Origin of the sequence: Neisseria sp. P0006.S009, assembly GCF_051962915.1 — a bacterium.
GTDB lineage: Bacteria > Pseudomonadota > Gammaproteobacteria > Burkholderiales > Neisseriaceae > Neisseria > Neisseria subflava_E.
This window is the reverse complement of sequence record NZ_JBQCUV010000002.1, coordinates 285,835-343,505: the sequence shown is the minus strand read 5'-3', so window position 1 is coordinate 343,505 and position 57,671 is coordinate 285,835. Positions and strand designations below refer to the sequence as shown.

Sequence of the window (57,671 nt, the reverse complement as noted above, 5' to 3'; positions counted from 1 at the left end):
AAACGCCTGCCGCAGATTTTGAAAATCCGCAAAGGGCTGGTGAGCGATTTAATCCGCCTCAAGCCGGATGTGTTTATCGGCATCGATGCGCCGGACTTCAATCTCGGCGTGGCGGAAAAACTCAAGCAGGCAGGCATTCATACCATTCATTACGTCAGCCCATCGGTGTGGGCGTGGCGGCGCGAACGAGTCAATAAAATCGTACATCAGGTCAACCGCGTGTTGTGCCTGTTTCCGATGGAGCCCCAGCTTTATATCGATGCCGGAGGCAAGGCCGAGTTTGTCGGCCATCCGATGGCGCAAACCATGCCGGTGGAAGCGGATAGGGCGGCGGCGCGGCAGAAGCTGGGCGTGCCTGCGGACGTGCCCGTGTTTGCCATATTGCCCGGCAGCCGTGTGAGCGAAATCGATTACATGGCGGCGGTGTTTTTTCAGACGGCCTTATTGCTGCTGAAACGTTATCCGCAGGCACGGTTTTTACTGCCTGTGGCAACGGCCGCAACGCGCAAACGCATTAGCGAAATTTTGGCGCAGCCTGAATTCGCCGCCCTTCCCATCACGCTGACCGACAAGCAGTCGGATACGGTTTGCACCGCTGCCGACGTGGTATTGGTCACCAGCGGTACGGCGACTTTGGAAGTGGCCTTGTGTAAACGGCCTATGGTCATCAGCTACAAAATTTCGCCGCTGACTTATGCGTATGTGAAAAACAAAATCAAAGTGCCGCATGTCGGTCTGCCCAATATTTTGTTGGGTAAAGCCGCCGTTCCCGAGTTGCTGCAACACGACGCCGTCCCTGAAAAACTGGCGCAGGCCGTGGCAGACTGGTATGACTGCCCTGAAGCCGTAGCCGCGTTGGAACAGGATTTCCACGCCTTGCATCTGCTGTTGAAAAAAGATACGGCGGCATTGGCGGCGGCGGCAGTATTGGAAGAAGCCGGATTTTCAGATGGCCTGAAAGACAAGTAAGGAAAATACATGAATTTATTGGGAGCATTGGCCAAGGTTGGCAGCCTGACGATGGTGTCGCGCATTTTGGGCTTTGTGCGCGATACGATTATCGCCCGTGCGTTTGGTGCAGGCATGGCGACGGATGCGTTTTTTGTCGCGTTCAAACTGCCTAATCTTTTGCGGCGCGTGTTCGCAGAGGGCGCGTTTGCCCAAGCCTTCGTGCCGATTTTGGCGGAATACAAAGAAACCCGCTCTCCTGAAGCCACGCAGGCGTTTGTGCGTCATGTGGCCGGTATGTTGTCGTTTGTGTTGGTCATCGTTACCGCGCTGGGTATACTTGCCGCGCCGTGGGTAATTTATGTTTCCGCGCCCGGTTTTGCCAAAGATGCCGATAAGTTTCAGCTTTCCATCGACCTGCTGCGGGTGACGTTCCCTTATATCTTTTTGATTTCACTATCCTCTTTTGTAGGCTCGATACTTAATTCCTATCATAAATTCGGCATTCCCGCCTTTACGCCGACATTTTTGAACATCTCCTTTATCGTCTTTTCCCTGTTTTTCATACCGTATTTTGATCCGCCTGTTATGGCGTTGGCGTGGGCGGTATTTGTCGGCGGCGTGTTGCAGCTGGTGTTCCAACTGCCTTGGTTGGCGAAACTGGGCTTCTTGAAAATGCCCAAACTCAGCTTTAAAGATGCGGCGGTCAACCGCGTAATGAAACAGATGGGGCCGGCTATTTTGGGCGTGAGCGTGGCGCAGATTTCCTTGGTTATCAACACCATTTTTGCCTCGTTTTTGCAGTCCGGCAGCGTGTCGTGGATGTATTACGCCGACAGGCTGATGGAATTGCCGACCGGCGTTTTGGGTGTGGCACTCGGTACAATCTTGCTGCCTACCTTGTCCAAACACGCCGCCAGTCAGGATACCGAGCAGTTTTCCGGCCTGCTCGACTGGGGTTTGCGCTTGTGTATGCTGCTGACCCTGCCTGCCGCCGTCGGCCTTGCTGTGTTGTCTTTCCCTCTGGTTACGACCTTGTTCATGTACCGTGAATTTACGCTGCACGACGCGCAAATGACCCAATATGCGCTGATTGCCTATTCCTTCGGCTTGATCGGTCTGATTATGATTAAAGTATTGGCTCCCGGCTTCTACGCGCGCCAAAACATCAAAACCCCCGTTAAGGTCGCTATTTTCACGCTGATTTGCACGCAGTTGATGAACCTTGCCTTCATTTCGCCGCTCAAACACGTCGGTCTGTCCCTCGCTATTGGTTTGGGCGCGTGTCTGAATGCAGGCTTGCTGTTTTTCCTTTTGCGCAAACACGGCATCTACCGCCCCGGCAAAGGTTGGGCAGCGTTTTTAGTTAAAATGGCCATCTCTTTGGTCGTCATGGGCGGCGGTTTGTGGCTGGCGCAATATTATCTGCCGTTTGAATGGGTACACGTCGGCGGCTTTAAAAAAGCAGGACAACTCTGCATCCTGATTACCTTGGGCGGCGGCCTCTACTTTGTTTCCCTCGCCGCGCTCGGCTTCCGTCCGCACCATTTCCGGAGAGTGGAAAAATAAGCAGCTGGAGGGCGTATAGCTTGGCTTAAAGACTAATCACTAAAAAGGCCGTCTGAAACATTTTCAGACGGCCTTTTTTGCTTTACGTTTTAACTGTAAAGCTTCGCTCCTTTTTTGACAAACTCAATTGATTTTTCCTCCATACCCTGCCGTTGGGCTTTTTGCTTGTCGGCGTAGTCGCGCACTTCCTGCGTGATTTTCATCGAGCAGAATTTGGGGCCGCACATCGAGCAGAAGTGGGCAATTTTTGCGCCTTCGGCGGGCAGGGTTTCATCGTGGAAGCTCTCGGCGCGTTCGGGGTCGAGGCTGAGGCGGAATTGGTCACGCCAGCGGAATTCGAAACGCGCTTTGCTTAGGGCATTGTCGCGTAATTGTGCGCCCGGCCAGCCTTTGGCGAGGTCAGCGGCGTGGGCGGCAAGTTTGTAGGTAATGATGCCGGTGCGCACATCTTCTTTGTCGGGCAGGCCGAGATGCTCTTTCGGGGTAACGTAGCAGAGCATGGCTGTGCCGTACCAGCCGATATTGGTTGCGCCTATGCCCGAGGTGATGTGGTCGTAGCCGGGGGCGATGTCGGTAACGAGTGGGCCGAGGGTGTAGAAAGGCGCTTCAAAGCAATGTTGTAGCTCTTCGGTCATGTTTTCTTTCACGCGTTGCAACGGTACATGGCCCGGGCCTTCGATCATGACTTGTACGTCGTGTTCCCATGCTTTGGCAGTCAATTCGCCCAAGGTGTGCAGCTCGGCGAATTGGGATTCGTCGTTGGCATCGGCAATACAGCCGGGGCGCAGGCCGTCGCCGAGGCTGAACGACACGTCGTAGGCTTTCATGATTTCGCAGATTTCGTCGAAATGTGTGTAGAGGAAGTTTTCCTGATGATGGGCAAGGCACCATTTCGCCATAATGGAGCCGCCGCGCGATACGATGCCTGTGAGGCGATCGGCCGTCATCGGTACATAGCGCAGCAATACGCCTGCGTGCAGGGTGAAATAGTCCACGCCTTGTTCTGCCTGCTCGATTAAGGTGTCGCGCACCAAATCCCAAGTCAGGTCTTCGGCGATGCCGCCGGTTTTTTCCAACGCTTGGTAAATCGGCACGGTGCCGATGGGGACGGGCGCGTTGCGGATAATCCATTCGCGCGTTTCGTGGATGTGTGCGCCTGTGGATAAGTCCATAATCGTGTCTGCGCCCCAACGCAGCGACCACACCATTTTTTCGACTTCTTCGGTCAGGCTGGAAGTGACGGCGGAGTTGCCCAAGTTGCCGTTGATTTTGACACGGAAGTTGCGGCCGATAATCATCGGTTCGAGTTCGGGATGGTTGATGTTGGCAGGGATGATCGCGCGTCCGGCGGCGATTTCTTGGCGCACAAATTCGGGCGTGATTTGGTCGGGATGGGTCGGGATATTCGCGCCGAAACTTTGCCCTGCGTGTTGTTTCAAGAGCTTGGCGTATTCAGGCCGTCTGAAAAGCTCGTCCAGCTTCATGCGTTCGCGTATGGCGACAAACTCCATTTCGGGCGTAATGATGCCTTGGCGGGCGTAGTGGAGCTGGGTTACGTTGCGACCTGCTTTGGCGCGGCGCGGACGGGTGATTTGGTTGAAGCGCAGATGGGCGGTTTTCGGATCGTGCGCGCGTTCAGTGCCGTATTCGCTGGAGAGTTTGGGCAGGATTTCGGTATCGCCGCGTTCGTCCAGCCATGCAGTGCGGACGTGCGGCAAACCCTGTTTCAGGTCGATGTGTGCTGCCGGATCGCCGTATGCGCCGCTGGTGTCGTACACCGGAATTGGCGGATTAGCTTCCGTACCTTGCGCTGTGTAGGTGTCGTCCTGACGGATTTCGCGCAAAGGCACGCGGATGTCGGTGCGGCTGCCCGGGATATAGACGCGGTCGGAATTGGGATATTGGAAGCGGATGCCGATGTCTTCGCTCAAGTCGGAAAGACGGCGCGCCTCATCGCCGGTTTTTTTAGCGGTAGTCATAAAAAATTGCTCCTGTTTCTCGGTTATGAAATGGAAACAGGAGCATTGCTTTTTTTCAGACGGCCTTACGGATATCTTCAATCAACCGTCTAAAATCACATTTGCCGAAACTCCCCACGCAGGTATTATCCTGTTCGGGTGTAAAGGGTATTTCTCAGCCGCTCGGTTTGAAAGCAGCACCCCTGTTTCTTTATTAACGAAAAATTAAACCATGCGGATGGTTTTTTGTAAAGCGGCGTTTTTCGCATTTTCTGTCAAAAACGCTTGACAGCGACTCTGTCTTTCCGTATAGTTACAACTTCTGACGCGGGATGGAGCAGCATGGTAGCTCGTCGGGCTCATAACCCGAAGGTCGTAGGTTCGAATCCTGCTCCCGCAACCAAATATAAAAATCCCCTGCAATCGCAGGGGATTTTGCTTTATGCGGTATTTATTGTTGCTTGGATTGATTGAAAGGCCGTCTGAACCATTGGGTTTCAGACGGCCTTTTTTATTGGTCGATGACATCGGCGGCTAATTTGCTTTTGTCTTTTATTTTGAGTTTGTGTTTTTCAGACGGCCTATTGTTACTCCGGATCGGTATCGTTGCGCAGGTATTCTTTCAGGCGTTGCAATTCTTTTTTGTCCAACCATTTATTGCGCGAACGTTGCAACAGGATCACCAATGCGGCGATTTCGTTGCGCATATTGGTGCTGAGCCAGAGGAAGCCTTGCCAGTCGTAATGCAGGCGGGCGGCCGGTTTGCTTAGTTCGGTATTGAGCGAAGTATCGATGCGAATGCGGCGGGCGTAGTGGCCTTTGATGAGACGGACGGTCAGGCGCAGTTCGCGTTGGAGTTGGTTGAAATGGCGGTCGAGCAGGCGGATTTCGCTTTCGTTGAGCGTGGGCGCGCGCAGTTTGGCGGCGGTGGTCAGGAGCAGCTCGGTGGTGGTGACGATTTTGCGGTGGGCATGTTGCATGGCTTCCATCATATTGTTGCTGATGTGGCTTTCGCCGGATGTGGCAGCCAGATGGCTGCGGCTTTTGACCATGCGGGCGTTGATTTTGCGCATTTTAATCATGTTTTGCTCCAAGCGCTCGCGCGTCATGCGCTTGCCGTTGCTGATTTCGGCAATCATTTTGGCGCAGTCGGTGAGGTTGTCGGCAAGCATGAAGCGCCACATCAGGGTGGAGCGCAGGGGCAGGAGTTTGGCGGCGGCAATGGCGATGGCGGCACCAATCAAAACGTTCATGGCGCGCATCAGGCCGCTGTCGAGCCAGTGGTGGCTGCTGTCGCCGATGAGCATGCACATGGTCAAACCGGCAAGCATGGCGACATAGCCGTTTTTGCCGACCGCAGACCAACCGGCTACTGCGCTGGCGGCACCGATAATCAGATAGAAGAAAACGCCGTCTTGCAAATAATGTTGGTTCAACCATAAAACGGCCAACCCGACGCCCAAACCGATGGCCGTGCCGAGCATGCGTTCGACTGCTTTGGAGTAAATTGCGCCTTGGAATTGCAGCATGCCGAGGACGACAAAGACGGTCATGCCGATCCACTCGCCGTGTTGCAGGTGGAAGACTTTAGCCAACAGGGTGGAAAATACGATTGCCAAGCCGAGGCGGAAGGCGTGGATATGGCGGCGATAGCGGTAGCGTTCGTAGGCGTTGAGCCAGCGTTCGGAAAAATGGAGGCGTTCGGATTGGGCAGGCATGTTGTAAGACGTATGGGTATGTGGGGATGTAAATTATAACTGATTGGTAAAGCAGATGAAATTTGAACTGCTCCCAACGGTTTGAACTATTGCAGAATTTCTCTACCGCAAGCGGATATAATGGCGGCTTTGAATCAGACAGGCGGTGAAGAAATGGCGACGGTTTTAAGCGCAGGCGTGGACGAAGCGGGACGCGGCCCTTTGGTCGGCAGCGTATTTGCGGCGGCAGTGATTTTGCCGGAACATTTTGACCTGCCGGGTTTGACCGACTCAAAAAAACTGAGCGAAAAAAAGCGCGATATGTTGGCGCAGATGATTAAGGAACAGGCGGTTGCGTGGAATATTGCCTTTGCCGACCCCGACGAAATCCTGCAACTGAACATCCTGCACGCAACCATGGCCGCGATGAAGCGCGCAGTCGAGGGGCTGTCGGTCACTCCCGACAAAGTGTGGATAGACGGCAACCGCGTGCCGAAAGATTTGAATGTCCCTGCCGAAGCCGTGGTCAAAGGCGACAGCAAAATTATTGAAATCTCTGCCGCTTCGGTTTTGGCCAAAACCGCGCGTGATGCGGAAATGTATGAATTGGCAAAACGCTATCCGCAATATGGGTTTGACCGTCACAAAGGCTACGGCACGGCGCAACATTTGGCTGCGTTGAAACAATACGGCGTCTTGCCGGAACACCGCCGCGATTTCGCACCGGTCAAAACCTTATTGGCACAAGGCAATCTGTTTGAAGAATGAAAGCATATCAAAAGGCCGTCTGAAAGATTTCAGACGGCCTTGTTTTTTAGGAAAGTATCATTTCAACGCAGCCAAACACTCTTTAATCAACTCAGGGCCGCGATAAATCAAACCGCTGTACACCTGAACCGCACTGGCACCCAAGCGGATTTTTTCTGCCGCGTCCGCGCCGTTCATAATGCCGCCGACGCCGATAATCGGCAGCTTGCCGTCAATGCGTTCCGCTAAAAGTTTCAACACCTGATTGCTTTTCTCGCGTACGGGCAAGCCGCTCAAGCCGCCTTGTTCGCCTGCGAGCGGATGGCTGCCCAAGCTTGATTTGTCGATGGTTGTGTTGGTGGCGATGATACCGTCCATCTCCACAGATTTGACCACATGGGCGATGTCGTCGATTTGCGCTTCGTCCAAATCCGGCGCGATTTTAACCGCCAGCGGCACATATTTGCCATGCGCGGCCGCAAGTTGTGCCTGTTTGTTTTTCAAGGCTTCCAACAATGCGCTCAACTCGTCGCCGCCCTGCAAGGCGCGCAGGTTTTTCGTATTGGGGGAGGAAATATTGACCGTGATGTAGCTCGCGTGGGCGTAGGCTTTTTCCAAGCAAATCAGATAATCGTCGGCAGCGTTTTCAATCGGCGTAACGGCATTTTTGCCGATATTGATGCCTAAAATGCCTTTAAAGCGGCTGTTTTCAATGTTGCGGATCATCGCGTCGATGCCGTGGTTGTTGAAACCCATGCGGTTGATGATGCCTTGATGTTCGGGAACGCGGAAAAGGCGCGGCTGCGGATTGCCCGGCTGCGGCTTGGGCGTTACCGTGCCGATTTCGACAAAGCCGAAACCCAAAGCGGCAAACGCATCAATACACTCGCCGTTTTTGTCCAAACCCGCCGCCAAGCCGACCGGATTGGGTAGCTGCAAACCCATCAGCTCGGTTGGTCGGGTGTGGCTGTCTACTTTGGGCAGCAGGCCGAGTTTTTCGGCGGCACGCAAACTGTTGAGCGTGAAATGATGGGCCTTTTCTGCATCGAAACGGAACAGGATAGGGCGGACGAGTGAATACATGGCGGCGGCTTTCTGAACGGTTGATGAATTTGGCGTTATTTTACCTGAAACCGTCAAACTGCCCCAAACGTCTGTATCGATATGATTTTATTGTTTGGCGTCAAATGAAAATAAATAGGGCTTTTGCGTGTAATCGGATAGTTCATTAAAATGGTAAAAGAGAGGCTTTTCAGACGGCCTGATGGATGTATCAAAAGGCCGTCTGAAAAGTTTTGATTTGATTGTTTACCTGATACAGGAAGATTTTTTATGAAACAGGCGGTTGATCCTTATGCGAGTTTCCGTGAACTGACGCTGCGGGGGATGATACTCGGCACGTTGATTACGGTGATTTTTACGGCATCCAATGTGTATTTGGGCTTGAAGGTGGGTTTGACTTTTGCGTCTTCGATTCCGGCTGCGGTGATTTCGATGGCGGTTTTGAAGTTTTTTAAAGGCAGTAATATTCTGGAAAATAATATGGTGCAGACTCAGGCTTCGGCCGCGGGGACGCTCTCCAGTATTATTTTTATCTTGCCGGGTTTGCTGATGGCCGGTTATTGGGCGGGCTTTCCGTTTTGGCAGACTACGCTGCTGTGTATGTCCGGAGGTATTTTGGGCGTGATTTTCACTGTGCCTTTGCGTTATGCGATGGTGGTGAAGAGCGATTTGCCTTATCCGGAAGGCGTGGCGGCGGCTGAGATTTTGAAGGTTGGCGACCATGATGCGGACCAACAGGAAGGCGGCAGCGGTATCAAGGAATTGGTGTCGGGCGGCGCTCTGGCCGGTTTGATGAGCTTCTGCGCAAGCGGTTTGCGCGTGGTGGCGGACAGCGCGAGCTTTTGGTTTAAAGGCGGCGCGTCGGTGTTTCAAGTGCCGATGGGTTTTTCGCTGGCTTTGCTGGGCGCGGGCTATTTGGTCGGCCTGACCGGCGGTATCGCGATTTTGCTGGGTATCTCGATTGCCTGGGGTGTGGCCGTGCCTTATCTGTCGGCACATATTCCGCAACCTGCCGATATGGAGATGATTCCTTTTGCGATGTCTTTGTGGAAGGAAAAAGTCCGTTTTATCGGCGCGGGTACGATCGGTATTGCGGCTATTTGGACGCTGTTGACCTTGATGAAACCGATGGTCGAGGGTATGCGCCTGTCTTTCCGCAATTTCGGCGGTGCGCAGATGACCGAACGCACGGAACAGGATTTGTCGCCTAAGGCTATGATTGCCTGGGTGTTGGCGATGATGCTGGTGTTGGGCGTGTCCTTCTTCCACTTTATCGGCGACTCGCATATTTCCGGCGGTTTGGCTTGGCTGTTGGTGGTTGTATGTACGCTGCTGGCTTCGATTATCGGCTTTTTAGTGGCCGCAGCTTGCGGTTATATGGCCGGTTTGGTCGGTTCGTCTTCCAGCCCGATTTCGGGTGTGGGCATCGTCTCTATCGTCATTATTTCGCTGGTGTTGCTGTTGGTCGGCGAATCCGGCGGCTTGATGGCGGATGAGGCAAACCGCAAATTCCTGCTGGCATTGACGCTGTTTTGCGGCGCGTCTGTGATTTGTGTGGCTTCGATTTCCAATGACAACCTGCAGGATTTGAAAACGGGTTATCTGGTAAAGGCAACGCCTTGGAAACAGCAGGTTGCGCTGATTGTCGGCTGCGTTGTCGGTGCATTGGTGATTTCGCCTGTGTTGGAGCTTTTGTATGAAGCCTACGGCTTTACCGGCGCAATGCCGCGTGAAGGCATGGATGCGGCACAAGCCCTTGCCGCGCCTCAGGCAACTTTGATGACCACCATCGCCCAAGGTATTTTCTCGCACAATCTGCAATGGGATTATATTTTCACCGGCGTAGCCATCGGCGTGGCGTTGATTGCGGTCGATTTCACATTGCGCAAATCTTCCGGCGGCAAGCGTGCTTTGCCGGTATTGGCCGTGGGCATGGGTATTTACTTGCCGCCGTCTGTGAATATGCCGATTGTGATCGGTGCGGTATTGGCGGCTGTGTTGAAATCCGTCATCGCCCGCCGTCAAGAAAACCGTGAAGGCCGTCTGAAAAATGCGGAACGTATCGGTACGTTGTTCTCCGCCGGTTTGATTGTCGGCGAAAGCCTGATTGGTGTGATTATGGCATTTATCATCGCCTTCTCCGTAACCAACGGCGGTTCGGATGCGCCTTTGGCCCTGAACCTGGAAAACTGGGATACGGCCGCCAAATGGCTGGGCTTGGTGTTTTTTGTTTTCGGTATGTTTGTGTTTGCACGCCGCGTGTTGAAAGCAGGACGTTAAGTTTGTAGGTTGAGAAAAGGCCGTCTGAAACTCAAAAAATTGGGGTTTCAGACGGCCTTTTTAGTGGAAATTTGTTTGGAATGATTTTAGGAAGTTTGGGTATAATTGTTGCGGGGCTAGGTAGTGAAACAGCCCCATGGCAGTGGGGCTGTTTTATTTGAACCTCCCTAGAAAGGAGAGTTTCAACATGAAACGAACCAAGCCGAAAGGTCGTTCATGGCTGAGACTGCGAACAGTCGTTAAGATTATCTTAACCCTGTTCCTGCTCTTAGTCAATTAAACGGCTGAAAACAAAAAACTGTTTTTCAGTTTCCGCCTGTTTGTCATGAACAGGCGGTTTTTTATTGTTTAATGCTGATTCAAACAATCTGCAATTGCTTTGGCAATTTTGGCACTGGCGCCTTGATGTTGCGAAATGAATTGCTCGGTGTGGCTGATCAGCTGTTGGCGCAGCGTTTCGTCGTCGAGGTATTGGCGCGTGGTTCTGTACCAGGCTTCGGCGGTTTCGACGCGGACGGCGGCTTTGGCTTCGACTGCGCCTTTGCAGGCTTGGGCGAAGTTGTAGTTGGAGTAGCCGAAGAGAGTGGGGACGCGGCAGGAGATGGGTTCGATGATGTTTTGGCAGCCGGCATCAACAAGGCTGCCGCCGACGAAGGCAATGTCTGCGCTGAGGTAGTAGGCGGCAAGTTCGCCCATGCTGTCGCCTATCCAAACCTGTGTATCGGGGGAAACGGGTTGTCCGTCGCTGCGTTTTTGCACGGTATAACCAAGCGATTTAGCGGTATCGTAGGCCGTCTGAAAGTTTTCAGGGTGGCGCGGTACGATGACCAGCAAGGCATTGCCGCGGTAGTCCTGCCATGCTCTGAGGAGCAGCTCGGCTTCGTCTGTGCCTTTGTACACGCGCGTGCTGGCGCAGACGACGACGGCTCGTGCGCCGATGCGTTCTTTAAAGGCGACGGCAAGCGGGCGCGAGTCGTTGGGGGGCGCAATGTCGTATTTGGTGTTGCCGCAGACGTGGACGTTGGACGCGCCGATAAGGTGCAGGCGTTCGGCATCGGCGGCGGTTTGGGCAAAGCAGCCGGAGAGGCTCTGCATGGCAGGCTCGACCAACTTGCGGATTTTAAGGTAGCCGCGTTGGGATTTTTCGGAGAGGCGCGCGTTGGCCAAAAAGAGGGGAATGCCTGCTTCTTGGCAGCCGTGCATCAGGTTGGGCCAGATTTCGGTTTCCATCAAAATGCCGCAGATGGGGCGGTGTTCGGCTAAAAATCGGGTGACCCATTCGGATTTGTCGTAGGGCAGGTAACGGCATTGCGCATCAGGGAACAGGGATTGCGCGGTGGCGCGGCCGGTCGGCGTCATTTGGGTAATCAGAAACGGCGAGTCGGGAAAATGGCGGCGTAATGCTTGCACCAAAGGTTCGGCCGCACGCGTTTCGCCGACCGATACGGCGTGTATCCAAATCGGGCGTTGCACGGGATTGGGGTACGCCTGCCCGAAACGCTCGCCCCAATGCTCGAGATAGGCTGGGGATTTGAGGGCGCGGCGGCGCAGGTGGCGGCGGATCAGGAAGGGGGCGAGGTGCCACAGCGTGGCGTAAAGGCAGCGTATCATGCTTACGGGTCTTGTGTCGGAATAGGCCTATTTTATCGGAAACTGAAACGGAAGATATAGCTTTGATGCGTGTTTTACGCAAAGGAAACAGGCCGTCTGAAAGGTTTCAGACGGCCTTTAATGCGGGCATAAACGCGTTTATTTCACTTGCGCCATGTATTTTTTCAGACGGCCTTTGCTTTGCATGACGCGGTTTTCCATTTCATCGACAACGGCTTGTGCTTTGGCTTTGTTCACCGGTTTGCCGACCTGAATCACGCCGCTCATGTTCATCATGCGGTGCGGCGGGCAGGTATAGACGTACACGCCTTCTTTGTCGAGCTTGAGCGTGAAGTCTTTGCCGTCTTCGGAAAGGAAGTCGGCAACGCCCTCGGGCAGGGCTTTGCTTTGTACCCAGTGGCCGCTGTTGGCGGCTTTGAAGGTAACAGTGTCGCCGACTTTGGCGTTGACGTAGCCGGGCTCGAACACCATGCTGCCGTCTTTGCCGTTGTCGAGCATTTTGATTTCGTGGTTGGCGGCGTATGCGCTAAGGGAAGCGGTCAGCATCAGGAGGAAGAGGGATTTTTTCATGGGAGAGTCCTTTCTAAGGATATAGTGGATTAAATTTAAATCAGGACAAGGCGACGAAGCCGCAGACAGTACAAATAGTACGGCAAGGCGAGGCAACGCCGTACTGGTTTAAAGTTAATCCACTATAAAAAATATGGGTCGGGCTGATGGGGCGAAGAGGCAAGCCTTGGGCTTACCGCCCTCTCCCTAACCCTCTCCCTAACCCTCTCCCGCAGGAGAGGGGATAAGTTGCAGGGAGTTTGCAGGCCGGATGCTCACATCCGACATTTGCAGGAGCGGTTAAGTTACGCACTCTTCCGCATCGGGCGGATAACGGGCAGGCCTTTGCTGTCGTACAAAAGCTCGATGTCCACTTTGTACAATCTGCCGATCATGTCCGCCTGCAACACATCCTGTGGCGCGCCCTGCGCCTGTACTTTGCCTTCGCCGAGCAGAATCACGCCGTCTGAAAACTGCGCGGCGAGGCTCAAATCGTGCAACACCATCAGCGTAACCAGATTGTGTTCGTGCGTGTATTGCACCACGCGCTCCAAAAGATTGAGCTGATGGTGCATATCCAGCGCGCTGACCGGTTCGTCCAGCATCAGGATTTCGGGGCGGCGCAGCATGACTTGGGCAAACATCACAAGCTGCCGCTGTCCGCCGGAAAGCCGCATGACATCGCGGTGCGCCAAGTGGCCGATGCCCAGTTCCGCCATGATACTTGCGGCTTCGTGCAGCAGTTCGTCGCCGACGTGCATGTGCAGCGCGTCCATGCGGCCGAGCAACACGACTTCCAACGCGGTCAGCGAGGCTTCGGCGGCGGTGTCCTGTGGCATATAGCCTATGCGTTTGCGCCAGCTTTGCAGGTGGATTTTGCTCAACGCTTCGTCGCCGTAGCGGATGGTACCTTTGTGCGCGACTTCGCCGAAAATCGTTTTCATCAGTGAGGATTTGCCTGTGCCGTTGGGGCCGAGCACGGAATAGACTTTGCCTTGTTCCAGCGTCAAATCGATATTGTCGGCGACCACATAATCGCCGCGCCGGATGTGTACGTTTTCAAGTTTCAACATTTCAGACGGCCTATCGTTTCGTTAATACAATCCAGAAGAAGAACGGCACGCCGACAAACGACGTAACAATCCCCACCGGAAACAGCGCGCCGGGGATAATCACCTTGGACAACACGCTCGCGACCGATAAAAACGCCGCCCCTGCCAGCATCGCGCCGGGCAGGAAGAAACGTTGGTCTTCACCCAAAAGAATCCGCGCCACATGAGGGGCAACCAAGCCGATAAAGCCGATGACGCCGACAAAACTGATCGCCGTCGCCGTCATCACCGCCACCAACACCAGCGTTTTCAGGCGCAAAAGTTGCAGATTGATGCCCAGCCCAACGGCGCGTTCTTCGCCCAAACGCAGCGCGGTCAGCTTCCACACGTCGCGCGAAAGCAGAAACACGCATACCGCCGTAACTGCCGCCGTAACGATGACCGTCTCCCAAGTTGCCTTGGTTAAACTGCCGAACAGCCAAAACAGAATCTGCTGCGAAATCTCAGGCGCGGCGATAAACTGAATCAGCGACAAAATCGACTGAAACAGAAACAACAGCGCAATCCCCACCAGCACCAGCATCGCCGAGTTGAAGCGGCGCGCCGAAGCAAACAGAAACAAGATGCCCGAAGCCAGCATGGTCATCACAAACGCGCCGATGGGAACGGCGACCGTTTCCGGCAGCCCGAAACCGCCGAACGCAATCACCACCGACGCGCCCAAACCTGCCGCCGCCGCCAAGCCCAGCGTATAAGGGCTGGCCATCGGATTGTTCAAGAGCGTCTGAATCTCCGCCCCGCCGACGCCCAAAGCCGCACCGACCACCAGCGCCATCACCGCAATCGGCAGGCGCAAATCCATCACAATCAGGCGGTTCATTTCATCGACTTCGGGTTTGCCCAGCAAAACATTGACCACTTCGCCGACAGGCAGCGTGTCCGTCATCGCCGGGCCGGTGGCGATGTCGAATAAAAAACTGACTGCCGCGATGATTAAAAACATCAACACAATCAACCAACGCTTGCCTTCCAACTTGCGCTGGTTTCTCACAATCTCGGCGACAACCGAATCATTCATGTTTCAAACCTTTAAAAAAGAATGTTGATAAAGGGGAGAACGGGTTTGCCTTTTTCTTCCGCAAAAATTTCAGACGGCCTTCCGATTTAAAAGGCCGTCTGAAAATCTAAACTACCTTACTGCCCTTTCGGATACAGGTAGAACGTACCGTTTGGTACAACAGGCAGGTTTTGGCGGTAGAAGTCCAGATAGGTTTTCTCAGGGTTGAAATCTTTAAACAACTGCGGATAAATCGCTTTGGCCATAAACTGAATTGACGCGCTGTCGGACAGCGTGCGCGAGTTGGCATGGTAGGCGGCGTAGAGGCGGTTGTTTTTAATCGCAGGCAGGTTTGCCCAGCCGGCGCGTTTGGCAAAGCCTGCCAAGCGTTTTTCCGCTTCGGCTTTTGGAATGCCCCAGCCCATGACCATGGCGGCAGGGTTTTTCTTCAATTCGGTTTCGCGGCCGGTAATCACGATCACGTCGGGTTTGGCGGCGAGGACTTTTTCAGGATTGATCGGGCCGTAGAATTCGACCGAAGAAGCGGCGATATTGTTGCCGCCGACCAGTGTCGCCATCGAACCCCACATGCTCTTGCCGAAGGTAACGCTGTGTTCGGCAGGGCCTTTGTTGCCGAACTCGATATAGACTTTAGGCTTGGGCAGGTTGGCTTTTTGCACGCGCGCTTGGATGGTGTCGGCAACGCGTTTGTAGTCTGCCGCCAGTTTGTCGGCTTTTTGCTGCTGGCCGGTCAATGTACCGATGAGTTTGGTCGATTGAACGTGTTTGGCCACTGTTTGCGCGTTGTAGTCCAACACGACGATGGGGATGCCGGCCTTGTTGATGCGGTCGAGATCGGAACCCAAAGCCTTGTATTGCCATTCGGCCAAAACCAGCAAATCGGGTTTCAGTGCCAATACTTTCTCAATCGAGAACGTGCCGACTTCCACTTCACCCACGTCGGTCAGCTGATTCAGTTTAGGCACGGCTTTGCTGAATGCCGCCCAGCTTGGCGGCGCCCAGTCAGCCCAAACTGCTTTGGAGAAACCGACGACGTTGTCCAGCGCGGTTTTACCGCCGATGGCCATGTAGTCTTGGTAATAGAAGCCCAAAACCACACGCTTGGCAGGCAGGTCGACAGTTACCTTACGGCCGAGGATATCGGTCAGCTGAACGGGTTTGGCAAAAGCGGATACGGAGCCGACTGATAAAGCGGCGGCGGCAATCAAAGCAGAAAGTTGCGTAAATCTCATGAATCATTCCTTTAAAATATGATGATAATTACTATCTTTTTATAAATTTACAAGGTATTGAATCTTTTTTCAAGTGAATGTAGGGATAGACATATTTCGAAATAAAAAGTTTCATCATTAAAACGAAGGGATAGTGTTTATATAGGGCTTGGGTGTACTGAAGACCTAGTAAAAAGGAATGATATGGGGTACATAAAGCCATAGTGGGCAGTAGCTGGAATAGATCGGTAAAGGGTTTTTTATTGCAAAAAAAATAAAAGGTATTCGGTTGAAAACAAGGCCGTCTGAAACCTTGCAATCAGGGTTCAGACGGCCTTTGGTGGAGGCATAAAAGTTTTATTTCACTTGCGCCCTATATTTTTCAGACGGCCTGTAAGCAGTGTTTGGGAAAAGTGAAAAAGGTTGGTTTTTGAAATGGCGAAATAGGGAAGATCTGAGGGAAATCGGGTGTCAACCCAAAATGGGGAAAAATAAAAAGGGCGTGTTCAATACGCCCTTGTGTCGGTTTCGGATATTTTGTGAATTTCAGACGGCCTGTGATTCCGCCTGTTCGCTTTGGTTGAGGATTTTAATCAGTTTCTCGGCTTTTTCCGGGTCTTCGCAGCGCAGGATTTTGGCGGCGTCGTTTTCAAGATGGCCGGTGTGGCTGTGCAGGATGATGTTTTTAACCGAAAGCAGGTTGTTGGGGTTCATAGAGAAGCGACGCAAGCCCATGCCGAGTAACAGTCGGGTGAAGACGGTGTCGCCGGCCATTTCGCCGCAGATGGACACACCTTTTTCCATGCGGTTTGCGGTGCGGATGATGTGTTGCAGCGTTTTGAGGACGGCAGGGTGGCCGGGTTGGTAGAGGTGGCTGACGCTGTCGTCGCCGCGGTCGACCGACAGGAGGTATTGAATCAGGTCGTTGGTGCCGATGGAGATGAAATCGACGAGCTTGAGGATGCTGCCGACGGTCATGGCTGCGGACGGGATTTCAATCATGCAGCCGATGCTGACCGGGCCGAAGGTTTCGCCGCGTTCGGTCAGTTGGCGTTGGGCCGTGTCCAGATGGATAAGGCATTGGCGCACTTCGGAAATGGATGTAATCATCGGCCACATCATGCGCACGGGGCCGTGGGCGGCGGCGCGGAGGATGGCGCGCATTTGGGTGCGGAACATGACCGGCTCGGCGAGGCACAAACGGATGCCGGTCAAGCCGAGCGCGGGGTTGAGGCTGCCGTTGGGCGTGCTGTTTTGGCCGAACCAGCGCGGATTTTTATCGACACCCAAATCGACGGTGCGGATGGTGATGTTTTTGCCTTTGAGTTTTTTGACGATGCCGGCGTAGACTTCGTATTGTTCGTCTTCGGTCGGCATGTTGTCGCGGTTGAGGTAGAGGAATTCGCTGCGGAACAGGCCGACGCCGTCTGCGCCGAAGTTGTGCAGGGCTTTGATGTCTTCGGCGGATTCGATGTTGGCCAAAAGTTCGATGTTGATGCCGTCGGCCGTGGTGGCGGCGGTTTTTTTGATTTTGTTGAGTTCGCGCTTGTGGCTGCGGTATTCGCGGGCGAGGCGGCGGTATTCGTTGAGGACGACTTCGTCGGGATCGATGATGAGGACGCCGTTGATGCCGTCGACGATGACGATTTCGTTTTCGGTGATGAGTTTGCGGGCGTTGTGCAGGCCGATGACGGACGGGATGTCGAGGCTGCGGCCTAAGATGGCGGTGTGGCTGGTCGGACCGCCGGCATCGGTCACGAAGGCGGTAATGTGCTGCTCTTTGAACAATACGGTATCGGCAGGCGAGAGGTCGTGCGCGATGAGGACGGTGTCGTCAAACAGGTTGCCGGCGAGGTTGATTTCGTTGCTCTGACCGACAAGGTTGTTGTGGATGCGGCGGACGACTTGGAGCATGTCCTGTTTGCGTTCGCGCAGGTAGTCGTCGTCGATGCTGTCGAACTGGGCGGCGAGCTTGTCGCTTTGCAGTTTCAATGCCCATTCGGAGTTGATTTTCTGCTCGCGCAAAATGTCGATGGGTTCGCGCGAGAGGGTAACGTCGGTCAGCAGCATCAGGTGCAGGGAGATGAACGCGCCCAATTCGGTCGGGGCATTTTCGGGAATCGCGCCGCGCAGCTGTTCCAATTCTTTGCGCGTGGCTTTGATGGCGTTGTCGAAACGGGTAACTTCGGCATCGAGCTTGTCGGGATCGATGTCGTATTGGGGAACTTCCGTTGTGCCGCGCGTGATGAGGTGGGCGTGGCCGATGGCAATGCCTTTGCCCGCGGCTACACCGTGTAGGACGATGCTCATTATTCGCCCTCGCCGAAGTAGTCGTTGATGAGGTCGGTCAACGCCTGCATGGCGGCGGCTTCGTCTGCGCCTTCTGTTTCCAGCTCAATCACGGTGCCTTTGGCTGCGGCCAGCATCATCAGGCCCATGATGCTTTTGCCGTTGACGCGGTTGCCGTTTTTGGTGACCCAGACTTCGCTTTGGAATTGGGAGGCAGTTTGGGTGAATTTGCTGGAAGCGCGCGCGTGCAGGCCGAGTTTGTTGATGATTTCGATTTCTTGTTTGAGCATGAATGTCCCCTAAATGTAATGTTCGTAAAGTGAATGTTTTCAGACGGCCTTAGCCGTGTTCTTTGCACACCAGGTCTTCAGGTGCGGATGTAATGGCGAAAATGCCCCGGATGGCGGCCTCTTTGACGGTTTCGGTGAAGTCGGAGAGGTTTTCGGCTTGTGATGAGTATTGGATGGCTTTAATCATCATCGGGGCGTTGAGGCCGGTCAGGATGGCGGATTTGTTTTCGCGCACCAGCCGGCGTGCGGCGTTGCACGGGGTTGCGCCGAAGATGTCGGTCATGATCAGCACGCCGCGGTTGTCGGGAAATTCCTGCAACGCGGCGATGGCGTTGTTGATGATGTCGTTTTGATCTTCGTCGGGCTGTACGCCGAGGATGTGGAGATTTTCGGGGAAGCCGTTGGGAAAGAAATGGTCGGCCAAACCGCGATAGGCTTCACCTATGGTTTCATGTGTAATGATTAACAAACCTATCATGATGTGTTCCTATTATTGGGGTTGAGGCCGTCTGAAGATTTTTCAGACGGCCTTTGTTTTATTTATTGTTTAAGGCGTAGATTTCGCCGAGGTTGCGCCAACAGCCGGCGGCATCCATGCCGTAACCGAAGACGTAGCGGTTGGGCACGTCCAAACCGACATAATCGGCTTTGGTTGGTTTTTTTTTGTCGATCAGTTTGTTGGCAAACACAGCCGCACGGCAGCTTGCCGCGCCCATTTTCAACAGTTTTTCCTGAATGGCGGCCATGGTGTGGCCTTCGTCCAGGATGTCGTCCAAAACGACTACATGACGGCCTTTGATTTGCTCGGGGTCGGGTATGCGTTTCCAGTTGAACGCGCCGCCTGTGAGTTTGTCTCCGTAGCGGGAAACATGGACGTAGTCAAAGTCCAAAGGGAAGCGCAACAGCGGCAGCAGCTGCCCTGTAAACACCACCGCACCACCCATGACAGGCAAGAGCAGGGGGTATTTGCCGCCCAAGTCGCGGGTAATGTCGTCGGCAACTTTTTGCAAGGCCGCGCGGCATTGTTCTTGGTCAAACAGCAAGTCGGCATTGTCCAGCATGGCTTGGGTTTCAAGGCGTTTGGTTTCTAAGTCGGTCATGATAGGTCGTGTTGAGTGCGGTTAAAAACAAATTATATAGCGGATTCAATCAATTTTCGACACAAGGCGCGGCAATAGTGTAGTGAAAGTGAAGGGAATTTGAGCCGACTACGTTCAGACGGCCTTTTGCCCTTCCGCTTCGTCCACCAGCAAAAATGCCGTCAAAGCCAAAGCGGTCAATACCGCCGTCAACACCATCGCCCGTCCGTAATTGTCCGCACCGGCGCGCCCGAGATAATCGTAAATCAAAGTAGTCAGCGTCTGCCATTCGGGGCGCGACAGGAATAATGTGGCCGCAAATTCTCCGATACACGTTGCCGAAGCCAAAGTCAGACCGCGCCGCAAGGCCGGTTTCAATAAAGGCGCGGTTACATAACAGGCCGTCTGAAAACCGTTTGCGCCCATGGTGCGCGCCGCCGCCGCGTAATCTTTGGGCAAACCGTCCCACGCGGCCAGTACGTCTTTGGCCACAAACGGATACGCCAACAGCGCGTAAGTCGCCGTCAGCAGCCACAGCGAAGCCGTCCACTGCGGATAGAGCAGCAATACGCCGAACGCGATGCACACAGGCGACACCATAAACGGCAAAAACATCAGCGCGCGCAACCACGCCATTTGCCGTGCCGCCGCCGCATACAGCACGCCTAAAACCGTTGCCGCCGCCACCGCTGCCGCAGAGAAACGGACGGTATTCCACACCGCCGCCCACGTTTGCGCTTCCAGCAAGACTGCCCACGAAGAGCCTGCCGATACCGCCTTGAGCCACACCGCCGCCAAAGGCAGCAGGCAGCATACTGCCAACATGGCCAATACCGTTGCCGTCAGCCATTTTTCCCAAGCCCATATCGGCGCACGCGGAGGCAAAGGCGAGACCGACTTATCCACAGTCACGCGCCTGCTCCAATACGCATACAAACCGCCTGCCGCCGCTGTAACCGCCAGCACCAGCCACACCAACACCGACGCACGTTCCATGTCCAACTCGTACGCCACCAGCCGGTAGATTTCCACTTCCACCGTCGCAAAACGTTCACCGCCGAGCAGCAAGGCCAGTCCGAAGCCTGAAAAACAATATAAAAACACCAAGCACGCGCCGCCGGCAACCCACGCGCGCACCACCGGCCATTCGACCCAGACAAACCGCCGCCACGCGTCCGCGCCCAAAGATTGCGCCGAGAGCAACCGCGCCTGCGGCACACGCACAAATCCCTGATACGCCGAGCGCACCAAAACCGGCAGGTTGAAAAACACGTTGCCGTAAATTAGCAGCCACGGCGTGTCCTGCCAACCTGCCGCCAGCATACCGTGTGCGCCAAACAAGGCCAGCACGCCCATGCCTGCTACCAAAGTCGGCATCACAAAAGGCAGCATCAGCAGGCGTAAAACCGTGCGCCGTCCGGCAAAGTCCATCCGCGCCAGCACCCACGCCGCAGGCACGCCCAAAGCCGTGACCAAGACGCAGGTCAAAACCGCCTGTGCCACCGTCCAGCCCAAGCGCAGGCGCATATAGTCATCAGCCACCATTTCCGCCCAAGCGCCTTCGCCGTCGTAAAACGCCAGCGACAGCAAAGGCGCGGCCACCATGACCGCTAAGAAACTTAAAGGCAGAAGCAACAGCGCAAACCGCCGAATCCAAACCTGCATCGATGCGTACCCGAGAATAAAAACGCCTATTTTAGCCCGAGTTCGGCATAGAAGGTGGTATTCCTGCCCTTGTTTTCAGACGGCCCGGGCAGCCTGACGGATAAAACCGCCGTTTCTTCAAATTTTCCAAACATTTACGAAGTCTCTTCAAAAAGGCAACATAATTGGTTGGACATTTTTGTTACAATGCCGCCGATTCAAAAAACCAAACAAATCAAAAACAAGGAAACATTATGACCGCTACACGTCCACAAACCTACGATGCCGTCGCGCGCGCGTTGCACTGGCTGACCGTACTCGGTTTCATCGGCATCCTCTCCACCATTACCGTTTGGACCATCTACGATGGCGAAGAATGGGTCAAATCGCTCTTCGGCGTGCATAAATCCATCGGTTTCATCACGCTGCTGGTGATTGCCATGCGCATTGTTTGGGCTTTGCTCAATGCGTCCAAACGCCCTGCCGCCGACAGCTTTGCCGCCAAAGCAGGCCACCTTGCCCTTTACGTTCTCATGCTCGCCGTTCCCGTTATCGGCATGATCCGCCAATACGGCGGCGGTCGCGGTCCGTTGAAAGTATTCGGTGTCGAAGTGATGCAGGGTTCGCCAGAGAAAATCGAATGGATGTCCAACCTCGGCAATATGGCGCACGGCAAACTCGGCTGGCTGCTCTTCGCGCTTGTCGCCGGCCATATCGCCATGGTTGTCGTCCACCGCATTCAAGGCCACGACGTTTTGTACCGCATGATCGGCCGCCGTTCTTAAGTATAAAACGGTAAACAGACAAGGCCGTCTGAAAACAGTTTGACCAAGCAAAAACTGTTTTCAGACGGCCTTTTTGTATTTGTGTTAATCTGCAAAAGTAGGGCAGGCATTTTGCCTGACGTTGTCCAAATACTGTAAACCATACCGAGAAACACCATGACTGCTCCCATTCTCGCCATCACTTCCGGCGAACCGGCCGGTATCGGCCCCGACATCTGCCTCGATTTGGCTTTCGCCGACCTTCCTTGCCGCCCCGTTGTTTTGTGCGACAAAAACCTGTTGGCGCAAAGGGCCGAACAGCTCGGCAAATCCGTCATCCTGCGCGACTTTCAAGCCCAAGCGGCTGAACCGTTGCCTAAGGGCGAACTCGAAGTCCTGCATATTCCTTTAGATGCCGAGTGTCGGGCAGGCGAACTCAATCCTGCCAATGCCGCGTATGTTCTCCGGCTGCTGGATACGGCGTATCAAGGCATTTCAGACGGCCTGTTTGCCGGTATGGTTACTGCGCCGCTGCATAAAGGCATCATCAACGATGCCCACGCAGGCAACGGCTTTTTCAGCGGTCATACCGAATACCTCGCCGAAAAAAGCCATACCGAACAAGTCGTCATGATGTTAACCGGCGGCGGCCTGCGTGTGGCATTGGTCACCACCCATCTGCCGCTGAAAGATATTTCCGCCACCATCACGAAGCCTTTAATCGAGTCGGTTGTCCGCATTCTTGAACACGACCTGCGCCATAAGTTCGGCATAGCCAAACCGGTCATCCTCGTTACCGGCCTCAATCCCCACGCGGGCGAAGGCGGCCATTTGGGACACGAAGAAATTGACACCATTATTCCGGCACTTCATGCCCTGCAGGCCGAGGGCATAGACGCACGCGGCCCTTATCCGGCCGATACCGTGTTCCAACCCTTCCTGCTCAAAGATGCCGATGCCGTCCTCGCCATGTATCACGACCAAGGGCTGCCGGTGCTCAAATACGCCGGTTTCGGCGAAGGCGTGAATATCACCCTCGGCCTGCCCTTTATCCGCACTTCCGTCGACCATGGTACTGCCTTGAACTTGGCAGGCACGGGCAAAGCCGACTCCGGCAGTTTGATTACCGCCGTTCGTGCCGCGCTTGATATGGCGCACAATATGCAGCAGGCCGTCTGAAGCGTGAAGGTTTAATCGTTCGCAGGCGTAATGTGTTCCTGTAACAGCATCATCAGGGAGCATCTGCCTGCCGATTTGATGAAGCCGATGGATGCTTGGACAATAATCAGCGTTTTATTTTAAAAACCATATAAAAAGGCCGTCTGAAGCCCCATGTTTTGGGTTTCAGACGGTCTTTGGGTTTTTTGGTTTACCAAATTTCAGACAAAGTTTCTTTGACTTTAGCCTTCACTTCCGCACCGAAGCGGCGGCTGAGCATTTTGCTGAAATCGTCTTGCGGCGTGTAGTTGACCAGCTCGGGGGCTTTGACGACATCGCGGGCAACGCTGTAAATGCTGCCGAAGTCGTCAATCAGGCCGACCTGTTTGGCTTCTTTGCCAGTATAGATGCGGCCGCTGAAAACGTCAGGATACTGTTTGTCTTTCAACCTTGCGCCGCGGCCGAGTTTGACGGCTTTGATAAATTCTTGGTGAATATCGCCCAACATGGTTTCCCAAATTTGGGTTTGTGCCGGGGTTTCAGGCGTGAAAGGGTCGCCCATACCTTTGTTGCTGCCGGCGGTTTTCAGACGGCGTTTGACACCGGCTTTGTCCATCAGGCCGGTAAAGTCGAAACCGCCGCCGATCACGCCGATGCTGCCGACAATGCTGGAAGGGTCGGCGTAAATTTTGTCGGCTGCGGCGGCAATGTAGTAGCAGCCGGAAGCGCACATGTCTTCGGCAACGAGGTAGACAGGGATGTCTTTGTGTTCGGCTTTGAGGCGGCGGACTTCGTTAAAGGCCGTGTTGGACACGACAGGCGAACCGCCAGGGCTGTTGGCACGGATGATGATGGCTTTGGCGTTGCCGTTGTTGTAGGCGGCTTCCATGCTGTCGCGCAGGATTTGGACTTGGTCGTCGATGTCGTTGCCGATTTCGCCGGTCAGGTCGATAACGGCGGTGTGTTCGCTGCGGGCTTGGATGCTCGTGGTTTTTCCTTCTTCTTCTGCGAAGCCGAAGATCAGGCTGAGGAAGATGAGGACGGCGACACCGCGCCAGATATTGCGCCAAATGCGGGCGCGGCGCTGTTCTTGGTAGGCGGCGAGGAGGACTTCACGCAGGGTGTTGCGCTCCCAGTTGTCGACGGGTGTGGAGGCTGAAGAGGGTGTGTTTTGGGCATTGCCTTCACGGTGGATTCGGTATTGCATGATGTGATGTGCTTTCTTGTAGGCCGTCTGAATGTTCAGACGGCCTTATCGGTTTTAGTTGATGGAATAGCCGCGCAGGTATTGCGTACGTTCGCGGGTCATGCGGGTCTCACACTGCAGGCGCAGGTATTCTGCTTGTGCGGAGTTGTCTGCGGACGCGGCTGCTTGTTGGCAGTTGAGTTTTTTGCTTTGAATCCAGGCGCGTTGTTCGCCGAGGATTTGTTGTTTGACATCGCTGTCTAAGCCGCCCCAGAGGTCGTTGATTTCGCCGTCCGCCTGACGGTTTTGCGCGCGCGCGTTGTCGAGTTCGCTTTGGCTGAGGCCGGGCGGCTCGTTGCGTTGGGTTTCATGGTCGGGGCGCAGGACTTCGTAATCTGAATCGTCGCCGTCATCGGTCAGGCCGGCAGCTTGGCTGGCGGCGTTGTTTTCAAGGATGTCTTGCGGATTGACAGTCGGCGGCTCTTCCGTGTTTTGGTTTTGCAGCAGCTTGATGGCCTGCTCTTTGGATACAGGCTTGCCGTCTATCATAACAATGCTTTTCACGCCGTAGGGCAGCAGGGTAGCGGAAAGGGTTTGGGCGGTGGTGCTCAGGGTGTTGTCTTCGAGAATCAGTTTGCCGTCTTTGTCGGGGGTGTAGAGCAGGGTGGTGCTGAACGTGTTGTTTTCAAAGGTCAGGTTGCTGCCCATCAGTTTTTGTTCGAGCATGTCGGACAACGGGGTGCTGCCGTAAATCAGCGGGCTGTTGTCTATGGCCGTCTTGAGGATGGTGTCGGGAATGCGGATTTTGAGGTTGGCACGGCAGATGGCTTTGCCGTCGTCTTCGGTTTCTTTGGGGTCTTCAAGCAGGGTTTCTAATTCGAGGCCGGCGGCGATGATTTTGTCGGCATCGACGAATTGGCGGTTGTCATTGCGGGCAAAGGAGCGCGCTTGTTGTTTGAGGGTGTCTTCGATGGTGGTACGGATGTTTTGCAGTGTGGCCGGTTGGGCGCAATCAAGCGCGGCTTTCGGCTCTTCTTTGCTGCATGCGGCAAGAAGAATCGTGCTTAAAATCAATACGGAAGCGGTTTTTTTGTACATGGGTACTCCTGAAGATGACGGCCTTTCAGACGGCCTGACGTGCTTATCATAACAAAAGCACTTGCAGCAAGTAAATGCGGCAAGTGCTTTTCTATGTCAGACGTATCAGCCTTTGATGACGCTGATGAAGCCGGAGAGGATGGCGGCGTTGAGCAAGTCAACGAAGAACGCACCCACCATAGGCACAATCAAGAAGGCTTTGTGAGACGGGCCGAAAGTTTGGGTAATGGACTGCATGTTGGCAACGGCAGTCGGGGTGGCACCCAAACCGAAGCCGCAGTGACCGGCTGCCAATACGGCAGAGTCGTAATCGCGACCCATGAAGACGTAGGTAACGAAAGTGGCGTACAGAATCATCACGACGGTTTGTACGGCCAAGATGATGGTTACAGGGCCTGCCAGACCGGTCAATTCCCACAGTTTCAGGTTCAGAAGAGCCATAGACAGGAAGAGGGACAGGGAGGCGTTACCGAATACGTCGATGGCGCGGTCAAACATATTGACTTTGAAGGCGGCAGTCAAGACGTTGCGGATGACCACGCCTGCAAACAGACACCATACGAATTTAGGCAAGTCGAAGAAGGCTTTGTCGTAGCTGTCCACGATTTCGGCAAAAGCCAAACATGCGGCAAACATCGCGAGCGTTTCGACAGCGGAGTCAGCCGTAATCAGGCGGGTGCGCTGTGCTTGTTCGAAGATGTCATCAGTAGCATCGTTGTCGTCGGATTTGGCAGTTTTGACGATAGGTTTACGGCCCATTTTGTTGATCAGACGGCGTGCAACAGGACCACCGATCAAACCGCCGAATACCAGGCCGAATGTTGCAGAAGCCATACCTAAGCCGGTTGCGCCGGTCAGGCCGAATTTGCTTTCAAAGTCAGGACCCCATGCACCGGCGGTACCGTGACCACCGGTCAGGGTAATCGAACCGGTAATCAGGCCAATCAGCGGATCCAAGCCCAATGCGCTCGCCAAGCCGACACCGACAAAGTTTTGGACGATGATAAATGCACCCACCACGGCGGTAAAGATAACCAAAGGCAAACCGCCCGCTTTCAAACGGGAGAAGTCGGCGCTCAAACCGATGGATGTAAAGAAGATAAGCATGAACGCATCTTGCAGCGGTTTTTCAAATTTGAAGCTGACGCCGTAGGCTTCGTGCAGGGCGAACAGGACGATAGCGGCAATCAAACCGCCGGCGACCGGCTCGGGAATATTGAAGTCTCTTAAGAATTTGATTTTTTGAACCAGAAATTTACCAACCAGCAACACGAGCGTGGCGGCAATCAGTGTGTAATAACTGTTGAATTCCCATTCCATGTTGTTTCACCTCCTAGAAATGTTTTTCCGAGCATCCGTTTTTGTTCCGGATGTAGTGTGTTTCAACGCTTGGCGTTATCCGCCGAGTGTCATGGTATTGATGCGCGGACAAGGCGTTTTCAGAAAGAAATGAAAACAATGACGTGTCCGTGAAAAATAACTGGCAAATATTAGGGGAATAGTTAAAGATTGTCAAAAAATGCGAGTGTAAATATTTTCAGACGGCCTTTTGTCCGATGGTATGGTGCACTTCGTGGCGCCATTGTTCTAATAGGGATGTTAATGATTCGGCCGAAGTGTGGCCGTTGCTGATGGCGGCCTGCAGCCAGTAGCAGGCGGTCGGAACATGGCAGCTTACACCTTGTCCGTGATAGTAAAAACAGGCGAGGTGGTATTGGGCGGAAGGGTGGTTTTGTTCGGCAGCGATGGCGTACCAGTGGGCGGCCGCCCGAGGGTCTTGTGCCGTACCGAGGCCGTAATGGTAGATGCGACCTAAGGCTGCCGCCGCATTTTTATGATGGAACTCGGCCGCTTCCATGTAATTTTTGCGCGCGGCATTGTAGTCGGCAGGACGGCCGATGGCGTGGGCTTGTGCTTCTGCCAAATGGTAGATGGTTTCGGTTTGTTGCTGTTGCAGGGCGGCTGTTTTGATTTGTTCGTATTGTTGCGGATGGTACAGCGCGGCGTCGCTGATGAGTTTTTGTGCGGCAGCGGCAGAACCCAGCGCGGCAGCACGGTGGTAGTAATCATGCGCGACATGGTTGTCAGCTTTAATGCCGAGGCCGTAGCGGTAGAGGTCGCCCATGATTTTCAGCGCTTCGGGATGGTTTTTCTCGGCAGCGGCTTTGGCATATCGTGCCGCTTGGAACGGATCGCGTTCGGAAAGTTCGCCGGTCAGGGCGTATTGGGCCAGCTTGGCCTGTGCTTCCGCTTGCTCCTTATCGGCGGCACGACGATACCATTCTAAGGCTTCGGGTTTGCGTTGGGCGGCAAGAAGGTCGGCCAGCAGGATTTGTGCGGCGATGTGGCCGGCTTGCGCGGCTTGTTCGAGGTATTGTTCGGCTTGTCCGTGGTTGGGGTTGACACCTGTGCCGTAGAAGTAAATTTGACCGAGTTGCCAGTAGGCGACAGTCACGCCGAGCGCGGCCGCTTTTTCGTATTGTTCGATGGCTGTTGCAACGTCGCCTTGGCGTTGATGATGACGTGCCAGATGGTAATATGCAGGCGCGGCATATTGCGCGGCGGCAAGCTCTGCCCAGTAGAGCGATTGTGGATCGTTGCGTTGCGCATGGTAACGCATGAGGATTAATTGGGCTTCAAGGTGACCTTGCTCACCCAGCCAGGCGTATTCGTTAAGAAGATGTCCAGTCGGGGTACCGTTGCGTTCGCGTTGTTGCAGCAGGATAAAGAGTGCCTTGGGATGGCGTTGGGCCGCGGCGGCTTCCAGCCATGGAAGTGCCTGCTCCGGATGACCGTTTTGCAGCAGATGGTCGCCCAATACGAAAGCAGCTTCCGTATATCCCTGCTCTGCGGCCTGTTGCAGCAGGGGCAGGGCTTGGGTAGTATTGGATTGTTCCAAAAGGGCGGCGGCTTGCCGGTAGAGGATTTCAGGAGCAGCGGTCATGGTTTGCGGGCGGATATAAAGTGGAAGACGGATGTTGCGGCATATGGGCGGCGATACCGGTTGAGAGCTTTGTAAAAATTTTGCTCGGCATAGTTTTGTAGAGTGTATTGTCTTGCTGGCTTATCTTTAGGATGTTTGGCTTGTTATATTGTTTTGCCTAGGGATACATCCATATTTTGTGTGTTACAAAAGGCTCAGCTTGAGTCGGTATGCGCTCATGACAGCTCGGTCATTATACTGTCTTTGTAATTTATTGTTAATGATAAATGCAGGTTTTTGTGTTTTATTTACATGGCAGTAGCTAAGGTATATTGATTGCTTCAGGCCGTCTGAAAAACATTTCAGACGGCCTAAACTTTTCTTTCGCTAAGTCAGGTTGTTGGAGTGGAAGAGTCGGAGGTTTTTTTGTTAGGGAAAAAGACCTGACTGTAGAAATTACCGTTAATTTGGGTCACGTTGAGGTGGTACATTCGGTAGGTATGGAACAGCTCTTTGTCAGGCGGTGTCGGATGATTCCAAAATTCCGCCAAGGTATTTTGGTCAGTAATGCCGGGAATATCATAATAGGCACGGCCGAGAACCTTAACTGGCATATTGTGAATCAGTCCGGACAGGCCGCTGGTACTGTTGATGGTGACCATACCGAGGCCATGGCGCAGGAAAACGGGCAGGGGGACATCATGGACGTAAGTGATACGGCCTTTGAGTTTGGGGTGTTTTTTGATAAAGCGTTTGATGTCGCACGAGTAGTCGATAAAGCCGCGGTCCATCGGATGATGCTTGATGATGAGGTTGGTATCGGCAGGCGCGTGCGCGGCAAAGGAGGCCAAAATATGGAGCAGGAAGCTGCGGACGCTGGAAAAGTCACAATGGATGCGGACTTGGCTGTCGTTGAATACCTGCAAGGGAACAATAAAAAATTTGCCGTATTTGCCCGCCTCCACGCGTTTGGCGATTTGGATGTCTTCAATGTAGTAGTTCAAACGCTTGAGGATGGAGATTGACCACAGTTTGAGGTAATGGCCGGCATTGGATGCGCGGTGGTGGATGTAGTTTGGGTACTTGTTCGGGTTGCGGAACAATTCGATATAGTAACGGACGGCATTTTTGGCCATGGGCATAAACCCGCCGCGTACCGGCGTCGGCGCTTTGTATTCCTGCTGGGCAAGCTTAGGGAATTGTTCCAAAAAAAAGTCGGCACGGCGCGGTAATAGGGAAAATGCGTTGACGCCGTCTTTTTCTAAGGTGATGTAGTAGGGGCGGAAATAGCCTTCTTCAAACGCCCAGAAACTGGCTTGGTTTTCGTTTGCAATGCGTTTTGCAATGACGTGATAAGGGCGTGTGTCACCAAAGCAGACAACGGCCTGGATGTGATGTTGAACGATGTATTCTTGCAAAAATTCAGGAAAGGCATCGTAGTTGTCGTTAAAAACAACGGTATGCGCTTGAGTGGGCGGATAAAAATAGTCGTCGCCTGCATTAAAGTTGAATTTATGTACAGTTTTGCCATTTTCAGTCAGCCAATTGGCAAGACGCAGAAAAAAATTGCCGACAGGTCCTTGAAGCAGCAGGATATTTTCTGCGCTTTCAAGCAGGTTTTGCAGGTTGTTTTTGAGGACGGTCTGTTTCATGTCGCAATGTGGTTTTGTTTTTTATGTAATAGTTTTAGGTTGAACTTTCAAGCATACGCCAAGAGAATTAACGATGCAAAGGCAATGATGCCGCAATAGAGGCAAGTTTATGACGTGTCGTTAATTTAGATGGTGTTTATTTGAAAGATCGATATAGTTGTTTGATTTTACCTAATTTTTTAGCAAAGTACCCGCGATGTAATCCGTTGTTGTTTTTTTGCATATTTTTTTGTCGTATCAGGATTTGGGCAGCGGTTTCCGCATTGATGGCCTGATGGGTTTCGGGATGGATATAGTCGGGATAGTGTATGAGCGTACCGGCAATCAGCTGCCAAAGCTCAAGCCTGCGGCTGCGGCGCGGAATGGGGAGCAGATCTTGGGTAAGCCCCCAGCCTGCATAGAAAGGCAGGCCGTAGCAGCTGACTTTTTTGCCACGCAACAAGGCTTCAAAACCGGTCAGCGAAGTCATGGTATGTACTTCGTCTGCGTATTGGAGACAGGTCAGGATATCGGCTTGTTCGGCGGTTTGGTCGGCATATCGTGCAGCATCTTCAGGAAAAATCTGGCCGATACGGTTACCGCTGACTACATCGGGATGCGGTTTGTAGATGATATAGGCATCGGGATTGCATTCGCGTACAGTACGGAGCAGATCCAGATTGCGATAGATTTGGGGCGAACCGTAGCGGATAGACGCGTCATCCTCAACTTGGCCGGGAACGAGGATTACGGTTTTGTCGGTTGATGGGGCGGTGAAGTCTGAGCTGCCGACGTTGTATTTGCTGATGTGGTTTTCGGTCAGCATTTTTTGCAGCTTCAAGGCCGTCTGAAAGTCTTGATCGTTGAAGTTTTGGTTTTGCAGGATGTGTTCAAGACGTGACGGGGTTTCGGCATTGAAATAAATGCCCATATCGTCGGTAACGAGCGACAGCGGCGGGACTAAATTAGAACCAAGCCCGACCGAGCGGATAAAGCCGTCTTCCATGCGCAACAGGGGGATGTGGTGTTGTTCGGCAAAACGGACGATGGTCTCTTTGCCGTTGCCCCAAGCTAGGATGCGTGCATCATCGGACAGTTTGACCCCTGCCAGTTTTTGGGTAGAGGAGATAAATTTCAGACGGCATGAAGGTACGTTAAAGAACGGTTTGGCAACCGCGCGTTTCCACAAAGACATGCTGACGCAATATAACTCACCACGTAATTTGTCGTTTTTGCGTTTGACCGTCGCCAGATAGTCGATGACATCAAAGAGGCTGCCTGCTTCGCCGGTATTGGGGTTGAGGTAGCGGCTGTATTGCAGATAGGCTGCTGCGAAGAGTTGCAGCAAGTTGCGGCGGGCGCGGCGTTGGGTTTGAACAAGGCTGTCGATTTTTGGATGGCGGTCGTCGCTCACGCCCCATCCGGCATACCACGGCAGGCCGAAGGTGGTCAGTGGTTTGCCGCACAAAAGTGCCTCAAAGCCCATTTGTGAGGTAACGCAATAAACTTTATCGACGTTTTGCAACAAAGAAATCGGATTGATGTCTTCTGCCAAAAGATGGACGCGGTGTTGCTGCGCCAGCTGGGTCAGATAGCCTTGTTTTTTGCCGCACAAAACATCGGGATGGGTTTTTACCCAGATATCGGCTTGCGGATTTTCATTCAAGGCCGTCTGAAACATCAGTTCAAACGTAGAGGCATCTGCGCCGCCATATTGGATGGCCATATCGCCGAAGGTTTGATCAATGATAAGGACAGTTTCGGGTTTGGATGGGGAACGCAAAGGATGATCGTCTGAAAGTTCGGGCGCGTGGTTGTATTTGGATAGATGATGTCGCAGGATGAAATCCATCGCCTGTCGCGCCTGAGCCAAGGTTTCAGACGGCATGGTATCAGCGGCGAGAATCAGTTGTTCCAAACGCGAAGGACGCGTGGTGTCGTAGTAGATACCGATGTCGTCATAGACGATGGAGTAGGGCGGATAGCCGGCGACGCCCAGGCTGAGCGAACGTAAAAAACCGTCTTCCAAAGCAATAAAGGGAAGCTGGTGTTCAGCGGCAAAAGCACGCGCTTTGTGTGTCGTTGGGCGCAAACCCCAGCCGACAACAGCCTCTGCTCCTTTTCCGTCTTTGCAGATATGAAATTCAGGCAATAGGATGGAGAGATGGGGGATTTTGCGGATGCCGCGAGAGGGGATGTAGGCGTTTTTCACAATGCGTTTTCGTCGATTATTGTTATTAATGGATTGTAGGCCGTCTGAAAAGAGGAACATTCTTTCAGACGGCCCGAATTATTTTTTAAAACGTGACGGCTTCGGCCAATACTTTGCCTGCCAAGTCTTTAGGCGACAGGTTCGGCTCGCCTTGCAACGGCCAGTCAATGCCGACGGTCGGATCATTCCAAATCAGCGAGTGTTCGGCTTTGGGATTGTAATAATCCGTGCATTTATAGACGAACTCGGCTTCGTCGCTCAGTACATAGAAACCGTGTGCGAAACCTTCGGGTACCCACAGTTGGCGTTTGTTTTCTGCGGACAGGATCTCGCCTACCCATTTGCCGAAAGTGGGGGAGCCTTTACGCATATCGACGGCTACGTCGAATACTTCGCCGACAACCACGCGCACGAGTTTGCCTTGTGTGTTTTCAGTTTGATAGTGCAGGCCGCGCAATACGCCTTTGCTGGATTTGGAGTGGTTTTCCTGCACAAAGGTGCGGTTGCAGACTTGGGTTTTGAACCACTCGTCGCGGAAGGTTTCCATAAAAAAGCCGCGCGCGTCGCCGAAGACTTGCGGCTCAAGCAGTTTTACGTCAGGAATGGCGGTATCAATGATGTTCATCGTTTTATCTTTCATCTAAAGGCCGTCTGAAAAGTTTCAGACGGCCTCAAACATTATTTTTTCAACAGGCGCAGCAAATATTGGCCGTATTGGTTTTTCGCCATCGGGTGCGCCAGCTCTTCCAGTTTTTCATCGGAAAGCCAACCGTTGCGCCAAGCGATTTCTTCCAGGCAGGCGATTTGCAGGTCTTGGATGTTTTGCACGGTTTGGACGAATGAAGCAGCTTCGTGCAGGCTCTCGTGAGTGCCGGTGTCCAGCCATGCAAAACCGCGTCCCAAAAGTTGTACCGACAATGAACCGTCTTCCAAATACATTTGGTTGAGGTCGGAAATTTCCAATTCGCCGCGGGCGGACGGTTTGATTTGTTTGGCGAACTCGACGACGCGGTTGTCGTAGAAGTACAAGCCGGTTACCGCCCAATCGGATTTTGGCTGTTGCGGTTTCTCTTCGATAGACAGGGCGTTGAAGTTTTCGTCAAATTCAACCACGCCGAAACGCTCGGGGTCTTTGACCTGATAACCGAATACGGTTGCGCCGTGGGTCTTGGCGGCGGCCTGTTTCAATGTTTGCGTAAACGATTGGCCGTAGAAAATATTGTCGCCCAAAACCAAGCAGACATTATCATTACCGATAAATTCTTCACCGATGATAAATGCCTGTGCCAAGCCGTCCGGAGTGGGTTGCACGGCATAACTGATGGAAATGCCGAAATCGCTGCCGTCGCCGAGCAGGCGTTTGAAAGAGGCGTTGTCTTCAGGCGTGGTAATTACCAAAATATCGCGGATTCCTGCCAGCATCAATACGGACAGGGGATAGTAAATCATGGGCTTGTCGTACACGGGCAGCAGTTGTTTGGATACGCCGCGCGTGATGGGGTAGAGGCGTGTGCCGCTGCCGCCGGCAAGGATGATGCCTTTCATGGGTTTTCTCCTGAGTAGTGTGTGTTTGCATGATTTTCAGACGGCCTAATATGGGAACAGGCCGTCTGAAAACTTATTTTCCGGTGCCTAAACGTTCCAAACGGTAGCTACCGTTCAATACGTTTTGCCACCAGGTTTTGTTGTCCAAATACCATTGCACTGTTTTGCGGATGCCGGATTCGAATGTTTCTTGAGGTTTCCAGCCCAGCTCCCTGCCGATTTTGGCTGCATCAATGGCGTAGCGCACGTCATGGCCGGGACGGTCTTGTACGAAAGTAATCAAATCTTCATAACGCGCCACGCCGGCCGGTTTTTCAGGAACAAGCTCTTCCAGCAGGGCGCAGATGGTTTTGACGACTTCAATATTGGCTTTTTCATTGTGGCCGCCGATATTGTAGGTTTCGCCGACAACACCTTCGGTAACAACCTGATACAGCGCGCGTGCGTGGTCTTCGACAAACAGCCAGTCGCGGATTTGCATACCGTCGCCGTAAACGGGCAGCGGTTTGCCGTCAAGCGCGTTCAGAATCATCAGCGGAATGAGTTTTTCCGGGAAATGGTAAGGGCCGTAGTTGTTGGAGCAGTTGGTTACGATGGTCGGCAAACCGTAAGTACGCAACCATGCGCGGACGAGATGGTCACTGGACGCTTTAGAAGCAGAGTAGGGGCTGGACGGCGCGTATGGCGTGGTTTCGGTGAACAAATCGTCCGTACCGTGCAAATCGCCATAGACTTCATCGGTAGAAATATGGTGGAAGCGGAAGGCTTCGCGCTTTTCAGACGGCATTTGTTGCCAGTAGGCGCGGGCCGCTTCAAGCAGATTGAATGTGCCGACGATATTGGTTTGGATAAATTCGCCTGCCGAATCGATAGAGCGGTCGACATGGCTTTCCGCAGCCAAGTGCATCACGGCATCTGGCTGGTGTTGTGCGAATACGCGGTCGAGTTCTGCACGGTCGCAAATATCTACTTGCTCAAAAGCATAGCGAGGATTATTGGCTACCTCAGTCAAAGATTCCAAATTGCCGGCATAAGTCAGCTTATCGACATTGACGACAGAGTCTTGGGTGTTTTGGATAATATGACGGACAGCGGCAGAACCGATAAAGCCCGCACCGCCGGTAACAAGGATTTTTTTCATAAGTTTCATAGGATAGTCAAAATAATATAAACGGATTATAGCAGACAGAATGTGTGTTTTTCAGATAAAGAGGCCGTCTGAAAACATCTCTTTCAGACGGCCTGTATTAAGTCAACTTAATCGTCGTAGCCATTTGGGTTGTTGCTGACCCAACGCCATGAGTCTTCCATCATCTGCGCCAAATTGCGTTTGGTTTCCCAACCGGTCTGCGCTTTGGTGTAGGCAGGGTCGGCGTAACAAACAGCAATATCACCAGGGCGACGGTCTTTAATTCGATAAGGAACTTTCAGGCCTGAAGCAGTTTCAAAGGCTTTGATCATATCTAGTACGGAATAGCCGTTACCTGTGCCTAAATTAAATATATGTACACCGGACTTGGTTGAATGGCTTTGCATAGCTTTCAAATGGCCATCGGCCAGATCAACAACATGGATATAATCGCGCACACCTGTGCCATCAGGGGTAGGGTAGTCGTTTCCGAATACTGACAACTCTGTCAGTTTACCCAAAGCGACTTGGCAGATATACGGTAAGAGGTTATTTGGAATACCATTTGGGTATTCTCCGATTAAACCACTTTTGTGTGCGCCTACAGGATTGAAATAGCGTAGCAGAATCACGCTCCAGCGTGGGTCGGCTTTTTGAATATCAGTCAAAATACGTTCGACTATATATTTTGATGTGCCGTAAGGATTGGTTGTACCTCCTACTGGCATATCTTCGGTAATTGGCGTACGTGCAGGGTCACCATATACTGTAGCAGATGAGCTAAATACAATACTAAATACTCCTGCCTTAGCCATTTCTTCTGCCAAAATCAAGCTACCCGATACGTTGTAATTGTAATATTTCATAGGTAGTGTATTGCTTTCGCCTACCGCTTTCAAACCGGCAAAGTGCATCACAGTTTGGATTTTATGTTCGGCAAAAATCTTTTGCAGCATAGCGCGATCTCGGATATCTCCTTGATAAAAAGGAATATCTTTGCCAGTGATTTTTTTTAGACGTGGCAGAATGTTGATACTGGAATTGCACAGATTGTCAAGAATTACGACATTGTAGCCCGCTTCAATCAGCGAAATAGCGGTATGCGAGCCGATAAAACCGGTACCGCCGGTGATAAGAATAGTCATTGGTTTTCCTTAATTAAAATTGTGTTTGGAAGTCGTGAAACCGGTTGGCTGAAAATACAAACGCTTTCAGATGGCTTGGTGTAAGTGTTGTCAAAGAGGGATTGCTTTATTTGGTTATTGTATATTTAGTTACCTGAAAAGTAAAAAAATATGGGATAATCACAATGTTATGCACAGGGTGCAAAGCGTTATCATTTCAATTTTAATAAAAGGATCTTACCATGTCAGTATCTAACGAAGTTTTGGCGTTGATTTCACAAGTTGCACAAAAACAAGTGTCAGCAAATGAAGAATTGTTGTCTACGGGACTTATTGATTCTGTGAGCGCAATGGATTTGGTTATGGCCATCAAACAAAAATTTGATGTTGATTTGCCGTTTGAGCAACTGGTTGATATTTTGGCAAACTCAGCCAATATCATTCAATATGTTGAAAATAATTACAAAGGCTAAATCATGAAACAATTAAATGAATTCCAAAATCTTGATGATTTTTTGGAATACCGTTTCAGCCAAACTTCGGGAAAAGCGTTAGTTAATGATACTCAGGAATGTTCTTGGGAAGAGTTGCGCGTAAAAATAGCCGCATTTATCGAGGCTTACAAAAGCATAGCAGATATTACCAAAAACATTCCTTTGGTGTTGCACGGCCATAAAGAAATTGATTTTGCAGTGGCAATTTATGCCTGCTTATTAAACAAAATCCCTTTTATTCCGGTGGATAGTATTTATCCTGAAAGCCGTTTGAACAATATCTGCCAACTGTCGAAAGCACGTTTTGTGTACCGTTCGGCAACGCAAACTTTTGAAAAGCAGACTGATGAAGAAGTAGAGTTGGCTGAAAAAGATTTGGCTTACATCATGTTTACTTCAGGAACAACCGGCGCACCTAAGGGGGTGCAAATCGGTCGTGAAGCTGTATTCAACCTGATGAAATGGATGAAAGAGCAGCTTAATTTAGCCGCACCTAATGTGTTTATGAATCAGGCTCCGTTTGCGTTTGATTTGTCAATGTACGAAATCTTTGGCAACTTGGCTTACGGTGGTTGCATTGTCATGAACAGTCGTGATGCTATTTCTAATCCTGCCACCTGGATTGATTTTTTGGTCAAACAACAAATTACTACTTGGGTTTCCACGCCTTCTTTTGCCATGCAGCAGCTGCTCAACCCTAAATGTAGTCAGGCTACTTTACCGAGTTTGAAGGAATTTTTGTTCTGTGGCGAAAAACTTGGCAAACCTGTAGTAAATATGATTTTTCAAAAATTTCCCGGTGTCCGTGTTATCAATACCTATGGTCCGACTGAGGCTACTGTAGCAACAACTTACGTTGATATTACGCCTGATATGCTGGCGGCAGAAGAAGAGTTGCCTGTAGGCATTGCCGTGCTTAATTCCAAATTAGAGATTGTTGACGAAGAGATTTGGATTAGTGGTAATCATGTGATGCGTGGCTATCTGAACAACGAAACTGAAAATGCCAAACGCTTGGTAGTACACAGTGCAGATAACCGCACTTATAAAACAGGTGACTACGGTTTTGAAAGAAATGGATTGTTCTATGTACAAGGCCGTAAAGACGAGCAGATTAAGCTCAATGGCTACCGTATCGAACTTTCAGAAATTGAAGAAAAAATCCTTAACCTTAAGGAATTTGCCTTTGATAATGTGGCAGTAGTGGCGTTGAAGCGCAACACAGGCGCAGTATTGCGTTTGGTGTGTTTCTATACAGCCAAGCAAAGTGCAGATACTCAGGCGATCAAAGACGCATTAGTACAAAATTTACCGTCTTACATGATGCCGTCTGAATTTATTCACATTGATGAAATTCCAGTCAGCACCAACCACAAAACCGACAAAAAAGCATTGTTGGAAAAATATCAACAGGGTTTATAAAATGGATTTATATAAAATTCAGCAAAACATCTTACGAAAAGCCAAGATTGATCCTCAAAAGGTTAACGCTTGGATTTATAACAATCAAAGTATAGTGTTTGATTTTCTGTTGAACGACTATTTTGTCAGCGTCAGTTATACGGTAGTAGGACAAACCTTTAACTTTATTGAGCGTAATAAGAGCAAGGTTTCTCAAATTTCTGGTTTTCCAAAATTTTTGAAATATATTTCAGAAGTCTATGGAAGTTACCCGCAATCGGTTAATCAAGAAAAGACAGTATTGTCTTTTAAATTTGCTGAAGCCGATTGGGCAAAAATTGAGGATAAATTTAGTGAGATTTTAGAAGTTACTTCCATTTATCTTGGCAGCGAACTGTGCTACATCCTGAATGTTGAAAAAAATAAAGGCATTAATTTAGCCGAGTACTTGGATAAGCCGGAAGTTGAATACATTGGTGTTAAAGGCGACAGTAATGAGTTTTTCCTAAGCTATGCTCGGAATCATGGTCTAAGTGATTATGTCTATGAGCTAAATAATAGAGGCTTTTTAGCTGTTGAACACAAAATGGGTGTAAGTGTGTTCCGTCGTGTGAACAAGCACAGTTATAAAGATCTTTTGGCTTATTTCCCAGACTCTTTCCATGAGTTGGAAAATGTTATTTATACTGTTGAAGCACCGAAAGTATTGAGTGCCAACAAGAAAAATCTATTGGTGTTGTTCTCTTATACCAATAAGAGCAATGAGAATATGGTTGACCGTTATTATAGCCACCCATTTCCATTTATCAGCAACAGCATTATGCCAAATACTTATATCATCCGTATGGCTGATGTATCAGACGCGTTTGGCAGTCACGGGTTGAATACAAAGTTTGATGAAAATATCGAAGACAATATCCAGCGTTTCATTAAGAGCCTGATGAATATTTATGGCGTAGATAAGAAAAACGTAGTCATTTGCGGTGCATCATCAGGCGGTACAGGAGCGGTATATCACGGCTTAATTGGTGGGTACAAAACCTTTGCAATCGACCCATTTTTGGGCAACCATAAATACTATGGTGGCAAAGATCCATTGTATCTGCACTCTATCCGTACGCCGATTTTGGAGACTTTCAAAAAGCTACCGGATGTAATTGATCATAACCTTGAAAATCAAGTGGTCATTTCATCGGCTAAGGTATCAGAGTTTTATCCGGATATTAAAGAGCTGAAAGAAGCATTGCCTACAGTTGTATTATGTGAATTTGACTTTGAAAAAATTCAAAAGCACATAGATTTTTCAGGCAACACAGTATTCTTGTCCAATACCATTATCAATAATTTGCTGTTGGACATCCATATCACTGATTCGGACATTAATCTGAACTAAATGCGAAGTAAATAGACAGTAAGTTTAAAATTTACTGTCTATTTTTTTAATATTTGAACCATATTTATCATGTTTGGGGAATGTAATGATAGATAAAACGACTGAAGAATTTCAGCAAGAAATTCTTAAAAATATCAAATTAAAAAATACGTCTGTTGATATTTATTATCAGCAGAATGTGTACTGCAATTTCAAATCTGACCGTGAAACACCATTTTCTGTCAGTTTAAATTTAGTTTGGCAGAAGATTTTCCTGTTTTATCGTAATAAAAGTGAGATAGATAATATCGGAGAAATGTTTCCAAACTTCAGTTTATCTAAGCAGGATGGGGATAATGTATACATTTATGATGTCAGTGCTTTGGATTTTGCCCAAACCTGTGCAGTCTTTATCAAATTGGCCGAACGTGCGGAACAATATTTTTCTGAACGGCCAGTAGTTAACAGCCGTAAAAAAGAAGTGATGTCAGGCAATTATATTGATACTTCCGGAAATAAAATTACTGCACCTGATAATCTGCGAAACTGTCATTTCCAATTTCTAGGAGGAGGTGGGAATGAAGTTGTTATCCACCCTAATGCAAACTTGCGTAATGTGTTTTTGGAATTTTTAGGCAAGGACAGCAAAGTCTATATTGGCGAGAATGTTTCTATGCAAGGCCAATGGTGTTTGGGAGTAGGCTGTACGATTAACATCGGCAGTAAAACTACCAGTACCAATCCGGTTTATATTACTGTTGCCGAACATACAACCTTGTCCATTGGTGAAGATTGTATGTTTGCCACGAATAATCAAATCCGTACTGATGATGCACACCCGATTTATAATGTTCATACTGGCAAACGTTTAAATGTTTCTAAAGACGTTACCATTGGAGACAGAGTGTGGGTAGCCTATGGCGCAACAATTTGGGGTGGTACAAAGATTGGTAGCGGTAGTATTGTTGGTGCATTTTCGGTAGTGAAAAAACATTTTCCTAATAACTGTGTTATTGCAGGCGTGCCGGCTAAAGTCATACGCAAAGATGTATTTTGGGAACGCAATAATGTTTTATACACAGATATAGATGAAGGTAAGGATTTGGCAGAAATGAATCATGTTACCTATATCAATTCAACAGTAGAACTTGATTAGTGCATCTAATAGTAAAGGCCGTCTGAAAACATAAAAGTTTTCAGACGGCCTTTTTTAAGATAAGACAGAGATTACTCTAAACAAGCCAATTGTTTTTTCAGACACTCAGCCTGTAATGCCTTGTCACCTTTCGCTTCGGCTATTTCAGCTGCCAGTTTCCAATATGCTGCTGTGTCTTGTAGAGAGAGACTGTCAAAATAACGTTGTGCTGTTTGATGGTTTTTCAGACGGCATAAAGCAGTTGTATAAAGATACATCGTTTCCGGTGAGGTTTGTGCAAAATCAGCCAATATTTTGGTGACAGACTCCCAATCTTGGTTTTGGGCTAGTTTTTCAGCTTCATACAAGGCCAAAGACGGATTCTCAGGATATTTTTGGCGCAGTTGAGCCAATAGATATCCTTCGCCGTCAGTGTTGCCGGTAGCGTACATTTTTTTCAGATAATCGACTGTTAAATCTTCAGGAATGAAGAGCAGATTTTCTTCAAAGGCACGGTTAAGCTGGGTAAATAGTTTTTCAGAATCACCGCGTAATTTTGCCAGTCTTGCAATGGCGATACGGCAACTTGGATCATTCTGAGTATGGTTTTCAAAAGAAACCAAATACTGATGCGCGCCTTGTAAGTTACCAAGTTTCATGCAGAGGTAAGAAGCCAATAGCTCGGGTTTTAGATAACCTTTTGTGCGATCGTCCAAGCTATCAATATACGTTTTCAGTAAAGCCAATGCTACAAAATAATTCTGCTCCGATAGCTTTTGTGCTACGGTCAACAAAGGTTGATATGAGTCGGATAAGTCTGTACCTATCCGGGCAAACAGTTTTTCAGACAGCCTTTTTGCTTGATGAAACGAGGCTGCAAGTAATGCTATAAGTAAATCATTTTGCGTTCCTATATGCTCGTTTTCAGCAAAAAATTCCGCCCCTTTAACGGCATTACCGATATATAAGTCCATTTTCGCATTCCAGTAACCTGCGGTATCGGGATAATCAGGTAACAGGTTTTGCAAAGTATCAAACTGTTTGCTCTCAAATAAAGCGTTCAGATAACGATGGCGATAATCAGCTGTTTCTTCCGCATTCAGACGGCCTGTATCAAGCAGAGTTTGAATACGGCTTGCAGCCAAGTCCCATGCCTGATGATTTTCTGCTTGCTCAATCATATCGACCAGAATCGGTAGGTTGTCGACAGTTTCGGCATGATCAAGGGCGATAATAGCTTGATACACACGTTCGCAGTTACCACCTTTTTGAAATGGGAAGGTAGCACGGATACGTTCAAGATATTTTGGTTTTAAACCCGTTTTGAGAATATTTTCTAGTTCATTAAATGTTTCTTGTTCAGTTAACGTGACTGGCCCAAAGCCAGAACTTTCATAGTCAAACCATCCCCTTTGAAGGGTATGGGCTCCAGAGAAAAATTCTTTTTGATCAAATTGATAATAGATAATAGATTTATTCAGATATGCCATATCAAAGGCTACAGAGGAATAGTCAGTAATTAAAATTGATGATTGGCCAAATAAGGTTTGTATACTTTCTATAGCACTTGATCCTTTCCAAACCTGAATGTAATTAGGAATATCAAAGAAGTCTAAATAAGGCTCAATATTCGGGTGTGGAGCAAATATAACTTCATAGTTAAACTTTTCTGCTAATTGTCTTAAATTTATAGAGTGCAAAAAATTAAACCAATGTTGCGCATAGGAAGTTTTCATAAAATCACTATTTAACGCACGTGTGTTGCTACCGCGACCAATATTTTGTCCTACAATATTGTTTCTCCAAGTAGGCATAATTAGGATTTTTCTACTTTGATCAATATTTTTTGATACTAAACTATCATAACGAGGAAAGCCTGCTAACACTGTTTCTTTTTTTGTTAGCTTATAGCGGCTAGGGTTAGCTATGATTGTTTGATATTCAGGGGTGGCAGTAGTAATAAAACAATGTAGATTAGTTTTAGTATTGAACCATGCAGAAAGGTCGTTTTGGGTGACTCCATGTTGAAGGAAGACGAATTTTTTGCTGTGTTCGTACAAATCACCAAAATAATTGTTAATGTGTTTTTCTAGATGGCTGGAAATGATTTTTTCAGCTTTACGCAAACGTTGTTCGTATTCTCTACCACCAAATTCTACAAGTTTAAAGCCTTCTTGTTCGAGACGGTTCCAGTCAGAGGCGGTTCTGTTGAGTGCGAAATAACAAGTTTGTTCAGGGTGGTTCTGCATCATATAACGATAAAAATGCTCAGCGTTGTCGTCAGCTTTGGTTTCCCTGTCCATCAAGAGCCAACTGCCGTCTGAAAGGTATTTTTCAGACGGCGTAAATAAACCGATAAGTTCATTTAATGCGATGCCGTGCATAAAGGTTTTACCTTTAATCGAAATTCGCATTGCTTTTTTGTTAAGTAGAATATTAATTTTGGCGTTGTCTGCAACATCCCCATAGGGAACCCACAAACGTTTTTCGTAAACAAATAATTGTTCATTTAGCTTATTAACTACGCTTTTTACATAGACAGGAATAAGATCATGCCCATCAGCCTGCACAGAATATGGCTGGTCGAAATAGGTAAAATAGCTGATAAGGAACTGTTTGCGTTCACGATCAATGTTTTCAATATAGGCGATTTGGAATGGTGGCTCGCTCTGTTTGAACATTCCAAGCATACCAACTTTATGGAATAGCCATACTCCCGCTAAGCCAAATTCCATAATATTTTTTTGATCAATATAATTAAAAACCTGCTGCATTAGATCATAAAAATGTGATTTTTGTTTGGCATCCAACAAATCTAGACGTTCAGGTCTATTAAGCAATTTTTGGATATACCAAGCCATATCATATAATGCGGTTTTTTGTATTGAGGAGGGTACATGCCCTAAGCGGTTTTTATAGTTTTGAAGCATAGGCAAGAAGCCATACTCAAAAACATTAGAAAACTTTTCTACTTTTTGCCAAGAAGTATCTAAAGTGGATGTGCCACTTTCACGTTTGCGATAGAAATAGACGGCATCTCTGTCAAACACAGCTTTTGCATCCTGCAAATCTAATAAATAGTCTGCAATAAATTTGCCATCTTCAAAGTTTGGCTTAACATTGTGGTCAAACACCAAATTCTGTTTTTTAATATGGCTGACTCTGAAAAAGGTGGAGGCAGCTGACATATTGATAAATTTATCGAGCTTAGCAACATCAATAACGTGGGTTTTATCAAAACGGAATTTTAAAGGATGATTATCTTTTATAATATTTTGATTTTCAAAGAAAAAAATCATATTGGTAGCTACGGTTACTGCCGACGGATGTTGGCTAATTTGAGTATCTACTGATTTGAAGTAGTCAGGGTGAAGATAATCGTCAGGGTCAGTAAATACTACCCATTCCGTTTGTGTATGTTGTAAACCTAGATTGCGTGCCGAGGCCTGGCCGCCATTTTCTTTGTAAAAATAATGGATATTTTTAGGAAATTTGGCTTGCCATCGTTTGATGATTTCTGCTGAATGGTCGGTTGACCCATCATCTACTAGAATGATTTGAATGTGTTTTTTGAAATTCAAGCTTTGTTTGACGATACTGTCAAAGTATTCATCAAGGTATTTTTCGACGTTATAAACGGCTGAAACGATTGTAAATTGATTATTACCTTCGTATTTTAAGGGAAGGTATTTTTTGAGTTTCATTACGCGTTTGGCGTACATGTCGCGGAAAAAGAGTTTAGGGTCTCGTAAGAGCTTCCGAAATTTTTTATTGTTCATTTTTTTGACCTTTTATTTTTATTTGGTTTTGAAGTAATTTTCCAGCATTTGAATCAGTTTGTCCTGGTAGTTTTCAATCTGTTGCTGGCTGTGAAAATCGTTGGCACAAAAAGAGTGTGGCTGCCGCCCATTTTTTTTATTTTCTAAGAGCTTGATATATTGGGCAGGCGCTTTGTTGGAGCGGATATTAAAATAATAACATATTTCATTACCTACTGTAGATTTCCTGTTTAAAAACATCAGCCAAGGTACGAGGAAGGTGGCAAGGTTGAGATCGTGGTTAGAACGGAAACGGTTGGATAAAAAGGCTTCAATCTCAGTACGGTAGTGCTGCCAAGCAAATTGAAAGCTGCTTTTATGCAGTGGGATATAGGTGTGTACTAACGGACGGTCGATGTGGCAGTCGTAGTGCTGTTGTAATAGTGCGATACAGTTTTTTGAGGCGGAAAGAGTGGGTGTGTCGGTTCCTCTTTCGGACATTTGTTTTAGGCTTTTGTCTGCAATAAAAAGTGAAGCAATCCCGTTGGCGTGAAAAAAATGTTCCTTCGGTAATGGTCGGGCAACAAATACATCATCGTTAAAATAGATGAAGTGCTCATTTAGATTGGGAATGTTGTGCAAGTGTGCTTCGATTACATGCGAATTGAAGGTGGGCAGGTATTGCGGGTCAATGATTTGACTGTGATCTATTATGCTGACATTGGGATAGTCGGCAGGGTTGAGCCAATCGGGGCGTTGGTTGTCGGTAATGATGTAGATATGGTTAACCCACGGCAGGAAGGTACGCACGCTGTGAAGTGAATAGTAAAGTTCGTTGTGGTTGCTGAAACGAGCTTCGTCATTATTGTGAAGTGCGTTTTTTTCGGCAGTAGGGCTATATTGGCGGCGGTGTTGCTGCCATTTGGGATCTTGGTTATTTACCCATGTGAAAACGACATCAACTTTAATAGGGGGAAGGTCGATACTATTTTCAATTTCGGCTAAATACAGGCTGTTGTCGATAATGACCGGTTCGTCAGACTCTGTTGTACGCTGTTCGGCGTTTCGGACAGGGTATCTTTTGTTGAGATAGTCGCGGAAGAATACACCTGGTTGTCGAATCAGTTTTTTAAGTTTTCTCATGACGGTATTCGCTGTAATGTGATGTCTTTTGATGCTTATGTCAGGTTTTCAGACGGCCTAATATTTCATCAGGTGTTATAATGGCTGTGCGTAATTAAAAGTATAGTGAGATTTAATCAATGTTGAAAGCAGAATGTCTTACCCGCAGGGGCATGTTATTGTTGTGTGTCAGTCTGTTGGCTGCATGCTCTTCTCTTCCTACTTCCGGCCCAAGTACACGAAATGTTGTTGCTTTGGGGCAACAGCAGGCTACAGCCGAAGTACCGGAGGTGGAATTGATTGATGTGAATGGTGCGGTAGCTCAGTCGCTATATCAAGCGCAAGTTAATCAGTCATTTGCTCAGTTGGGCGATGGTACGTCATCAATAGGGGCTATCAATATAGGTGATGTGCTGGACATTACGATTTGGGAAGCTCCTCCGGCTGTGTTGTTCGGCGGAGCTTTGTCGTCTACCGGTTCGGGTAATGCGCAGCAAACGAAGCTGCCTGAACAGATGGTCAGCTCTTCAGGCACGATTTCTGTGCCGTTTATCGGCGATGTGTCTGTCCTTGGTAAAACACCGGTTCAGGTGCAAAACATTATTAAAGGCCGTCTGAAAAAAATGGCGAACCAGCCGCAGGTAATGGTGCGCATGGTGCAAAATAATGCGGCGAATGTATCGGTTATCCGTGCGGGCAACAGTGTGCGTATGCCTTTGACGGCTGCAGGCGAGCGTGTGTTGGATGCGGTGGCTGCGGTGGGCGGTTCGACTGCGAATGTTCAGGATACGAACGTACAGCTGACACGCGGTAATGTTGTCAGAACGATTGCTCTGGAAGATTTGGTGGCGCATCCGCGTCAAAATATTTTGTTGCGTCGCGGTGACGTGATCACGATGATTACAAATCCGAGCACGTTTACGTCTATGGGTGCGGTTGGTCATACGCAGCAGATTGGTTTCTCTGTGAAGGGCTTGTCTTTGGCTGAGGCTGTGGGACGTATGGGCGGTTTGCAGGATTATCGTGCAGATGCGCGCGGTGTATTTGTATTCCGTTATGCGCCTTTATCCGAGCTGCCTCCTGAGAAACAATCTAAATGGGTTGAAAAGGGTTATGGCGATCGTGCGGAGATTCCTGTGGTCTACCGTTTGAACCTGGCAGATGCGAATTCTATGTTTTGGATGCAGCGTTTCCCTGTGAAGGATAAGGACGTGGTGTACGTATCGAATGCGCCGATGGCTGAAGTACGCAAGTTCTTGTCATTTGTGTTCTCACCTGTGGTGAGCAGTGCGAACAGTATTAATAATTTAGTGAACTAATGGGGAAAATAATGTCTGAGCAAGTTTCTGCAAATGTGGATGTGAAACCGGAACAACCGGCTCCCGAAAAGAAAAAGGCCAAAAAGTCTTGGTTACGTAAGATTAATCCGTTGCTTTGGGTAACGGTTATCGTGCCGACTTTGTGTTCCGGTGTGTATTACGGAATATTTGCTTCCGATCAGTTCACATCCCAGTCCAGCTTTGTGGTGCGCTCTCCTAAGAGCCAATCGTCTTTGAACGGCTTGGGTGCCATTTTGCAGGGGTCTGGTTTCTCTCGTGCGCAAGACGATATTTATACCGTGCAGGAATATATGCAGTCGCGTTCAGCTTTGGACGCGTTGCGTAAGAAAATGCCCGTTCGTGATTTTTATGAAAAAGAAGGCGACATCTTCAGCCGTTTTAATGGTTTTGGCCTGCGTGGCGAGGATGAAGCGTTTTATCAATACTACCGCGATAAGGTATCCATCCATTTTGACTCTGTCTCAGGCATTTCCAATTTGAGCGTTATATCGTTCAATGCCGGTGAATCTCAAAAGATCAATGATGCTTTGCTCAAACAGGGCGAGGTATTGATCAACCAGCTGAACGAACGTGCTCGTCAGGATACGATTCGTTATGCTCAAGAAGTGGTCAATTCGGCTGAGGAGAAAGTTAAAGAAGCTTCTGCCCAATTGACAAAATTCCGTGTTTCCAACGGTATTTTCGACTTGAAGGCGCAATCCGATGTGCAAATGGGTTTGGTATCCAAATTGCAGGATGAGTTGATTGTCATTCAAACCCAGCTTGACCAGGTAAAAGCTGTTACGCCTGAAAACCCGCAAATTCCAGGTTTGATTGCGCGTGAGAAGAGCTTGCGTAAAGAAATCTCGCAACAAATGAAAGCGATTTCCGGCGGTGGCGAGGGATCATTGTCCAATCAGGCGGCGGAATATCAGCGCGTGTATTTGGAAAACGAATTGGCTGAGAAACAATTGGCTGCGGCGATGACTTCTTTGGAAAGTGCAAAAGCGGAAGCAGATCGTCAGCAATTGTATTTGGAAGTGATTTCCCAGCCGAACAAACCTGACTTGGCACATGAGCCAAACCGTTTGTACAACATCGTGGCAACGTTTGTCATCGGTTTGATTGTCTATGGCATAGCCGTGTTGCTGACGGCAAGTATCCGTGAGCATAAAAACTGATGAAAGAGCTACATAAAACATCGTTTTTGGAGTCGCTGCTTATTCAAAAAAGGGTAATCGGCGCACTCTTAATGCGTGAAATTATTACTCGCTACGGTCGTAATAACATTGGTTTTTTGTGGTTGTTTGTCGAACCTTTGCTGCTGACTTTGGTTATGGTGTTGATGTGGAAATTTTTCCGCATGCACAACGTGTCAGCTTTGAATATCGTTGCATTCACGCTGACAGGCTATCCGATGATGATGATGTGGCGTAATGCTTCTAATCGTGCCATCGGTTCGATTTCGGCCAATACAAGCTTGCTGTATCACCGAAATGTACGCGTTTTGGATACCATTTTTGCGCGTATGTTGTTGGAGATTGCCGGCGCCACCATTGCGCAGGTCGTGATTATGTTCGCATTGGTCATCATCGGTTGGATTGATGTACCGGCAGATATTTTCTATATGTTGTTGGCTTGGCTTTTGATGGCAATGTTTGCCGTTGGATTGGGGCTGGTCATTTGTTCGGTGGCGTTTCACTTTGAACCGTTTGGTAAGGTTTGGAGTACCATCAGTTTTGTGATGATGCCTTTATCCGGCGTGTTTTTCTTCGTACACAACCTGCCTCAGCAGTTACAACACTATGTGCTGATGATTCCGATGGTGCATGGTACAGAAATGTTCCGTGCCGGATATTTTGGCGACAGCGTCACGACTTACGAAAATCCTTGGTATATTTTGTTGTGTAACTTGGTTTTGCTGCTGCTTGGTTTGGCGATGGTGGCGAGATTCAGCAAAGGGGTTGAGCCGCAATGATTTCAGTTGAACACGTTTCCAAACGGTATCTGACCCGCCAAGGTTGGCGGACAGTCTTGCACGATATCAACTTCAAAATGGAGAAGGGCGAGAAAATCGGTATTCTTGGCCGCAACGGTGCAGGTAAATCGACGCTCATCCGTTTGATTAGTGGCGTTGAACCGCCGACCACGGGAGAAATCAAACGTACGATGAGTATTTCTTGGCCTTTGGCATTCTCCGGTGCGTTTCAAGGCAGTCTGACCGGTATGGACAATTTGCGTTTCATCTGTCGGATTTACAACGTCGACATCGATTATGTGAAGAACTTTACCGAAGAGTTTTCCGAGCTGGGTCAATATCTTTATGAGCCGGTCAAGCGTTATTCTTCAGGTATGAAGGCACGTTTGGCATTTGCTTTGTCGTTGGCGGTAGAGTTTGACTGCTATCTGATTGACGAAGTGATTGCAGTTGGCGACTCGCGCTTTGCCGATAAATGTAAGTACGAGTTGTTTGAAAAGCGCAAAGACCGTTCCATCATCTTGGTATCGCATAGCCACAGCGCCATGAAGCAATATTGTGATAATGCGATGGTGCTGGAAAAAGGGCATATGTACCAGTTTGAAGACATGGACAAAGCCTACGAATATTATAATTCGCTGCCTTAAAGCGATTGTTTTTAAATCAGGCCGTCTGAAATTTCAGACGGCCTGTCCGTTGGAATTCTATTGATGAACATTACTCAAATTCTTTCCCAAGAACTCTCCGCCACTGCCGCGCAAATCAGTGCCGCCATTGAGCTTTTAGATGATGGCGCGACCGTCCCCTTTATCGCGCGTTACCGTAAAGAAGCCACGGGCGGGTTGGACGATACGCAGTTGCGCCAGCTTGCCGAGCGGCTGCAATACCTGCGCGAATTGGAAGAGCGCAAAGCCGTTGTGTTAAAAAGTATTGAAGAGCAAGGCAAGCTTTCAGACGACCTCAGGGCGCAAATCGAAGCCGCCGACAACAAAACCGCGCTGGAAGACCTGTATCTGCCCTACAAACCCAAACGCCGCACCAAAGCACAAATCGCACGCGAACACGGTTTGCAGCCGCTGGCGGATGCGTTGCTTGCCGAGCAGCCGCAGGACGTGGAAGCCGCCGCGCAGGGCTACCTGAACGAAAATGTCCCCGACGCCAAAGCCGCGCTGGACGGTGCGCGCACGATTCTGATGGAACAGTTTGCTGAAGACGCGGAACTCATCGGTACGCTGCGTGACAAGCTGTGGAATGAAGCCGAAATCCACGCGCAAGTCGTTGAAGGCAAAGAAACAGAAGGCGAAAAATTCAGCGATTATTTCGACCATCGCGAACCCATCCGCACTATGCCCAGCCACCGCGCGCTGGCGGTATTGCGCGGCCGCAACGAAGGCATTTTGAATATCGCGCTCAAATACCAGCCCGACGACACGCCGATTACGCAGCAAAGCGAATACGAGAAACTCATCGCCCGCCGTTTCAAGATTTCAGACGGCCACAAATGGCTGCGCGATACCGTGCGCCTGACTTGGCGCGCGAAAATCTTTTTGTCGTTGGAGCTTGAAGCACTAAATCGTCTGAAAGAAGCCGCTGATACCGACGCGATTACCGTGTTCGCCCGCAATCTCAAAGACTTGTTGCTCGCCGCGCCCGCCGGACGGCTAACTACTTTGGGTCTCGACCCCGGCTACCGCAACGGCGTGAAATGCGCCGTGGTGGACGACACGGGCAAGCTGCTGGATACTGTCATTGTCTATTTGCATCAAGAAAACAATATGTTGTCGACGCTGTCGCGCCTGATTAAGCAGCACGGCGTGAAGCTCATCGCCATCGGCAACGGCACCGCCAGCCGCGAAACCGACAAAATCGCGGGTGAACTGGTGCGCGTAATGCCCGAAATGGGGCTGCACAAAATCGTTGTTTCCGAAGCAGGCGCGTCGATTTATTCCGCGTCCGAACTGGCGGCGCGCGAGTTCCCTGACTTGGACGTTTCCTTGCGCGGCGCAGTGTCCATCGCCCGCAGGCTGCAAGACCCGCTCGCCGAGTTGGTCAAAATCGACCCCAAATCCATCGGCGTGGGTCAGTATCAGCACGACGTGAACCAAAGCCAGCTCGCCAAATCGCTGGACGCGGTGGTCGAAGACTGCGTGAACGCCGTCGGCGTGGACGTGAACACCGCCTCTACCCCGCTCTTGGCGCGGATTTCCGGTTTGAATCAAACCCTTGCCCAAAACATCGTCGCCTACCGCGATGAAAACGGCGCGTTCGACAGCCGCAAAAAATTGCTGAAAGTACCGCGTTTGGGCGAAAAAACCTTCGAGCAGGCGGCAGGCTTTTTGCGGATTAACGGCGGCAAAGAGCCGCTGGACGCAAGCGCCGTCCACCCCGAAGCCTATCCCGTCGTCGCCAAAATGCTGGCGCAACAAGGTATTACCGCCGCCGAACTCATCGGCAACCGCGAGCGCGTGAAGCAAATCAAAGCGTCCGACTTCACCGACGAACGCTTCGGCCTGCCGACCATTCTGGACATCCTGTCCGAGCTGGAAAAACCCGGCCGCGACCCGCGCGGCGAGTTTCAGACTGCCTCCTTCGCCGAAGGCATCCATGAAATCAGCGATTTGCAAGTCGGCATGATACTCGAAGGCGTGGTCTCCAACGTCGCCAACTTCGGCGCGTTCGTGGACATCGGCGTCCATCAGGACGGCTTGGTGCACATCTCCGCCCTGTCCAATAAATTCGTCCAAGACCCGCGTGAAGTCGTGAAAGTCGGCGACGTGGTAAAAGTGAAAGTGCTGGAAGTCGACGCCGCACGCAAACGCATCGCGCTGACCATGCGTTTGGATGACGAACCGGGAGGCGCAGTCAAAGGCAACAGGTCGTCTGAAACCCGACATCAGGAACGCCGCGACCGCAAACCCCAACGCAACGAGCGCGCCCCAACCAATTCGGTGATGGCAGATGCGTTTGCGAAGTTGAAGCGGTAAGGTAGAAAACCAATTGAAGGTCGTCTGAGAAGTGATGTTCAGACGGCCTTTATCGTCTAGGGCGAATTAGATAATTGATGGAGTGGAGATAGTGATGCGTCTATTGAATCTTACCGATACATTTTGTAGTAGGCACATGCAAACAAGCGTATAGTTCCAAATATTACAAACCCATCATTACAACCTTAGGAGTTCAAACCATGAAACCTGTTTTGTTTGCTGCGCTGATTTCCTGTTTCTCCGTTGCGGCTTATGCGGCTTGTACCGACAGCCAGCAGCAGTGCGTGATTTATAAAAACGGTAATGTTGCGACAGAAGGCGGCTGTACAGTCAATAAGTGTCAGAATGCTGATGCGCAAGTGTTGAAATGGAAGCTGAAAAACGGCAAAGGTGTAACCGTGGAAATCGGAAAAAACGGTAAGGTTTTGGTGAACAAGAAACCGGGTGCGAAAGCGAACAACAGCAATGCGTCAGGCATGGGTTTGACATGCTATGCCGCCGATGCGGACAAACGCGAACAGTTCTGCTCGACTAATTATTGATTGGATTGTTGCTTTGATTAAAGGCCGTCTGAAAAGTGTTTCAGACGGCCTTGATGTTTATCCTTCCGATATTTTTTTCATTGAGAAAGTCGATAAAGCTGCGCACTTTCGCGCTGAGGAATGCCCTGTCGACATAAGTGGCGTTCAGTTGGTCTATCCAGATGGTGTAATCGGGCAGGAGTTGGATCAATGTGCCGTCCTTCAATTCCTGCTGAACTGCCCAAAGGGGCTGATAGCCTATGCCTGCGCCTGCTTTAATCAGTTCGCGGATCATCAGCGTGTTGTCGCTGCGGATAACCGGGGAGAGGTGGAGAATGGCTTTTTCTCCGGTAATGCGGTGGGTAATCTCCCAGTTTTGTTGACTGGTATAGGAAGGCAGGATGGCTTGATGCTGAATGACGGCTTCGGGTGTATCGGGTGTGCCGTGTCGGGCCAGATAGTCGGGAGCGGCAAGCAGGACGAACTCGATTTTGGCCAGCGGTTTGACGATCAGCGAAGGGGAGGGGGTTTTGGAAACGCGTAAGGCGAGGTCGAAACCTTCGGCAATGAGGTCGATATGGCGGTTGTCGAGGACGAGGTCGAGCGTTACTTTGGGATAACGCTGGCGGTATTCTGCTAGCCATGCGCTCATATTGCCGCCTGCAAACCATAGGGGCATGGTAACGCGCAACATACCTTGCGGCGTGTCGGTACCGCCTGCCGCTTTTTGGGCGGCGGTGTCCAAGGTATCCAGCGCGTAGCTGCATTGGCGGTAGTATTCTTCGCCTGCTTCGGTCAGATGGAGGTTGCGGCTGTTGCGGTGTAAGAGCTTGGCTTGAATGGTGTTTTCCAGATGGCTGACGTGTTTGCTGGCCATGGCGGTGGAAATGCCGATCTGATCGGCGGCACGGGTAAAACTGCCGCTTTGCACCACTTGGCGGAAAACTTTTAGGCTGAATAGGGTATCCATGATTTCTTATTAGGAAACGTTGTGTCAATAATTCGAGTATATATCTCTTACTGGGAATTATCTATACTGCACTTATTGAAATTGCTCCCTACCTCTTTCAGGTAGCCATTAAAATAAGGATTATTAAGATGTCAGCCCTCAAATCATTCCAACCTGTTGTATTGTCTGTCTTGCGTATTGTTACGGCATATTTGTTTTTGCTGCATGGTACGGCCAAGTTTTTCAGTTTCCCAATGTCCATGGGCGGCGCGCCCGAAGGCTTGATGCTGGTGGCCGGTATTTTGGAAATTGTCGGCGGTATCTTATTGATATTGGGCCTGTTTACGCGTCCGGCCGCGTTTGTTTTATCCGGTCAGATGGCAGTCGCCTACTTTATGGCGCACGCGTCTTCTGGTAATGTTTTGTTCCCATTGGCTAACCATGGCGAATCTGCCGTTTTGTTCTGCTTCGTGTTTTTGTATCTGGCAGTAGCCGGTGGCGGAGCGTGGGCTTTGGATAACGTTTTTGGTAAAGATAAAGATTAATTTAAGGAAAAGATCATGACTTATTCTGTTTTGCAACAAGCTGCTGAAACCCGTCGTTCTATCTATGCATTGAACAATACCCTGCCTCTGTCCAATGAGGAAGTAACCAAAATCATCGAACACGCCGTTTTGCATACGCCGTCTTCTTTCAATTCACAATCTGCCCGAGTGGTCGTATTGTTTGGCGAAGAACATGCCAAAGTGTGGCATTTTGTCGAAGAAGCGTTGCGTGCGGTTGTTCCTGCCGAGCAGTTTGAAGCCACTGCACAAAAACTGAACTTGTTTAAAGCAGGCGCGGCGACAGTTTTGTTCTTTGAAGATCAAGATGTTGTCAAAGGCTTGCAAGAGCAGTTCCCATCTTATGCGGCCAACTTCCCGATCTGGGCGGATCAGGCAAATGCCATGGTTCAATATGCTGTTTGGACAACATTGGCGGCTGCCGGTATCGGCGCCAATCTGCAACACTACAATCCGCTGCCTGATGCGGCCATTGCCAAAGAATGGAATCTGCCGGAAAGCTGGTTGTTGCGTGCGCAAATGGTGATTGGCGGTATCGCGACTTCAGCCGGTGAAAAAGCCTTCCAACCAATCGAAGGCCGTCTGAAAGTATTTGGCGCATAAATGAAATGATGTTTTAAACAAAGGGCGCGATGTTTGCGCCCTTTTTGAAATACCAAAATTAAAAAGGCTGTCTGAAAAACAGTTTCAGACGGCCTTTCATCTATGCCATGAAATCAACCACGGCGCCAAGTCGTACCGCCAGCGTTGTCTTCCAGAATGATTTTGTGTTCGTTCAGAAGGTCGCGGATACGGTCGGATTCCGCCCAGTTTTTATCCGCGCGTGCCTGTTTGCGTCGGGCGATCAAATCGTCGATTTCCTCGTTGGACAGGCCGTCTGAAACAGCACCGCCTTGCAGGAATTCAATCGGGTCGCGTTGCAGCAGGCCAATGATGCCGCCCAAGGCTTTCAGGCAGCCGGCGAGGTGTGCATCATTGGTTTTGTTCACTTCGCCTGCCAGTTCAAACAACACAGCAACCGCTTCGACCGTACCGAAATCATCGTTCATGGCGGCGTAGAAGCGGCGGGTGTAGTCGTTGGCGTTTTCAGATAAATCAAACTCAGCCGCTGGTGTGTTTTTCAATGTAGTGTACAGACGGGTCAGCGCACCTTTTGCGTCGTCCAAATGTGCGTCGGAGTAGTTCAACGGGCTGCGGTAGTGGGCGCGCAGGATGAAGAAGCGCACGACTTCCGGGTCATATTGTTTCAACACTTCGCGGATGGTGAAGAAGTTGCCCAGCGATTTGGACATTTTTTCGCCATCGACACGGATAAAGCCGTTGTGCAGCCAGTATTTGACGTGGCTGGCAATGCTTTGACCGTGGTGGGTTTGCGCGTGGTCGTGGCCGCAGGTATGCCCCGTCGCGCCGACGCTTTGGGCAATTTCGTTTTCATGGTGCGGGAACTGCAAATCCGCGCCGCCGCCGTGGATGTCGAAAGTATCGCCGAACAGGTTTTCGCTCATGGCAGAGCATTCGATGTGCCAACCCGGACGGCCGTTGCCCCACGGGCTTTCCCATGCAGGTTCGCCTGCTTTGGCGGATTTCCACAACACAAAATCCAGCGGGTCACGTTTGAAACCGTCCACTTCCACACGTTCGCCTGCGCGCAGGTCGTCCAACGATTTTCCCGACAATTGACCGTAAGCAGAAAACTCGCGCACGGCGTAGTAAACGTCGCCGTTTGCGGCAGGATATGCCTTGCCGTTTTGAATCAGGGTTTCAATCATGGCAATCATTTGCGGAATATTTTCCGTTGCCTTCGGCTCGATGTCGGGACGCAACACACCCAAAGCATCGGCATCTTCGTGCATAGCCTGAATGAAACGCGCGGTCAGTTCGCTGATGGTTTCGCCGTTTTCAGCCGCACGGGCGATGATTTTGTCGTCGATGTCGGTGATGTTGCGCACATAAGTGAGCGGATAACCGCACTCGCGCAGCCAGCGGGCAATCATGTCGAATACCACCATCACTCGGGCATGGCCTAAGTGGCAATAGTCGTAAACAGTCATACCGCAAACGTACATGCGCACGTTTTTAGGGTCGATGGGGGTAAAGGGTTCTTTTTGGCGGGTAAGGGTGTTGTAGATGGTGGTCATGGTGTTTGGTATTGGATAAAAAAGTTATGCATTAGGGCATTAGAAGTATGCTTTATTGAAATGGGAAAAACAGATAATTTATTGTTTCTTTGTTGGTAATGTGATTTTTTCAGTCGGCACATTATGCTTTTGTGCATATTCGCACGCAATAGCATGTGATTTTTTTTTCAATGATAATGGTAGTTTAGATTCTGTTAGCGTAGAGGTACCTCTGAGTAAAGGTTGCTCATATTGCGTAGCTAATCCTCCTAAAGAGGTTAGCTGTGGTTGTTGGCAATCTTCGATAATCATATGGGAAGATAAAGAATGGATTTTTCCTCCCTCATTAAAATGCGTAATAACTATTCCACTTAAATAAACAACTGTTTTATTGTTTGGTAGAGTGAGTACGGATTTTTCTAGGCTTTCCGAGAGTAAATATGCAGGTAGATTGTCATGTGTATCAATCAGTATCCAGTTTTTGGGCGTTACAAAAGTATCGCCGTTGGCTTGATATGAATTTGTTTGTAAGATAGTTGAGCAAGCAGTTAATAAGCTTATCGGAATAAAAATAGAAATTTTTTTTAACATAGTTTTCCTTTGTTAAATGGCTTGGGCTGTTATACCTCATTAAGTAATATTTTTGTATCTTGATCTGCATGGTAGGTTTACACCCACACGATACGGTTGATATGTTTTCAGACGACCTTTCTATCCAATAGACCGTCTGAAATTTTTACTCCGGCTTAAACACGCCAGTATCTGTTTTAGGCTGCTGCTCGGCAATTTCGGCTTTTGCCGCTACCTGTTCTGCTTCGGTTTTCTCGGCTTCGATGCGTTTTTTCTCGGTCAGGTATTGGTTGATTTGGTGTACCAATTCCTGTGTACCTTGGTGGGTCAGGGCGCTGATTTGGAAGAGGCGCGGGGTTTCCATGTCAAATTGGAAGCAGTCGTCTGGTTTCGGATAGTCCCAGCCGATGGCTTCGAGGAAGGCGGTGGTGCGTTCTTGGGCTTCTTCTTCATCGAGCATGTCGAGTTTGTTCAGCACCAGCCAGCGCGGTTTGTCGTAGAGTTCTTCGTCGTATTTGCGTAATTCGTTGATGATGGCGAGTGCTTCTTCGGCGGGGTTGACGGTTTCGTCAAAAGGAGCCAAATCGACGACGTGCAACAGCAGGCCGGTGCGCGATAAGTGTTTGAGGAAGCGGTGGCCAAGGCCTGAGCCTTCTGCTGCGCCTTCAATCAGGCCGGGGATGTCGGCCATGACGAAGCTGTGGTTTTCGTCGATGCGCACGACGCCCAAGTTTGGATGCAGAGTGGTGAAGGGGTAGTTGGCGATTTTGGGGCGTGCGGCGGAGACGGCGGTAATCAGGGTAGATTTACCGGCGTTGGGCATGCCCAACAAGCCGACGTCGGCGAGGACTTTAAGCTCGAGTTGCAGGGAACGGGTTTCGCCTTCTTCGCCGGGCGTGGATTGTTTGGGCGCGCGGTTGACGGACGATTTGAAGTGGATGTTGCCCAAGCCGCCTTTGCCGCCTTTGGCAAGGCAGACGCGCTGGCCGTGGTGGGTGAGGTCGGCAACGATTTCGTCGGTGTCGAGGTCGCGGATGAGGGTGCCGACGGGCATTTTGAGGACGATGTCGTCCGCCCCTGCGCCGTAGCGGTCGGAGCCGTGACCTTTTTCGCCGTTTTTGGCTTGGTAGCGTTTGACGAAGCGGTATTCGACGAGGGTGTTGGTGTTTTCATCGGCTTCCGCCCAAACGCTGCCACCTTTGCCACCGTCGCCGCCGTCAGGGCCGCCGCGCGGTACGAATTTTTCGCGGCGGAAACTGGTTGCGCCATTACCGCCTTTACCTGCGGCGACTTCGATTTTTGCTTCGTCGATAAATTTCATGATGTTCTCTTATGGGTATTCGGTTGTTTCAGACGGCCTTTGTTAATAGAGGAGCTTGGTGTCTGAACGGATAAAATGTTGCTTATTATAAAGGATATTTCGGTTTTAGGCCGTCTGAAATATGGTTTCAGACGGCCTTGGATTTATTGGGCGAGGGCTTGGTCGATTTCTTGGTAGAGTTGGGTGAAATTGGGTTCGCCAACGTAGGTTTTGAGGATGTTACCGTTTTTGTC

The 57,671-nt window shown here is 50.1% G+C and carries 48 protein-coding genes, 1 tRNA gene and 1 riboswitch (2 of these 50 only partly in view); of the genes, 19 read left to right on the top strand and 30 right to left on the bottom strand.

Going from position 1 to position 57,671, the window contains the following annotated elements:
• Positions 1-969, top strand: partial view of a lipid-A-disaccharide synthase gene (gene lpxB, locus ACTHTK_RS05425; protein WP_107723874.1) — the 3' portion only. Its footprint begins 207 nt before the window's first position; the window shows 969 of its 1,176 coding nt (coding positions 208-1,176); the start codon falls outside the window, past its left edge; the stop codon is at positions 967-969.
• 9 nt (positions 970-978) lie between these two features.
• Positions 979-2,517 (top strand): murein biosynthesis integral membrane protein MurJ, encoded by a 1,539-nt coding sequence (gene murJ, locus ACTHTK_RS05420; protein ID WP_107723873.1) that lies wholly within the window; start codon positions 979-981, stop codon positions 2,515-2,517.
• An 89-nt stretch (positions 2,518-2,606) separates the two neighbouring features.
• Here murJ and thiC read toward each other — a convergent pair whose 3' ends face one another.
• Positions 2,607-4,496: a phosphomethylpyrimidine synthase ThiC gene (gene thiC / locus ACTHTK_RS05415; RefSeq protein ID WP_107723872.1), complete on the bottom strand. Its 1,890-nt coding sequence runs from the start codon at positions 4,494-4,496 to the stop codon at positions 2,607-2,609.
• Positions 4,497-4,590: 94 nt separating this feature from the next.
• Positions 4,591-4,690, bottom strand: a riboswitch (TPP riboswitch).
• Between the two features lie 111 nt (positions 4,691-4,801).
• On the opposite strand from thiC, the gene ACTHTK_RS05410 reads away from it, so the two are divergent.
• Positions 4,802-4,878, top strand: a tRNA-Met gene (locus ACTHTK_RS05410).
• Between the two features lie 184 nt (positions 4,879-5,062).
• Here ACTHTK_RS05410 and ACTHTK_RS05405 read toward each other — a convergent pair.
• Complete coding sequence (locus ACTHTK_RS05405; protein WP_049335767.1) at positions 5,063-6,193, bottom strand: FUSC family protein; 1,131 nt, start codon at positions 6,191-6,193, stop codon at positions 5,063-5,065.
• Positions 6,194-6,346: 153 nt separating this feature from the next.
• On the opposite strand from ACTHTK_RS05405, the gene rnhB reads away from it, so the two are divergent.
• Positions 6,347-6,940: a ribonuclease HII gene (gene rnhB / locus ACTHTK_RS05400; protein ID WP_440378493.1), complete on the top strand. Its 594-nt coding sequence runs from the start codon at positions 6,347-6,349 to the stop codon at positions 6,938-6,940.
• Between the two features lie 57 nt (positions 6,941-6,997).
• Here rnhB and ACTHTK_RS05395 read toward each other — a convergent pair whose 3' ends face one another.
• Positions 6,998-8,002 carry a quinone-dependent dihydroorotate dehydrogenase gene (locus tag ACTHTK_RS05395; protein ID WP_440378462.1) on the bottom strand — a complete coding sequence of 335 codons (1,005 nt, stop codon included), beginning with the start codon at positions 8,000-8,002 and terminating at the stop codon, positions 6,998-7,000.
• Between the two features lie 249 nt (positions 8,003-8,251).
• Here ACTHTK_RS05395 and ACTHTK_RS05390 point away from each other — a divergent pair, with 249 nt between their 5' ends.
• On the top strand, positions 8,252-10,261 hold the full coding sequence (locus ACTHTK_RS05390; RefSeq protein WP_440378461.1) for an OPT family oligopeptide transporter: 2,010 nt from the start codon (positions 8,252-8,254) through the stop codon (positions 10,259-10,261).
• 348 nt (positions 10,262-10,609) lie between these two features.
• On the opposite strand, the gene waaA is transcribed toward ACTHTK_RS05390, so the two are convergent.
• From waaA to ACTHTK_RS05340, 10 genes are all read right to left on the bottom strand, one after another.
• On the bottom strand, positions 10,610-11,872 hold the full coding sequence (waaA, locus tag ACTHTK_RS05385) for a lipid IV(A) 3-deoxy-D-manno-octulosonic acid transferase (RefSeq protein ID WP_440378460.1): 1,263 nt from the start codon (positions 11,870-11,872) through the stop codon (positions 10,610-10,612).
• 138 nt (positions 11,873-12,010) lie between these two features.
• A complete protein-coding gene (locus ACTHTK_RS05380) occupies positions 12,011-12,442 on the bottom strand; it encodes a plastocyanin/azurin family copper-binding protein (RefSeq protein WP_440378459.1) in 432 nt (143 codons plus the stop codon).
• A gap of 284 nt (positions 12,443-12,726) precedes the next feature.
• Positions 12,727-13,494 carry an ABC transporter ATP-binding protein gene (locus tag ACTHTK_RS05375; protein ID WP_070712368.1) on the bottom strand — a complete coding sequence of 256 codons (768 nt, stop codon included), beginning with the start codon at positions 13,492-13,494 and terminating at the stop codon, positions 12,727-12,729.
• Positions 13,495-13,504: 10 nt separating this feature from the next.
• The gene (locus ACTHTK_RS05370; RefSeq protein ID WP_049335771.1) at positions 13,505-14,551 is read right to left on the bottom strand and encodes a FecCD family ABC transporter permease; all 1,047 of its coding nucleotides are present in this window, start codon (positions 14,549-14,551) and stop codon (positions 13,505-13,507) included.
• 116 nt (positions 14,552-14,667) lie between these two features.
• A complete protein-coding gene (locus ACTHTK_RS05365; RefSeq protein WP_070843609.1) occupies positions 14,668-15,783 on the bottom strand; it encodes an ABC transporter substrate-binding protein in 1,116 nt (371 codons plus the stop codon).
• A gap of 525 nt (positions 15,784-16,308) precedes the next feature.
• A complete protein-coding gene (gene ptsP, locus ACTHTK_RS05360) occupies positions 16,309-18,072 on the bottom strand; it encodes a phosphoenolpyruvate--protein phosphotransferase (RefSeq protein WP_440378458.1) in 1,764 nt (587 codons plus the stop codon).
• Positions 18,072-18,341, bottom strand: coding sequence for an HPr family phosphocarrier protein (locus tag ACTHTK_RS05355; RefSeq protein WP_003683718.1), 270 nt, complete (start codon positions 18,339-18,341; stop codon positions 18,072-18,074). Before ACTHTK_RS05355 ends, ptsP begins: the two co-directional genes overlap by 1 nt.
• A gap of 49 nt (positions 18,342-18,390) precedes the next feature.
• On the bottom strand, positions 18,391-18,819 hold the full coding sequence (locus ACTHTK_RS05350) for a PTS sugar transporter subunit IIA (RefSeq protein WP_049344952.1): 429 nt from the start codon (positions 18,817-18,819) through the stop codon (positions 18,391-18,393).
• A gap of 58 nt (positions 18,820-18,877) precedes the next feature.
• A complete protein-coding gene (locus ACTHTK_RS05345; RefSeq protein ID WP_107723863.1) occupies positions 18,878-19,441 on the bottom strand; it encodes a hypoxanthine-guanine phosphoribosyltransferase in 564 nt (187 codons plus the stop codon).
• A 114-nt stretch (positions 19,442-19,555) separates the two neighbouring features.
• Positions 19,556-21,085, bottom strand: a complete 1,530-nt coding sequence (locus ACTHTK_RS05340; RefSeq protein WP_107723862.1) for an ABC transporter permease — start codon at positions 21,083-21,085, stop codon at positions 19,556-19,558.
• 233 nt (positions 21,086-21,318) lie between these two features.
• On the opposite strand from ACTHTK_RS05340, the gene ACTHTK_RS05335 reads away from it, so the two are divergent.
• Both ACTHTK_RS05335 and pdxA read left to right on the top strand, forming a co-directional pair.
• Complete coding sequence (locus tag ACTHTK_RS05335; protein ID WP_107723860.1) at positions 21,319-21,849, top strand: cytochrome b; 531 nt, start codon at positions 21,319-21,321, stop codon at positions 21,847-21,849.
• 156 nt (positions 21,850-22,005) lie between these two features.
• Entirely contained in the window at positions 22,006-23,007 is a 1,002-nt protein-coding gene (gene pdxA / locus ACTHTK_RS05330) for a 4-hydroxythreonine-4-phosphate dehydrogenase PdxA (RefSeq protein WP_107723859.1), read from the top strand.
• A 190-nt stretch (positions 23,008-23,197) separates the two neighbouring features.
• On the opposite strand, the gene ACTHTK_RS05325 is transcribed toward pdxA, so the two are convergent.
• The 10 genes from ACTHTK_RS05325 to galE form a co-directional block, all read right to left on the bottom strand.
• On the bottom strand, positions 23,198-24,193 hold the full coding sequence (locus ACTHTK_RS05325) for a S49 family peptidase (protein ID WP_107723858.1): 996 nt from the start codon (positions 24,191-24,193) through the stop codon (positions 23,198-23,200).
• A gap of 54 nt (positions 24,194-24,247) precedes the next feature.
• Positions 24,248-25,270, bottom strand: a complete 1,023-nt coding sequence (locus ACTHTK_RS05320; protein ID WP_107723857.1) for a lysozyme inhibitor LprI family protein — start codon at positions 25,268-25,270, stop codon at positions 24,248-24,250.
• Between the two features lie 105 nt (positions 25,271-25,375).
• Entirely contained in the window at positions 25,376-26,590 is a 1,215-nt protein-coding gene (gltS, locus tag ACTHTK_RS05315) for a sodium/glutamate symporter (RefSeq protein ID WP_107723856.1), read from the bottom strand.
• 217 nt (positions 26,591-26,807) lie between these two features.
• A complete protein-coding gene (locus tag ACTHTK_RS05310) occupies positions 26,808-28,214 on the bottom strand; it encodes a tetratricopeptide repeat protein (protein WP_107723855.1) in 1,407 nt (468 codons plus the stop codon).
• Positions 28,215-28,585: 371 nt separating this feature from the next.
• The gene (locus ACTHTK_RS05305) at positions 28,586-29,845 is read right to left on the bottom strand and encodes a capsule biosynthesis protein (protein WP_107723854.1); all 1,260 of its coding nucleotides are present in this window, start codon (positions 29,843-29,845) and stop codon (positions 28,586-28,588) included.
• Positions 29,846-29,981: 136 nt separating this feature from the next.
• Positions 29,982-32,096, bottom strand: coding sequence for a capsular polysaccharide biosynthesis protein (locus tag ACTHTK_RS05300; RefSeq protein WP_107723853.1), 2,115 nt, complete (start codon positions 32,094-32,096; stop codon positions 29,982-29,984).
• Between the two features lie 25 nt (positions 32,097-32,121).
• Positions 32,122-32,661 (bottom strand): dTDP-4-dehydrorhamnose 3,5-epimerase, encoded by a 540-nt coding sequence (rfbC, locus tag ACTHTK_RS05295; RefSeq protein ID WP_199903873.1) that lies wholly within the window; start codon positions 32,659-32,661, stop codon positions 32,122-32,124.
• A gap of 53 nt (positions 32,662-32,714) precedes the next feature.
• Positions 32,715-33,581: a glucose-1-phosphate thymidylyltransferase RfbA gene (gene rfbA, locus ACTHTK_RS05290; RefSeq protein WP_107723851.1), complete on the bottom strand. Its 867-nt coding sequence runs from the start codon at positions 33,579-33,581 to the stop codon at positions 32,715-32,717.
• A 73-nt stretch (positions 33,582-33,654) separates the two neighbouring features.
• Complete coding sequence (gene rffG / locus ACTHTK_RS05285; RefSeq protein WP_107723850.1) at positions 33,655-34,722, bottom strand: dTDP-glucose 4,6-dehydratase; 1,068 nt, start codon at positions 34,720-34,722, stop codon at positions 33,655-33,657.
• A 116-nt stretch (positions 34,723-34,838) separates the two neighbouring features.
• Positions 34,839-35,855: a UDP-glucose 4-epimerase GalE gene (gene galE / locus ACTHTK_RS05280; protein ID WP_107723849.1), complete on the bottom strand. Its 1,017-nt coding sequence runs from the start codon at positions 35,853-35,855 to the stop codon at positions 34,839-34,841.
• 221 nt (positions 35,856-36,076) lie between these two features.
• Here galE and ACTHTK_RS05275 point away from each other — a divergent pair, with 221 nt between their 5' ends.
• From ACTHTK_RS05275 to ACTHTK_RS05260, 4 genes are all read left to right on the top strand, one after another.
• Positions 36,077-36,307: an acyl carrier protein gene (locus tag ACTHTK_RS05275; protein WP_003747973.1), complete on the top strand. Its 231-nt coding sequence runs from the start codon at positions 36,077-36,079 to the stop codon at positions 36,305-36,307.
• Between the two features lie 3 nt (positions 36,308-36,310).
• The gene (locus ACTHTK_RS05270; protein ID WP_107723848.1) at positions 36,311-37,750 is read left to right on the top strand and encodes an AMP-binding protein; all 1,440 of its coding nucleotides are present in this window, start codon (positions 36,311-36,313) and stop codon (positions 37,748-37,750) included.
• 1 nt (position 37,751) lies between these two features.
• A complete protein-coding gene (locus tag ACTHTK_RS05265; RefSeq protein ID WP_070765549.1) occupies positions 37,752-39,122 on the top strand; it encodes an XcbB/CpsF family capsular polysaccharide biosynthesis protein in 1,371 nt (456 codons plus the stop codon).
• A gap of 85 nt (positions 39,123-39,207) precedes the next feature.
• Positions 39,208-40,257, top strand: a complete 1,050-nt coding sequence (locus ACTHTK_RS05260) for an acyltransferase (protein WP_107723847.1) — start codon at positions 39,208-39,210, stop codon at positions 40,255-40,257.
• A 71-nt stretch (positions 40,258-40,328) separates the two neighbouring features.
• Here the strand turns inward: ACTHTK_RS05260 and ACTHTK_RS05255 are convergent, their stop codons facing one another.
• Both ACTHTK_RS05255 and ACTHTK_RS05250 read right to left on the bottom strand, forming a co-directional pair.
• A complete protein-coding gene (locus ACTHTK_RS05255; RefSeq protein WP_107723846.1) occupies positions 40,329-44,015 on the bottom strand; it encodes a CDP-glycerol glycerophosphotransferase family protein in 3,687 nt (1,228 codons plus the stop codon).
• An 18-nt stretch (positions 44,016-44,033) separates the two neighbouring features.
• Entirely contained in the window at positions 44,034-45,137 is a 1,104-nt protein-coding gene (locus tag ACTHTK_RS05250; protein ID WP_107723845.1) for a stealth family protein, read from the bottom strand.
• A 119-nt stretch (positions 45,138-45,256) separates the two neighbouring features.
• On the opposite strand from ACTHTK_RS05250, the gene ACTHTK_RS05245 reads away from it, so the two are divergent.
• The 6 genes from ACTHTK_RS05245 to ACTHTK_RS05220 all read left to right on the top strand — a co-directional run bounded on the left by ACTHTK_RS05245 (position 45,257) and on the right by ACTHTK_RS05220 (position 51,939).
• On the top strand, positions 45,257-46,435 hold the full coding sequence (locus tag ACTHTK_RS05245) for a polysaccharide biosynthesis/export family protein (protein WP_107723844.1): 1,179 nt from the start codon (positions 45,257-45,259) through the stop codon (positions 46,433-46,435).
• A gap of 11 nt (positions 46,436-46,446) precedes the next feature.
• Positions 46,447-47,616, top strand: a complete 1,170-nt coding sequence (locus ACTHTK_RS05240) for a capsule biosynthesis protein (RefSeq protein ID WP_107723843.1) — start codon at positions 46,447-46,449, stop codon at positions 47,614-47,616.
• Positions 47,616-48,413, top strand: a complete 798-nt coding sequence (locus ACTHTK_RS05235) for an ABC transporter permease (RefSeq protein ID WP_049323612.1) — start codon at positions 47,616-47,618, stop codon at positions 48,411-48,413. The genes ACTHTK_RS05240 and ACTHTK_RS05235 overlap by 1 nt, the downstream gene beginning before the upstream one ends.
• Positions 48,410-49,060, top strand: coding sequence for an ABC transporter ATP-binding protein (locus tag ACTHTK_RS05230; RefSeq protein WP_003747991.1), 651 nt, complete (start codon positions 48,410-48,412; stop codon positions 49,058-49,060). Before ACTHTK_RS05235 ends, ACTHTK_RS05230 begins: the two co-directional genes overlap by 4 nt.
• A 63-nt stretch (positions 49,061-49,123) precedes the next feature.
• Positions 49,124-51,397, top strand: coding sequence for a Tex family protein (locus tag ACTHTK_RS05225; protein WP_440378456.1), 2,274 nt, complete (start codon positions 49,124-49,126; stop codon positions 51,395-51,397).
• 200 nt (positions 51,398-51,597) lie between these two features.
• Positions 51,598-51,939 carry a hypothetical protein gene (locus ACTHTK_RS05220; protein WP_049329464.1) on the top strand — a complete coding sequence of 114 codons (342 nt, stop codon included), beginning with the start codon at positions 51,598-51,600 and terminating at the stop codon, positions 51,937-51,939.
• 40 nt (positions 51,940-51,979) lie between these two features.
• Here ACTHTK_RS05220 and ACTHTK_RS05215 read toward each other — a convergent pair whose 3' ends face one another.
• Complete coding sequence (locus tag ACTHTK_RS05215; protein ID WP_440378455.1) at positions 51,980-52,888, bottom strand: LysR family transcriptional regulator; 909 nt, start codon at positions 52,886-52,888, stop codon at positions 51,980-51,982.
• Positions 52,889-53,016: 128 nt separating this feature from the next.
• Here ACTHTK_RS05215 and ACTHTK_RS05210 point away from each other — a divergent pair, with 128 nt between their 5' ends.
• Both ACTHTK_RS05210 and ACTHTK_RS05205 read left to right on the top strand, forming a co-directional pair.
• Positions 53,017-53,412, top strand: a complete 396-nt coding sequence (locus ACTHTK_RS05210; RefSeq protein ID WP_371459543.1) for a DoxX family protein — start codon at positions 53,017-53,019, stop codon at positions 53,410-53,412.
• A gap of 15 nt (positions 53,413-53,427) precedes the next feature.
• The gene (locus ACTHTK_RS05205) at positions 53,428-54,033 is read left to right on the top strand and encodes a nitroreductase family protein (protein ID WP_371459544.1); all 606 of its coding nucleotides are present in this window, start codon (positions 53,428-53,430) and stop codon (positions 54,031-54,033) included.
• Positions 54,034-54,146: 113 nt separating this feature from the next.
• Here the strand turns inward: ACTHTK_RS05205 and cysS are convergent, their stop codons facing one another.
• The 4 genes from cysS to ACTHTK_RS05185 all read right to left on the bottom strand — a co-directional run.
• Positions 54,147-55,568, bottom strand: a complete 1,422-nt coding sequence (gene cysS, locus ACTHTK_RS05200; protein WP_107723840.1) for a cysteine--tRNA ligase — start codon at positions 55,566-55,568, stop codon at positions 54,147-54,149.
• 78 nt (positions 55,569-55,646) lie between these two features.
• Entirely contained in the window at positions 55,647-56,138 is a 492-nt protein-coding gene (locus ACTHTK_RS05195) for a hypothetical protein (protein ID WP_107723839.1), read from the bottom strand.
• 145 nt (positions 56,139-56,283) lie between these two features.
• Positions 56,284-57,438, bottom strand: a complete 1,155-nt coding sequence (gene obgE / locus ACTHTK_RS05190) for a GTPase ObgE (protein ID WP_440378454.1) — start codon at positions 57,436-57,438, stop codon at positions 56,284-56,286.
• Positions 57,439-57,581: 143 nt separating this feature from the next.
• On the bottom strand, positions 57,582-57,671 hold the end of the coding sequence (locus tag ACTHTK_RS05185; RefSeq protein ID WP_004519060.1) for a peroxiredoxin family protein. The gene runs 399 nt beyond the window's last position; only the last 90 of its 489 coding nucleotides appear in the window; the start codon falls outside the window, past its right edge; it ends in the stop codon at positions 57,582-57,584.

Bases quoted from the DNA above. Each gene is read 5' to 3' on its own strand.
- murJ (WP_107723873.1), top strand. From the start codon at position 979: ATGAATTTATTGGGAGCATTGGCCAAGGTTGGCAGCCTGACGATGGTG.
- thiC (WP_107723872.1), bottom strand. From the start codon at position 4,496: ATGACTACCGCTAAAAAAACCGGCGATGAGGCGCGCCGTCTTTCCGAC.
- ACTHTK_RS05405 (WP_049335767.1), bottom strand. From the start codon at position 6,193: ATGCCTGCCCAATCCGAACGCCTCCATTTTTCCGAACGCTGGCTCAAC.
- rnhB (WP_440378493.1), top strand. From the start codon at position 6,347: ATGGCGACGGTTTTAAGCGCAGGCGTGGACGAAGCGGGACGCGGCCCT.
- ACTHTK_RS05395 (WP_440378462.1), bottom strand. From the start codon at position 8,002: ATGTATTCACTCGTCCGCCCTATCCTGTTCCGTTTCGATGCAGAAAAG.
- ACTHTK_RS05390 (WP_440378461.1), top strand. From the start codon at position 8,252: ATGAAACAGGCGGTTGATCCTTATGCGAGTTTCCGTGAACTGACGCTG.
- waaA (WP_440378460.1), bottom strand. From the start codon at position 11,872: ATGATACGCTGCCTTTACGCCACGCTGTGGCACCTCGCCCCCTTCCTG.
- ACTHTK_RS05380 (WP_440378459.1), bottom strand. From the start codon at position 12,442: ATGAAAAAATCCCTCTTCCTCCTGATGCTGACCGCTTCCCTTAGCGCA.
- ACTHTK_RS05375 (WP_070712368.1), bottom strand. From the start codon at position 13,494: ATGTTGAAACTTGAAAACGTACACATCCGGCGCGGCGATTATGTGGTC.
- ACTHTK_RS05370 (WP_049335771.1), bottom strand. From the start codon at position 14,551: ATGAATGATTCGGTTGTCGCCGAGATTGTGAGAAACCAGCGCAAGTTG.
- ACTHTK_RS05365 (WP_070843609.1), bottom strand. From the start codon at position 15,783: ATGAGATTTACGCAACTTTCTGCTTTGATTGCCGCCGCCGCTTTATCA.
- ptsP (WP_440378458.1), bottom strand. From the start codon at position 18,072: ATGAGCATCGTCCTACACGGTGTAGCCGCGGGCAAAGGCATTGCCATC.
- ACTHTK_RS05355 (WP_003683718.1), bottom strand. From the start codon at position 18,341: ATGCTCAAACAAGAAATCGAAATCATCAACAAACTCGGCCTGCACGCG.
- ACTHTK_RS05350 (WP_049344952.1), bottom strand. From the start codon at position 18,819: ATGATAGGTTTGTTAATCATTACACATGAAACCATAGGTGAAGCCTAT.
- ACTHTK_RS05345 (WP_107723863.1), bottom strand. From the start codon at position 19,441: ATGACCGACTTAGAAACCAAACGCCTTGAAACCCAAGCCATGCTGGAC.
- ACTHTK_RS05340 (WP_107723862.1), bottom strand. From the start codon at position 21,085: ATGCAGGTTTGGATTCGGCGGTTTGCGCTGTTGCTTCTGCCTTTAAGT.
- ACTHTK_RS05335 (WP_107723860.1), top strand. From the start codon at position 21,319: ATGACCGCTACACGTCCACAAACCTACGATGCCGTCGCGCGCGCGTTG.
- pdxA (WP_107723859.1), top strand. From the start codon at position 22,006: ATGACTGCTCCCATTCTCGCCATCACTTCCGGCGAACCGGCCGGTATC.
- ACTHTK_RS05325 (WP_107723858.1), bottom strand. From the start codon at position 24,193: ATGCAATACCGAATCCACCGTGAAGGCAATGCCCAAAACACACCCTCT.
- ACTHTK_RS05320 (WP_107723857.1), bottom strand. From the start codon at position 25,270: ATGTACAAAAAAACCGCTTCCGTATTGATTTTAAGCACGATTCTTCTT.
- gltS (WP_107723856.1), bottom strand. From the start codon at position 26,590: ATGGAATGGGAATTCAACAGTTATTACACACTGATTGCCGCCACGCTC.
- ACTHTK_RS05310 (WP_107723855.1), bottom strand. From the start codon at position 28,214: ATGACCGCTGCTCCTGAAATCCTCTACCGGCAAGCCGCCGCCCTTTTG.
- ACTHTK_RS05305 (WP_107723854.1), bottom strand. From the start codon at position 29,845: ATGAAACAGACCGTCCTCAAAAACAACCTGCAAAACCTGCTTGAAAGC.
- ACTHTK_RS05300 (WP_107723853.1), bottom strand. From the start codon at position 32,096: ATGTTCCTCTTTTCAGACGGCCTACAATCCATTAATAACAATAATCGA.
- rfbC (WP_199903873.1), bottom strand. From the start codon at position 32,661: ATGAACATCATTGATACCGCCATTCCTGACGTAAAACTGCTTGAGCCG.
- rfbA (WP_107723851.1), bottom strand. From the start codon at position 33,581: ATGAAAGGCATCATCCTTGCCGGCGGCAGCGGCACACGCCTCTACCCC.
- rffG (WP_107723850.1), bottom strand. From the start codon at position 34,722: ATGAAAAAAATCCTTGTTACCGGCGGTGCGGGCTTTATCGGTTCTGCC.
- galE (WP_107723849.1), bottom strand. From the start codon at position 35,855: ATGACTATTCTTATCACCGGCGGTACCGGTTTTATCGGCTCGCATACC.
- ACTHTK_RS05275 (WP_003747973.1), top strand. From the start codon at position 36,077: ATGTCAGTATCTAACGAAGTTTTGGCGTTGATTTCACAAGTTGCACAA.
- ACTHTK_RS05270 (WP_107723848.1), top strand. From the start codon at position 36,311: ATGAAACAATTAAATGAATTCCAAAATCTTGATGATTTTTTGGAATAC.
- ACTHTK_RS05265 (WP_070765549.1), top strand. From the start codon at position 37,752: ATGGATTTATATAAAATTCAGCAAAACATCTTACGAAAAGCCAAGATT.
- ACTHTK_RS05260 (WP_107723847.1), top strand. From the start codon at position 39,208: ATGATAGATAAAACGACTGAAGAATTTCAGCAAGAAATTCTTAAAAAT.
- ACTHTK_RS05255 (WP_107723846.1), bottom strand. From the start codon at position 44,015: ATGAACAATAAAAAATTTCGGAAGCTCTTACGAGACCCTAAACTCTTT.
- ACTHTK_RS05250 (WP_107723845.1), bottom strand. From the start codon at position 45,137: ATGAGAAAACTTAAAAAACTGATTCGACAACCAGGTGTATTCTTCCGC.
- ACTHTK_RS05245 (WP_107723844.1), top strand. From the start codon at position 45,257: ATGTTGAAAGCAGAATGTCTTACCCGCAGGGGCATGTTATTGTTGTGT.
- ACTHTK_RS05240 (WP_107723843.1), top strand. From the start codon at position 46,447: ATGTCTGAGCAAGTTTCTGCAAATGTGGATGTGAAACCGGAACAACCG.
- ACTHTK_RS05235 (WP_049323612.1), top strand. From the start codon at position 47,616: ATGAAAGAGCTACATAAAACATCGTTTTTGGAGTCGCTGCTTATTCAA.
- ACTHTK_RS05230 (WP_003747991.1), top strand. From the start codon at position 48,410: ATGATTTCAGTTGAACACGTTTCCAAACGGTATCTGACCCGCCAAGGT.
- ACTHTK_RS05225 (WP_440378456.1), top strand. From the start codon at position 49,124: ATGAACATTACTCAAATTCTTTCCCAAGAACTCTCCGCCACTGCCGCG.
- ACTHTK_RS05220 (WP_049329464.1), top strand. From the start codon at position 51,598: ATGAAACCTGTTTTGTTTGCTGCGCTGATTTCCTGTTTCTCCGTTGCG.
- ACTHTK_RS05215 (WP_440378455.1), bottom strand. From the start codon at position 52,888: ATGGATACCCTATTCAGCCTAAAAGTTTTCCGCCAAGTGGTGCAAAGC.
- ACTHTK_RS05210 (WP_371459543.1), top strand. From the start codon at position 53,017: ATGTCAGCCCTCAAATCATTCCAACCTGTTGTATTGTCTGTCTTGCGT.
- ACTHTK_RS05205 (WP_371459544.1), top strand. From the start codon at position 53,428: ATGACTTATTCTGTTTTGCAACAAGCTGCTGAAACCCGTCGTTCTATC.
- cysS (WP_107723840.1), bottom strand. From the start codon at position 55,568: ATGACCACCATCTACAACACCCTTACCCGCCAAAAAGAACCCTTTACC.
- ACTHTK_RS05195 (WP_107723839.1), bottom strand. From the start codon at position 56,138: ATGTTAAAAAAAATTTCTATTTTTATTCCGATAAGCTTATTAACTGCT.
- obgE (WP_440378454.1), bottom strand. From the start codon at position 57,438: ATGAAATTTATCGACGAAGCAAAAATCGAAGTCGCCGCAGGTAAAGGC.